The sequence below is a fragment of the Mucilaginibacter gossypii genome (assembly GCF_900100945.1).
GTDB lineage: Bacteria > Bacteroidota > Bacteroidia > Sphingobacteriales > Sphingobacteriaceae > Mucilaginibacter > Mucilaginibacter gossypii.
This window is the reverse complement of sequence record NZ_FNCG01000029.1, coordinates 1-45,940: the sequence shown is the minus strand read 5'-3', so window position 1 is coordinate 45,940 and position 45,940 is coordinate 1. Positions and strand designations below refer to the sequence as shown.

At 43.8% G+C, this 45,940-nt stretch carries 41 protein-coding genes; 22 read left to right on the top strand and 19 right to left on the bottom strand.

Features of this window, described 5'->3' with window-relative positions:
• On the bottom strand, positions 1-2,453 hold a 2,453-nt coding region (locus BLS28_RS29320), incomplete at its 3' end, for a ligand-binding sensor domain-containing protein (RefSeq protein ID WP_091176154.1).
• Positions 2,454-3,057: 604 nt separating this feature from the next.
• Here BLS28_RS29320 and BLS28_RS29315 point away from each other — a divergent pair.
• Positions 3,058-3,939: a DMT family transporter gene (locus BLS28_RS29315; protein ID WP_091176151.1), complete on the top strand. Its 882-nt coding sequence runs from the start codon at positions 3,058-3,060 to the stop codon at positions 3,937-3,939.
• A gap of 62 nt (positions 3,940-4,001) precedes the next feature.
• On the opposite strand, the gene BLS28_RS29310 is transcribed toward BLS28_RS29315, so the two are convergent.
• On the bottom strand, positions 4,002-4,442 hold the full coding sequence (locus tag BLS28_RS29310; protein WP_091176149.1) for a nuclear transport factor 2 family protein: 441 nt from the start codon (positions 4,440-4,442) through the stop codon (positions 4,002-4,004).
• Positions 4,443-4,567: 125 nt separating this feature from the next.
• Here BLS28_RS29310 and epsC point away from each other — a divergent pair, with 125 nt between their 5' ends.
• From epsC to BLS28_RS29295, 3 genes are read left to right on the top strand one after another with little or no spacing between them, the layout of a single operon-like run.
• Positions 4,568-5,398 (top strand): serine O-acetyltransferase EpsC, encoded by an 831-nt coding sequence (epsC, locus tag BLS28_RS29305; protein ID WP_091176147.1) that lies wholly within the window; start codon positions 4,568-4,570, stop codon positions 5,396-5,398.
• 24 nt (positions 5,399-5,422) lie between these two features.
• Positions 5,423-6,295: a cysteine synthase CysM gene (gene cysM, locus BLS28_RS29300; RefSeq protein WP_091176144.1), complete on the top strand. Its 873-nt coding sequence runs from the start codon at positions 5,423-5,425 to the stop codon at positions 6,293-6,295.
• A 6-nt stretch (positions 6,296-6,301) separates the two neighbouring features.
• Entirely contained in the window at positions 6,302-6,499 is a 198-nt protein-coding gene (locus BLS28_RS29295; RefSeq protein ID WP_091176142.1) for a DUF5808 domain-containing protein, read from the top strand.
• 149 nt (positions 6,500-6,648) lie between these two features.
• Here BLS28_RS29295 and BLS28_RS29290 read toward each other — a convergent pair whose 3' ends face one another.
• The 5 genes from BLS28_RS29290 to thrA all read right to left on the bottom strand — a co-directional run bounded on the left by BLS28_RS29290 (position 6,649) and on the right by thrA (position 12,824).
• Positions 6,649-7,254, bottom strand: coding sequence for an HAD family hydrolase (locus BLS28_RS29290; RefSeq protein WP_091176139.1), 606 nt, complete (start codon positions 7,252-7,254; stop codon positions 6,649-6,651).
• Positions 7,251-7,607 carry a hypothetical protein gene (locus BLS28_RS29285; RefSeq protein ID WP_091176136.1) on the bottom strand — a complete coding sequence of 119 codons (357 nt, stop codon included), beginning with the start codon at positions 7,605-7,607 and terminating at the stop codon, positions 7,251-7,253. Before BLS28_RS29285 ends, BLS28_RS29290 begins: the two co-directional genes overlap by 4 nt.
• A gap of 211 nt (positions 7,608-7,818) precedes the next feature.
• Complete coding sequence (gene thrC / locus BLS28_RS29280; protein ID WP_091176131.1) at positions 7,819-9,129, bottom strand: threonine synthase; 1,311 nt, start codon at positions 9,127-9,129, stop codon at positions 7,819-7,821.
• A 177-nt stretch (positions 9,130-9,306) separates the two neighbouring features.
• Positions 9,307-10,302, bottom strand: a complete 996-nt coding sequence (locus BLS28_RS29275; protein ID WP_091176129.1) for a homoserine kinase — start codon at positions 10,300-10,302, stop codon at positions 9,307-9,309.
• A 71-nt stretch (positions 10,303-10,373) separates the two neighbouring features.
• Positions 10,374-12,824: a bifunctional aspartate kinase/homoserine dehydrogenase I gene (gene thrA / locus BLS28_RS29270; protein WP_091176127.1), complete on the bottom strand. Its 2,451-nt coding sequence runs from the start codon at positions 12,822-12,824 to the stop codon at positions 10,374-10,376.
• Positions 12,825-13,266: 442 nt separating this feature from the next.
• Between thrA and rsgA the strand changes: the two genes are divergently transcribed.
• Entirely contained in the window at positions 13,267-14,187 is a 921-nt protein-coding gene (rsgA, locus tag BLS28_RS29265; protein ID WP_091176125.1) for a ribosome small subunit-dependent GTPase A, read from the top strand.
• A 194-nt stretch (positions 14,188-14,381) separates the two neighbouring features.
• Here the strand turns inward: rsgA and BLS28_RS29260 are convergent, their stop codons facing one another.
• Together BLS28_RS29260 and BLS28_RS29255 are read right to left on the bottom strand one after the other, a co-directional pair.
• The gene (locus BLS28_RS29260; protein WP_091176122.1) at positions 14,382-15,575 is read right to left on the bottom strand and encodes a serine hydrolase domain-containing protein; all 1,194 of its coding nucleotides are present in this window, start codon (positions 15,573-15,575) and stop codon (positions 14,382-14,384) included.
• A gap of 133 nt (positions 15,576-15,708) precedes the next feature.
• The gene (locus BLS28_RS29255; RefSeq protein WP_091176119.1) at positions 15,709-16,947 is read right to left on the bottom strand and encodes a cystathionine gamma-synthase family protein; all 1,239 of its coding nucleotides are present in this window, start codon (positions 16,945-16,947) and stop codon (positions 15,709-15,711) included.
• A 230-nt stretch (positions 16,948-17,177) separates the two neighbouring features.
• Here BLS28_RS29255 and dtd point away from each other — a divergent pair, with 230 nt between their 5' ends.
• Together dtd and BLS28_RS29245 are read left to right on the top strand one after the other, a co-directional pair.
• Complete coding sequence (gene dtd / locus BLS28_RS29250; protein ID WP_091176117.1) at positions 17,178-17,633, top strand: D-aminoacyl-tRNA deacylase; 456 nt, start codon at positions 17,178-17,180, stop codon at positions 17,631-17,633.
• A gap of 190 nt (positions 17,634-17,823) precedes the next feature.
• Positions 17,824-18,198 carry a GxxExxY protein gene (locus tag BLS28_RS29245; protein ID WP_091176114.1) on the top strand — a complete coding sequence of 125 codons (375 nt, stop codon included), beginning with the start codon at positions 17,824-17,826 and terminating at the stop codon, positions 18,196-18,198.
• Between the two features lie 147 nt (positions 18,199-18,345).
• On the opposite strand, the gene BLS28_RS29240 is transcribed toward BLS28_RS29245, so the two are convergent.
• Together BLS28_RS29240 and BLS28_RS29235 are read right to left on the bottom strand one after the other, a co-directional pair.
• Entirely contained in the window at positions 18,346-18,615 is a 270-nt protein-coding gene (locus BLS28_RS29240) for a hypothetical protein (protein WP_091176111.1), read from the bottom strand.
• Positions 18,616-18,621: 6 nt separating this feature from the next.
• Positions 18,622-19,197, bottom strand: a complete 576-nt coding sequence (locus BLS28_RS29235; RefSeq protein WP_091176109.1) for a sigma-70 family RNA polymerase sigma factor — start codon at positions 19,195-19,197, stop codon at positions 18,622-18,624.
• 242 nt (positions 19,198-19,439) lie between these two features.
• On the opposite strand from BLS28_RS29235, the gene BLS28_RS29230 reads away from it, so the two are divergent.
• The 4 genes from BLS28_RS29230 to BLS28_RS29215 are packed head-to-tail and all read left to right on the top strand — an operon-like array spanning position 19,440 to position 23,216.
• Positions 19,440-20,273 (top strand): DUF1223 domain-containing protein, encoded by an 834-nt coding sequence (locus BLS28_RS29230; protein ID WP_091176165.1) that lies wholly within the window; start codon positions 19,440-19,442, stop codon positions 20,271-20,273.
• Positions 20,274-20,302: 29 nt separating this feature from the next.
• A complete protein-coding gene (locus tag BLS28_RS29225) occupies positions 20,303-21,010 on the top strand; it encodes a cytochrome b/b6 domain-containing protein (protein ID WP_176844595.1) in 708 nt (235 codons plus the stop codon).
• On the top strand, positions 20,985-21,794 hold the full coding sequence (locus tag BLS28_RS29220; protein WP_091176107.1) for a molybdopterin-dependent oxidoreductase: 810 nt from the start codon (positions 20,985-20,987) through the stop codon (positions 21,792-21,794). The genes BLS28_RS29225 and BLS28_RS29220 overlap by 26 nt, the downstream gene beginning before the upstream one ends.
• Positions 21,795-21,848: 54 nt before the next feature.
• Positions 21,849-23,216 carry an MFS transporter gene (locus tag BLS28_RS29215; protein ID WP_091176104.1) on the top strand — a complete coding sequence of 456 codons (1,368 nt, stop codon included), beginning with the start codon at positions 21,849-21,851 and terminating at the stop codon, positions 23,214-23,216.
• A gap of 21 nt (positions 23,217-23,237) precedes the next feature.
• On the opposite strand, the gene BLS28_RS31450 is transcribed toward BLS28_RS29215, so the two are convergent.
• The 4 genes from BLS28_RS31450 to BLS28_RS29200 all read right to left on the bottom strand — a co-directional run bounded on the left by BLS28_RS31450 (position 23,238) and on the right by BLS28_RS29200 (position 26,373).
• Positions 23,238-23,366: a hypothetical protein gene (locus tag BLS28_RS31450; RefSeq protein ID WP_256337577.1), complete on the bottom strand. Its 129-nt coding sequence runs from the start codon at positions 23,364-23,366 to the stop codon at positions 23,238-23,240.
• 108 nt (positions 23,367-23,474) lie between these two features.
• The gene (locus BLS28_RS29210; RefSeq protein ID WP_090533817.1) at positions 23,475-24,359 is read right to left on the bottom strand and encodes a sugar phosphate isomerase/epimerase family protein; all 885 of its coding nucleotides are present in this window, start codon (positions 24,357-24,359) and stop codon (positions 23,475-23,477) included.
• Between the two features lie 194 nt (positions 24,360-24,553).
• On the bottom strand, positions 24,554-25,126 hold the full coding sequence (def, locus tag BLS28_RS29205) for a peptide deformylase (protein WP_091176101.1): 573 nt from the start codon (positions 25,124-25,126) through the stop codon (positions 24,554-24,556).
• 17 nt (positions 25,127-25,143) lie between these two features.
• Positions 25,144-26,373, bottom strand: a complete 1,230-nt coding sequence (locus BLS28_RS29200; RefSeq protein WP_176844596.1) for a M16 family metallopeptidase — start codon at positions 26,371-26,373, stop codon at positions 25,144-25,146.
• A 152-nt stretch (positions 26,374-26,525) separates the two neighbouring features.
• Between BLS28_RS29200 and hpt the strand changes: the two genes are divergently transcribed.
• Both hpt and BLS28_RS29190 read left to right on the top strand, forming a co-directional pair.
• On the top strand, positions 26,526-27,065 hold the full coding sequence (gene hpt, locus BLS28_RS29195) for a hypoxanthine phosphoribosyltransferase (RefSeq protein ID WP_091176095.1): 540 nt from the start codon (positions 26,526-26,528) through the stop codon (positions 27,063-27,065).
• 115 nt (positions 27,066-27,180) lie between these two features.
• Positions 27,181-27,681 carry a hypothetical protein gene (locus BLS28_RS29190; RefSeq protein WP_090533461.1) on the top strand — a complete coding sequence of 167 codons (501 nt, stop codon included), beginning with the start codon at positions 27,181-27,183 and terminating at the stop codon, positions 27,679-27,681.
• 106 nt (positions 27,682-27,787) lie between these two features.
• On the opposite strand, the gene mfd is transcribed toward BLS28_RS29190, so the two are convergent.
• Positions 27,788-31,135, bottom strand: coding sequence for a transcription-repair coupling factor (gene mfd / locus BLS28_RS29185; RefSeq protein WP_091176092.1), 3,348 nt, complete (start codon positions 31,133-31,135; stop codon positions 27,788-27,790).
• 156 nt (positions 31,136-31,291) lie between these two features.
• Between mfd and BLS28_RS29180 the strand changes: the two genes are divergently transcribed.
• The 3 genes from BLS28_RS29180 to BLS28_RS29170 all read left to right on the top strand — a co-directional run bounded on the left by BLS28_RS29180 (position 31,292) and on the right by BLS28_RS29170 (position 32,876).
• Complete coding sequence (locus tag BLS28_RS29180; protein ID WP_091176089.1) at positions 31,292-31,702, top strand: DUF4199 domain-containing protein; 411 nt, start codon at positions 31,292-31,294, stop codon at positions 31,700-31,702.
• Complete coding sequence (locus BLS28_RS29175; protein ID WP_243770653.1) at positions 31,695-32,003, top strand: DUF2752 domain-containing protein; 309 nt, start codon at positions 31,695-31,697, stop codon at positions 32,001-32,003. The genes BLS28_RS29180 and BLS28_RS29175 overlap by 8 nt, the downstream gene beginning before the upstream one ends.
• A 510-nt stretch (positions 32,004-32,513) precedes the next feature.
• On the top strand, positions 32,514-32,876 hold the full coding sequence (locus BLS28_RS29170) for a TM2 domain-containing protein (protein WP_090533469.1): 363 nt from the start codon (positions 32,514-32,516) through the stop codon (positions 32,874-32,876).
• A gap of 112 nt (positions 32,877-32,988) precedes the next feature.
• On the opposite strand, the gene BLS28_RS29165 is transcribed toward BLS28_RS29170, so the two are convergent.
• The 3 genes from BLS28_RS29165 to BLS28_RS29155 all read right to left on the bottom strand — a co-directional run bounded on the left by BLS28_RS29165 (position 32,989) and on the right by BLS28_RS29155 (position 38,042).
• On the bottom strand, positions 32,989-34,635 hold the full coding sequence (locus tag BLS28_RS29165) for a M28 family metallopeptidase (RefSeq protein ID WP_091176085.1): 1,647 nt from the start codon (positions 34,633-34,635) through the stop codon (positions 32,989-32,991).
• Between the two features lie 185 nt (positions 34,636-34,820).
• A complete protein-coding gene (locus BLS28_RS29160; protein ID WP_091176082.1) occupies positions 34,821-36,143 on the bottom strand; it encodes an APC family permease in 1,323 nt (440 codons plus the stop codon).
• A 144-nt stretch (positions 36,144-36,287) separates the two neighbouring features.
• The gene (locus tag BLS28_RS29155) at positions 36,288-38,042 is read right to left on the bottom strand and encodes a M61 family metallopeptidase (RefSeq protein WP_091176080.1); all 1,755 of its coding nucleotides are present in this window, start codon (positions 38,040-38,042) and stop codon (positions 36,288-36,290) included.
• A 183-nt stretch (positions 38,043-38,225) separates the two neighbouring features.
• On the opposite strand from BLS28_RS29155, the gene BLS28_RS29150 reads away from it, so the two are divergent.
• The 6 genes from BLS28_RS29150 to BLS28_RS29125 are packed head-to-tail and all read left to right on the top strand — an operon-like array spanning position 38,226 to position 45,562.
• Positions 38,226-38,693 (top strand): MarR family winged helix-turn-helix transcriptional regulator, encoded by a 468-nt coding sequence (locus BLS28_RS29150; RefSeq protein WP_090533476.1) that lies wholly within the window; start codon positions 38,226-38,228, stop codon positions 38,691-38,693.
• 7 nt (positions 38,694-38,700) lie between these two features.
• Positions 38,701-39,783 carry an efflux RND transporter periplasmic adaptor subunit gene (locus tag BLS28_RS29145; RefSeq protein WP_091176077.1) on the top strand — a complete coding sequence of 361 codons (1,083 nt, stop codon included), beginning with the start codon at positions 38,701-38,703 and terminating at the stop codon, positions 39,781-39,783.
• A gap of 6 nt (positions 39,784-39,789) precedes the next feature.
• A complete protein-coding gene (locus BLS28_RS29140) occupies positions 39,790-42,948 on the top strand; it encodes an efflux RND transporter permease subunit (protein WP_091176074.1) in 3,159 nt (1,052 codons plus the stop codon).
• 6 nt (positions 42,949-42,954) lie between these two features.
• Positions 42,955-44,277 (top strand): TolC family protein, encoded by a 1,323-nt coding sequence (locus BLS28_RS29135; protein ID WP_256337576.1) that lies wholly within the window; start codon positions 42,955-42,957, stop codon positions 44,275-44,277.
• 41 nt (positions 44,278-44,318) lie between these two features.
• Entirely contained in the window at positions 44,319-44,699 is a 381-nt protein-coding gene (locus BLS28_RS29130; RefSeq protein ID WP_091176071.1) for a response regulator, read from the top strand.
• Positions 44,696-45,562, top strand: coding sequence for an N-acetylglucosamine kinase (locus tag BLS28_RS29125; RefSeq protein ID WP_091176068.1), 867 nt, complete (start codon positions 44,696-44,698; stop codon positions 45,560-45,562). The genes BLS28_RS29130 and BLS28_RS29125 overlap by 4 nt, the downstream gene beginning before the upstream one ends.
• Positions 45,563-45,940 lie beyond the last annotated feature (378 nt).

Here is a 45,940-nt window from a genome sequence, read left to right as displayed (position 1 = left end):
CTCCAGATAATTAACCTTACCTGGGTAGATATATCGGTGATGGCTTCATGAATAGCGTCTATCTCCTTAAAAGCGGGCTGATCGGCCGTTTTGCGGCTGAGCAATTCGGTCCTGAGCTTAATGCCGGAGATGCTTGCCCCTAAATCATCATGCACCTCGCTGCTGATCCGCTGTCGTTCGCGCTGCAGGGCAAGTGCATTTTCATAGTCCTTTTTTTGTAAGCCGATGATGGACTGATAATATTTCCGTACCAGCAGGAAAGCGATGATTATGGCACTTAATACAGCCACCACCTGCAGCCATAACTGTTGATACCATAAAGGCATAACGTCAAATTTAAAAATGAGCGGCTGGCTTAACTGGTTAAAACGGTCGGCAGCCACGGCTTCTAACTCATAGTTTCCGGGGGGCAGCAGGTCGAACCGTTTTTCGCCGGAAGGCGCGACGCTCCAATTTTTATCAACCCCCTTAAGCCTGAAGCGGTATTGTATTTTACCCATGCTTTTGTAGGATAGGGCAACGCAGTTAAATATAACAGGCCTGCCGTAAGTAAAGCTGCTTTGAGTTCCGGGTATCCCGTCGTTAATCAACACAGGTTTAGGCAGGCTCGTATTTCCTAAATTTTGAGTGACGGCTATGCCCTGATCGGTGGCTATGTAATAATCATGCCCGTTCTGCACTACATCGGCAACGTTATCAGAGGGGAGCCCGTTACTGGTATTGAGCAAACTTATGCGGTAATTTTGATAATGATTATGGAAGCTGATAATGCTTACACCGTTTGCGGTACAGACCCATAAAGTATTGTCATCTGTCCATACCAGTTTACGGATATCGCCTGAAAAAATAGCAGGAGATCTAAACTGAACAATTTTTTCGCCGGCCAGCAAAAACATCCCCTGAGCTTCGGTACCTATGGCGCATACTTCATTATTTGATGCCAGGCTCTTAACAACATTTATTCCTTTATCGGCCAATATTCGAATAGAGGAAAACTTGCCGGCGCTCCCGAAAGGTACAAACTGGTATAACCCGTAAAGTGAGCCTACGAGCGTCTTACTCTTATACCATGTTACAGATGTCATACGTATGGGCTTAAAATTGTACCCCAATTGATGTTTAAACTTATCTGTCAAAACGCCAACTGCATTTTGTGTAAGGAAATACACTGTGTCGGATCGTGCAGCAATTCCTTTTATCGGACCATAAAAAATTTTTACAGAATGCCATGACAACGGGTTCTTATTGGAAATATCTAATCTGAATATACCATTATCGGTACCTATGACGAGAGTGTTGCCCGAGATTGTAAGCAGATTGGTTATCCGGTTAAAGTCAGACCGGTTTTGATTCATAGTTATAGTGCCTATCGACGGCGTTTGATTTGCGCCAAGTTTCATATAACTCAGTGTGCTTAAAACATGCCCGGTAAACAGGTAACCTCCTGCAATGGCCAGTTTTAAAACATCTTCATTGGCCAGCCCGCTTTCTTTGTTAATGATTTTTATTTCGGGGTTGGTACTTAGAAAGAAGCCTTTGTCATAGCTGCCAAACCATAAATTATTTTCCCGGTCAATAACCGTAGCGGTAGTGATGTTATTATTAAGGTAATTTTTCCGTTCGCCGGTAAGATAGTTAATAATGTAGGTGCCCTGTTTTACCGTTGTAACGGCAAACGTATTTTTGCCGGTAAGATACACTGAAGTTACATTCCCGGTAAAAAAGATTTTACTGAGCGGGATGATCCCGCTTTTTTGATACCGATAAACATGTACCCAGTCTTTAGTTATCAATAGTAAATAATTTTGATGTAAAGCCAACCGGTAAGGTTTGATATTGGTATTGGCGGTTTGAAAGTTTAACTGGCCGGCCTTAAGCTCTTCTTCGAGGATGTCAAGGTCGTTTTCAGATAGGATGATCTCTTCTCCGTCAGAACCATAAATGTACCCGTTCAAATGCCTTATGGCATGTCTTTTCGATTTTAACTCTTCAAAATGGTATACTTTGGTACTAAGCCTGTAATTTACACAGAGCTCATTATAACGGTTAAAAAAGAAATTGGCGAAGGGTGAAACGATTACTTTTTGAGATGAATTAAGCTTATGTATAAGCCCGTTTTCATAATAACAGACCCTGTAGTTATTACAGTAAAAAAAAATCCGGTGATAATTATCCTCGGCAATCCTGAAACACTCATTGTTTTCCAGCCCATCGGCCGATGTGAAGTTTTTAAAGTGCTGGCCGTCAAACCTGCTCACGCCTTTATCGGTGGCCAGCCAGATAAAACCCCTACTGTCCTGCATTAAATAGTTAACCCTTGAACTGGGCAGGCCATCAGGCGCGCTATAATTTTTCAGGTAAACTAACTGATACGGAATGTCGGCACATACCCGGCCCGGGAATAGAAACAGCGTTAATATTAAAAGTTTAAAAAAAAGGCGTTTTAGCGGCATTCTATGATTTGTATCAATTTAACATTGCTGCTTTTATCAATATGCAATGATACGGTGTATGGCATTGTTTTGTTGTATCACCGATAAATTTAAAAAGAAATGATATGTAATTATATCCATCTAAATAATAAGCAGCTCGCCTGTAAACATTTATTATATAAGTGTCCCGGCTCGTACACACAGGGTATGTGTGTGTCCCGGCCGTTCGGCTTGTGGGACGCACCGATCTCTGCTTAAGCTACCTGCGGTAGAAGTTATCTCTGTGAACCAAAACGGCCTTCAATTTTATGGTAATAGCCAAAGTGACAAGACAATCACAAATCTTTAGTTAAAACAAAACTTTTCCTTATTTTTGACTCATCAACAAATGACAACAGTAAACATTAAAAATGGAACCGCAGGGGCTTCGAAATCCCTTATTCGCAATATCCTTGCGTCGGAGCCATTTTTCAATGATTCACCACCAGCTCTTTTTTGCTAACGGATATCGATAATCTCTATCGGATCTGAATTTTTTCAACATTATTTTCAAAACAATTTATTCAATGCGGGCAATTGCTGGTATTGTTATGCTTTGCCCAACCGATTCTTAATTTAGCAAAAAATGAAAAAAACATTTGCTCTGTTGCATATAGCCGTAATACTGGCGGGCTTTACCGGGGTATTCGGAAAGCTTATCTCGTTAAATGAATACCTGCTTACCTGTTACCGTACGCTGTTCTCTTTTTTATTCCTGGTGATTATTGTATGGCTCAAAAAGCCACAATTTAAATACTCATGGAGCAACATAACGGAAATGGGTAAGGCTGGATTACTAATTGCCTTTCACTGGGTTTTTTTTTATGCCAGCATCAAATATTCCAACGTTTCGGTAGGCGTAGTTTGCTATTGCCTCACCAGTTTTTTTACTGCATTTCTGTCTCCGCTTATCAACAAAAAACCTTTCAATATTACTGAATTGCTGCTAAGTATGCTTACACTTGCCGGTATCGGTTTGATATTTCATTTTGATACCTCATTCAGAACCGGGATCATCCTTGGCGTAATTTCATCCTTCCTGGCATCCCTTTATACCATATTGAACGAGCGTCTGGTTAAAAAGTATGATTCAACCGTTATGAACTTGTATCAGATGCTGGCCGGATCTGTCGCGCTGATACTGGCCTCGCCGCTATATCTTTATTTCTTCCCTTCAAAAACGATAATACCAGGCACATTAGATATCATTTATTTGCTGCTTTTATCGCTTTTTTGCACGGTTGGCCTTTATGTTATGGTGGCCGAGGTTTTGAGGAAAATGTCTGCCTTTACGGTTAACTTAACCTTTAACCTGGAGCCTGTTTACAGTATTTTACTGGCAATAATTTTATTCAATGAATCCCGGCAGCTCAATTTATCCTTTTATGCAGGCCTATTGATCATCATCATATCCGTAATCTTACAGGCGGGACTAAGCCGGAGAAAAAGGGCCGGGGCAGATTTGTAATGAGTTACATAATCCCAGAGTTACGAAGTTTTTAAAACTTCGTAACTCTTCAAGGTCTTTTATTAACCCCGTTCAGATACCCGGGCGGCTGCCTGTACCGGCAAGTCCGTATTGCCATCCTGCTTAATTAGGTTAAGCTTATGTTTCGTGATGATCCATTTGCCATCAGTTTCAGTGAGCTCGGTATCATAAGTGCCCTCAACAATCCATAGGTCGTCACCAATAAAATGATCGGCTTTGCCATAATAATGAACAAGCGCTACCGACCCGTTTTGCATGACATAAAAATCGGCCAGCTGATGATTGGTTTTGTCAAAGCCGGGCAAAAAGCCACGCCACGCCGTAATAATACCTTCAGCAGGTACAATACTTGCCGGGTTGCCAGTCATGGAACTATAATCAAGCTCTACATTTTCGGCAAAGGCGTTTTTAATTTTATCCCAATCTCGCTCGTCAGCTCCGGCAAACAGCCTTATTACCGTTTCAATTATCTGGTCTTTCATGGTTTTGCATAGGTTAAATTCACTCAAATATCAATTATCCGGTTCATTTTACATATTAACAACAATCTTTTATATAAACTTGTACTGTTATTGGCTGTTTTCCCAAAACAGCCCCACCATAAAACATGAGTCAGGATTTTTATCAACATATTTTTGCTAAACAGCAAAAGCTGGAGGCTGTGCCTTCAAACAGGGAGATTACTGCCTGGGCACTAAAAGTGATCCATTTGCTGTACCCCGAACAAACCGGGCAACAGTATGCTTCGGTTGAGGAGCTGAAGGATGAGTTTTTAAGGCTTGAGAATGAACTTTGTGACATTATGCATGCCACCAAAGCCTGCAGTAACTGTGATACCTCAAAGCTGGCCAAAAAGTTTTTTGAGGGCCTTCCCGAGTTATTCCGCATTCTGAATACCGATATCCAGGCTATTTTTAACGGAGACCCTGCTGCTCGCAGCGAGTTTGAAGTGATCCGTACTTATCCGGGCTTTTATGCCATTTCGCTTTACCGGGTGGCGCACAGCCTTTATATCGATGATATTCCGTTGTTGCCAAGGATCCTTACAGAATATGCGCATTCTAAAACAGGGATAGATATTCATCCTGCTGCCCAGATAGACGAGTATTTCTATATAGATCATGGTACCGGTATTGTTATTGGCGAAAGCTGTAAAATAGGTAAGCATGTAAAGCTGTACCAGGGCGTTACCCTGGGGGCATTAAGTGTGGATAAAAGTATGGCCAATACCAAGCGCCATCCTACAGTTCAGGATAATGTGGTAATTTACTCCGGCGCTACTATTTTGGGCGGAGAAACCATCATCGGCCATAACAGTGTGGTAGGGGGGAACGTTTGGCTCACCAAGAGTTTGCCGCCAAATTCAAGGGTATACCACACACCTAACCACAGGGTACTGAAAAGATTGAGCATTAAATTGTTCGGCCACAAGAAATAGAACATTTACCATAAAAAATATATAATGGCTTCATTGATAGACCTGATAGGCAACACGCCTATGGTAGAAATTAAAAAGCTGAACCCAAATCCAAAAGTGCGGATCTTCGCCAAGCTGGAAGGCAATAATCCGGGTGGCAGCGTAAAAGACCGCGCGTCGCTCAACATGATCAGGAGTGCTATTGAGCGCGGCGACATTAAGCCTGGCACAAAGTTGATTGAAGCTACCAGCGGCAATACAGGGATAGCATTGGCTATGATTGCAAGGTTGTTTGATCTGGAGATAGAGCTGGTGATGCCATCCAACTCCACCCGCGAGCGTACGCTTACTATGGAGGCATTTGGAGCTAAAGTTACCCTGTTGGAAGGAATAGAAGTCTGTCGTGATTATGCAGAAGAAAAGGCCGCTACGGGCGAATATTTCCTGCTGAACCAGTTTGCCAACCCGGATAACTACATGGCACACGTAAAAACAACAGGCCCCGAAATTTGGCACGATACCGAAGGCAAAATCACCCACTTTGTAAGTGCTATGGGAACTACAGGTACCATCATGGGCTGTTCAAGATATTTGAAAGAGCAAAACGCCAACGTACAGATAGTAGGTTGCCAACCGGTTGAAGGCTCTTCCATCCCCGGCATCCGCAGGTGGCCCGAAGAATACCTGCCCAAGATTTTTGAGGCCAAACGGGTTGACAGGGTAATGGATATTTCGCAGGAAGAAGCGACTCAAATGGCCCGCCAAATGGCTAAGGTTGAAGGTGTATTTGCAGGCATGAGCAGCGGCGGTGCACTATCTGCGGCTGTAAGGCTTGCTCAAGAACTGGAAGAGGGCCTAATCGTTTTTATTTGCTGTGACCGGGGCGACAGGTATTTGAGTAGCGAGTTATTTGGATAAGTACCGATGGAACCTACAGAGGATAGTAATAATTATAAATACGGCGTATTTTATTACAACAAAGATGATAGCCGGATCATTGTGCCCAAAAGAATTAAGTACATGGGATGGACAGTGAATTTTGCCCACCCGTTAAGTTATTTGATTATGGGCGGGATACTGGCTGTGGTAATTGTAGCATGGATAGTTGCCCCGCAGAAATAAATACGTGTTGTTCATAAACTAGCGCCCGTTTGTAACGGGTGCTTAACATGGTATGGCGTTTGTAACGCAATTACCGGCGCTTACGTTAGAAATATAGGCCTGTTTTAAGAACGTCATCACAGATGGTCTCGCGGCCGATTTGCAAGATTTTACAACACCTCTAACTCCTTCAGCTTAATCTCTAAAGCTTCCGCCGATGTAAAATGGATACATTCAATTCCCATTTTTTCCGCCGCTAAAATATTACGATAGTTATCGTCAATAAATAAAGCCTCATCTGCATTTACATGGTAACGATCAAGCAGGGTTTGATAAAAGGCAGGGGTGGGTTTACGCATTTTTTCGGCGCCGGATACAACAATGCCATCAAACCATCCTAAAAAATCGAAACGCTCCTGGGCCATCGGAAAAGTTTCGGCCGACCAGTTGGTCAATGCGTAGATTTTGTATTTACCGCTTTCTTTTAATTGTTTGAAGATCTCTACCGTATCGTGAAAAGGATCGCCAAGCATCTCTATCCAGCGGGAATAAAAAGCACGGATATTGGCTTCGTGTTCTGGAAATTGGGCAACAAGCAAATCTGTGCCTTCCTGTAAGGACCGGCCGGCATCCTGCTCCTCATTCCAGTCGGAGGTACAAATATTAGCCAAAAAGTCTATCATTTCCTGTTCATCAGCAAACAGGGTGCGGTACATATAATGCGGGTTCCAATCGATTAAAACGGCCCCCAGATCGAATATTATGGTGTTGATCATTTTTTCTTTGCGTGGGTTTCATGAACCTCGGCCTTTGTAACAACCGAATCTTTCAAAAAAACAACAAGCGTTTGAGTATAAATCAATTTGCCTTTGCTGTATTCTCGGTCAAGGTCGTATACCATGCTGTCTTTACTGCTTAATTGAGGGCGGTGGAGCAAATGGATCACCTGTTGATATTTAAGATTATTAAGCTGTTTACTTTCAATCAGGTCATTAACCATACCCGGGCGATAAGCGAACGTAAGGCCATCTCCATCATCCCATTTATCACGGTCGAACTTTTGTTTACGGCTGCAGGCGGTTAGGCAAACTGCCAGGAGGCAGATAAATATCAGGGTTTTGCTAAGCATTTTATGTTTCAGTATTGAATCAGGCCATATTTCAACTGCCCGTTATTGCGTAGCTTTCCCACGACCGAAAAAGGGTGTCATGCTGAGCCTGTCGAAGCATGGTGGGCAGGCCTCTCCGCGCGAGTCTTCGACAGGCTCAGACTGACAGGCCTACCCAGCTTTCTGCAATAACGGGTAGTTGTTGGTTTTCCAGCAGCTAAAAATACTGAAATTAATTAACCCCTAAAAGATAGCCTTTAAAATCAGCAAAATCTTTACTGATGGCAACTGCGAGCTTGGTTTTTGCTTCCAGTTCTTTTACCTGTTCCGGTACTTCAATTTTAGCAGCAACCTCATCGCTAAATACGTCAGGGAATTTACAAGGATGTGCGGTTGAAAGGAATACACCGGCGGTGTCAACAGCGGCATGGCCCTGTTTATAATCGGTTAAAGCCTGCCATGCGATAGCAGTGTGTGGGCAAACCACATAATTATAGTTATCAAATACCCAGTTGATGGCTTTTACAGTTTCCTCGTCATCGTACTTAAAGCCAATAACCAATTCTTTAAGCGCTTCGGTATCGTTTTTAAACAGATCGGCAATACGTACCCAGTTGCTTGGGTTGCCTACGTCCATTGCGTTAGATAAAGTTGCTACCGATGGTTTGGGTTGATAAACGCCGGTTTTTAGAAACTCAGGCACAGTATCATTGACATTGGTAGCCGCAATAAATTTTTCGACAGGTAAGCCCATTTTCCAGGCTAACAAACCTGCGCCTATATTGCCGAAGTTGCCGCTTGGCACGGAGAAAACTACTTTTTTAATGCCTTGCCTTAATAGCTGTGCATATGCATTGAAGTAATAAAAAGTTTGCGGAACCAAACGTGCAATATTGATGGAATTGGCGGATGTAAGGCGGAATTTTTCGTTTAGCTCATCATCAACAAACGCCTGTTTCACCAGGGCCTGGCAATCATCGAAGGTACCGTCAACCTCAAGGGCACGGATGTTTTGACCATTGGTAGTTAGTTGCTGCTCCTGCACGCCGCTCACTTTACCTTTTGGATAAAGGATGGTAACACGGGTATTGGGGACACCTAAAAAGCCAAGGGCTACAGCACCGCCGGTATCGCCACTAGTGGCAACCAGTACGTCCAGTTGTTTTTCGCCGGGCTCAAGGAAATAGCTCATTACGCGGCTCATAAAGCGGGCACCAAAATCTTTAAATGCCAGTGATGGTCCGTGGAAAAGCTCGAGGACATATACATTGTCTTCCAGCTTTACAATAGGAGCTGGGAAGTTAATGGCATCATCGATCAAGGCTTTCAAATCGGCCTCCGGAATAGAGTCGCCAAGCAGGTTTTGTGCTACTTTGAAAGCAATTTCGGGGAGGGAGTATTTATCAAGGTTGTTGATAAAATCAGCATCCAAACGGGGGATGCTGTAAGGCATATATAAGCCTTTATCCTGCGGCATGCTGTTAAAAACCGCGTCTTTGAACGATACTTCAAATAGGGTATTATTGGTACTGTAGAGTTTCATTTTTGATTTCGGAATTCGGATGTTCGATTTCGGATTTAATTAGGTTTATTAGAGCTCATCCTACCATGTCATCGCGAGGTACGAAGCAATCGCATGCTATACAGGGCGGACCTGCTTCCGTGCGATTGCTTCGTACCTCGCAATGACATAGTGGTTTGTATTGCGAAGGATTTAAGGCTATCCCAAAACCTTCGGCCCCGCGTCATTTATAGTTGATACGTAGCTATTGGATCCGATTTTTAAGCCGGTTAAATGCTGCTGTAATTTTTGGGTGATGGCTCGTGCGGTGGCTTCGTCTTTGGTAAAAGCAAACACCGACGGGCCAGAGCCTGATATACCAAAGCTTACCGCACCAAGTTCCATCGCCATTTCGCGCATTTTGTAAAAGTCAGGGATCAGCATAGAGCGTACTGGCTCAACGAGCACATCTTTCATACTGCGGCCAATCAGTTCGATATCCTGCATAAATAAACCGCTTACTAAGCCCGCAATATTGCCCCACTGGGTAACGGCATCCTTCATCTGGATGTTTTTACGGATGATTTGGCGGGCCTCTCTTGTAGGTACATCCACATCAGGGAATACAATAGCGCACCACAGGTTTTTAGGATGCGGTAGCCTTACCACATCAAGCGGCTCATAACTACGGATCAGCACAAAACCACCAAACAAGGCAGGGGCTACGTTATCAGCATGACCATGACCGCAAGCCATCTCTTCGCCTTTCATAGCAAAAGGAAGTAGTTTTATCGGGTCGGAATTATCACCTAATAATGTTTTAATAGCAAACAAACCTGCAACCGTACTGGCCGAGCTTGAACCTAAACCACTGCCAATGGGCATTTTTTTGTGCAGCTCGATATCTAAACCAATATCGGTACGGCCAATACTTTGTAAATAATGCTGAACGCTCACGCTTACGGTATTCTTTGCCGGATCAAGCGGTAGCCTGCCGTCATCGCCGGTAATCTTGCTGAGGGTGATGCCAGGTTTGCCTGTGACGCGCATGATCACCTCGTCACCGGGCTCATCAACCGCAAAGCCCAACACATCAAAACCGCAAACCACATTGGCAACAGTAGCCGGGGCGAAAACGCGGATGCTACCCCCCGCGCCCCCTGAAGGGGGTGCTACCTGTGGGGCGGCTTTAACTTCTTCTAAATTATTTTCCATATTAAAATTATCAAACTGTTCCTCCCCCTTTAGGGGGGCGGGGGGTAAACTATAGTTCCCCCTTTAGGGGGTTAATTCGCGCCCACATTTATTAAATCAGCAAATACGCCTGCGGCGGTTACTTCGGCGCCTGCGCCGGGGCCTTTTACTACCAGCGGACGCTCACGGTACCTGTCGGTAGTGAAGGATATAATGTTATCGCTGCCCGACAGCATGTAGAACGGATGGTTTTCATCAACCATTTGCAGGGTGATAGTTACTTTGCTGTCCTCTAACTTGCCAATGTAACGCAATACTTTGCCGTCTTTTTCGGCTGCATCTTTTAGTTTGGCAAAATGTGCGTCTTCGGTTTTAAGGGTAGCATAAAAATCCTCAACGGTTTTAGCCTCAAGGCTTGCTTTTGGCAATACGCTTTCTATTTCAACGTCGGCCTCTTCCATAGCATATCCGGCATCGCGGGCAAGGATGAGCATTTTGCGCATAAAATCCTTACCGCTCAGGTCATCACGAGGATCTGGTTCGGTATAGCCTTTGTCCTGGGCTTCTTTTACCACATCGTGGAAATTTGCATCGCCCTTAAAGTTATTAAAGATGAACGATATAGTGCCCGAAAGTATTGCTTCGATACGCTGAACCCTGTCGCCGCTGTTCATCAGGTTTTTAAGGGTATTGATGATCGGCAAGCCAGCGCCAACGTTGGTTTCGTAGAAGAAATCAACGCCATGAGCGCGCGCGGTATCTTTAAACGTGCGGTACTGCTTATAACTGCCCGAGTTACCTATTTTATTACAGGTGATTACCGAGATATTGGCTTTAAAGATCTCCTCGTAAAAACCGATAGGAACGGGACTTGCAGTGTTGTCAATAAATACACAGTTTGGCAGGTTCATTTCTTTCATCCGGTTAATAAACGATTGCAGATCGGCTTCATAAGGTGACGATTGCAGGTCATTTTGCCAGGTATCTAAAGAGATGCCATCACTATTGAACGTCATTTTGCGGGTATTGCTGATACCCGCTATTTTAACCTGGATGCCGTTGTTATCTTTCAGGTATTCGCTATGGGCGTTCAATTGATTAAATAATGTTTTGCCAATGTTGCCGGTACCCAGGCAAAACGCATGCAGGGTTTTGGTCAACTGTACAAAGAAGGCGTCGTGCACGGCGTTCAAGGCTTTTGACAGATCGTTCGCCGAGATGATCACCGAGATGTTATATTCAGATGAGCCTTGTGCTATAGCCCTTACGTTAACACCGTTACGGCCCAGCGCATGGAACAACTTGCCCGACATGCCCGGGGTTTGTTTCATGTTTTCGCCTACTATTGCAAGAATAGCCAGATTTTTCTCGATAACCAGATGCTCGAGTTTTTTAGCGGCAAGCTCCAGTTCAAACTCCTGTTCGATAACCTGTTTTGCCCTGTCTGTATCTTGCGGCTGAACTGCGAAGGTGATGCTATGTTCAGATGATGATTGGGTGATCAGGATTACGTTGATCTGCTCTCGGGCAAGCAAGGAGAACAAACGGCCGCTAAAGCCCGATTTGCCCACCATACCGCTGCCCTCTAAATTTAGGATACTGATATTGTTGATAGATGAGATCCCTTTGATTGGCAGGGTAGAGGCCTTGCAATCATGACGGATCACGGTACCTTCAAACTCTGGCTCAAAGGTGTTTTTAATTACGATAGGTATCTTCTTTAAAAATGCCGGGATCATGGTTGGCGGATAGATCACCTTGGCGCCGAAGTAGGAAAGCTCCATAGCTTCGGTATAAGTAAGCTCGGTTAAGGAGAACGCTTTTTTCACCATGCGGGGATCGGCAGTCATCATGCCGTTAACATCCGTCCAGATCTGAACCTCCTGAGCATTTAACGCTGCGCCGAATATGGCTGCTGTATAATCAGATCCACCGCGACCTAATGTTGTAGTTTGCCCTGCATCGTTTGAGGCGATGAAACCGGTAACGATCAATGTTTTGCCTTTGTTTTCGGTATACAGGCCTTGTACCAGTCTTTCGGTAAGTTCGGTGTTTACCTTGGCATTGCCGAAAGCGCTGTCGGTTTTAATTACATCAGCAGCATCAACAAAAAGTACATCGCCAAAATGCTGGGCTGCAACTTTGCTCACCATCAGGGTTGAGCAACGTTCGCCGAAGGCCAGTACCTGGTCGCGGGTTTTCGGGGTAAGTTCGCGAAGGGTAAGCACGCCCTGTAAAAGTTCTTCCAGTTGGTTGAAGTGAATTTTTAAACGGGTAAGCGCCGGGTTTTGGTTTTGTACATCCAAAAGGGCTTTAACCGTATCAAAGTGACGTTTCTCCAATTCGGCTAAGCCTGCGGTAAACTCTTTGCCGTTTGCCGCATCTTCGGCCATGGCCGAAAGCAGGTTGGTTACACCGCCCATGGCAGATAATACCACCACCGGCTTTTCTTCATTTTTTACTTCATCCTTCAGGATGCTTAACAGGGTTTGGATGCTGCTTACAGATCCAACGGAAGTACCTCCGAATTTTAAAACTTTCATTTATGGGTTAGTAATCGTTCTGTAACAAAAAAACCTTCCTCTTTGCGGAGGAAGGTTTTTCTTTTGGCTTTCATTTTATGTTTTACACCATACGATTATCTTCCTCCGAGGTTTATACCGGTGGTAATAATAATTGTAGAAATGGTGTTGTTAATTGTCATATATAATGTCTGTAAAGTAAGTAGATTATTTTCTGATTTGCAAGGATTATTTAACAAATTATGATTTTCGTAATAATTGCAAGGCGATTGAGTGGGTGATTGATGGATTTGATAATGAGGGCGATAGATAAAAGGTTTTACCAAAATGTTGGGGTTCTGTCATCGCAGACGATTGACACGCGGCTCAGCTGCAACCTAACTCAATTAAAAACGATAATGTATCATCAGGGCTTCAAAAAAGCCTCAATAAATTTAATTTGCTACTTTTGAGGCTCGATAATATGCAGGGACTAATTACAAAATCAACCGGAAGCTGGTACCAGGTACAAACCCCCGATGGGCAAAAGATAGATTGCCGCATCAAAGGTAAGTTCCGTATAAAAGGTATTACCACAACCAACCCTATTGCCGTTGGCGATGTGGTTGATTTTGAAATGGAGCCCGACAGGGAAGATGGCGTGATCACCAACCTGCATCAACGAAAAAACTACATCATCCGCAAGGCTATTAACCTGAGCAAACAGGCGCAGATCATTGCTGCCAATCTCGACCAGGCTATTTTGGTAGTTACGCTGGCTTCTCCGCGTACTTCTCTGGGTTTTATAGATCGCTTTTTGGTAACTGCCGAGGCTTACGATATCCCTGCAAGACTGGTGTTCAATAAGCTCGATCTGTTTAGCGATGAAGGCCTGGAGGTTTTGGCCGATTATAAAGCTATTTATGAAGATATTGGCTACCCCTGTTTTGAAGTTTCGGCTATTGAAGGTACTAATATCAACCAGGTGCAGGATCTGTTGAAGGATAAGGTCACTTTGTTTTCCGGCCACTCGGGCGTGGGTAAATCAAGCCTGATCAACGCGTTGCTACCCGAGTTGGACCTGCGCACACACATGGTATCCGACTGGAGCGATAAGGGGATGCACACCACCACCTTTGCCGAAATGTTTGAGCTGCCGCAGGGTGGTTTTATTATTGATACCCCCGGCATCCGCGAACTGGGTGTTATCGACATAGAAAAACAGGAGCTTAGTCATTTTTTTCCCGAAATGCGTGAACGGATGAACCAATGCCGTTTTAACAATTGCCGCCACATCAATGAACCCGGCTGCGCCGTACTTGAAGCTTTGGAAGAAGGAGAGATAACGCTATCGCGCTATGAGAGTTACCTGAGTATTTATCATGGTAATGACACAAGGGCCTGATTTGAGAATCAAGACTTTTAGAGTCAGGAGTCAGGAAGAAACTCAACTCTTGTCATTTCGATAGAGCAGAGGAGGATGGTGTGTCGGGGCGAAAGAGAAATCTTATTAGCCATGTAAACCGCACCCCATAGTTGGCAATGCATGACAGATAAGATTTCTCCCGATGGTCGAAATGACAATTTTTATTAAACACCTTACTTCTTCGCCGCTTCCTTCACCAGCACATCAACAATAGCCTGTTTGTTCGGCAAATATTTATTACACAAAAACAATCCTCCTTTACCTGTCGAGGTATTAAAGAACAAATAAGTGCCTACGCCGGGATCATCGCCGTCATGGCCTACGGTGCCGTTAGTATATAAATTCCAGAAGATGCCTTTGTTACGATAGGTTAAATTGATGTTTTTAGGCGGATGCTCCTTGTTGAACTGCGCGGTGAACATGGTTTGATAAGATGGCTCAGTAAGCAGCTTTTTATCGTGCCTGGCAATTGCCACTAAATATTTGCTCAAATCTTCGGGCGAAGTTTTTAGCCCTCCATCCGGATACGTAACCAGGTCATATAACGGGAACCGGTTCTTTTGATCGAGGTATAAATAGGCGTGGTTTTTTAAATCCACATCTTGAATATGCCAGCCTGAATGATCCATTTTTAGGGGCTTCAGGATATACTTTTGGGTAAACTGTGCATAAGAAAGGCCCGATTTAAGTTCAATGAGATATGCCGCCAGTGCCGAGCCGATGTTAGAATATGAGGAAACGCTTCCTGCCGGACCTTCCCCGAAATTGGCCTTGCTGTAGTATTCTCCCTGTGGGGATAAATAGTTGTAAAAGAACTGGGCTAAAGTTGTATCCTTTAATTTATCACCAAACCCCATTTGGTTAAGGGTTTTAATCGAAACACTGTCATAGGCCCGTAGTTTAGGATAAAAATGATAGCAGTAATGATATACATCAGGGTTATCAACAATCCCTGATGTATGGTTGGTTAACTGCCTGATGGTTATTTTTCCGTTTGGGTCATTAGGATTGGTTACCTTAAAAGGTAGCACATCGTTGATATCTGTTTCCAGCGTAAAATATTTTAATTCGATAGCTTTCATCAACGCTACGGCAATAACAGTTTTACTCACCGAGCCAATGTTTTGAATTGTATTAGCTAAATAGGGTACTTGGTTGGCTTCATCTGCATAGCCAAAACTATGGGAGTAGCTAACTTTATTACCATCGGTCATGATCACATACATGCCGGGCAGACTTTCATGCGTAAAAGCCTGTTGTAATTTGATGGTTAAAGAGTCTGGTTGAGTTTGCGCCTGGATGCCGCTGGTTATAAGTGCAAGGGTTAGCACACGAAGAAGTGTTTTCAAGGTTTTATAGGTTTTCATACGTCTATATTACAACAAACAGCATATAAACCCCTATCGATCAATGAAAATTATTTTATGTTCTGCTATGAAAGTCGCGAACAGGTATGGTATTCAACAAAAAAGGCCTTGTGTTATTCACAAGGCCCAATATTTATTCGCCTAAAGCGGTTTTGAAATCGTCGAGCAAATCGTCGAGGTCTTCAATACCTACCGAGAGGCGGATCATGCTTTCAGGAATGCCCATTTCTGCGCGGCGCTCGGCACCAAGTTCAAAGAAAATGGTTTGTGCAACCGGTATGGCCAGGGTACGTGTATCACCAAGGTTGCTTGATTTTACAACCAGTTTCAGTTTATTTAAAAATGCCAGGCAGTTGATACTTTCATCAAGCTCAATGCTCATCAAGCCGCCATAGCGTGTAAATAACTCACCGGCCAATTCATGCTGCGGGTGCGATTCAACGCCCGGGTAAAATACCTTTTTAACTTTTGGGTGATTATCGAAATATTTAGCCAGTGCCAAAGCGTTGCTGCAGGCACGGTCAAGGCGCAGGGCCAGGGTTTCGGCACCAACAGATATTGTATGTGCAGCTTCGGGTGATAAAGTGCCACCGGCGTCACGTAACCCTTTCTTACGGATCTGGGTCATGCCCAGGTTCTCTGGTTTTACAGCTGCTTTAAATCCGGGGAAAATATTTGGGTAGTTTGCCCAATCAAACAAGCCGGTATTCGTAACCGCGCCACCGAGGGCGTTGCCATGACCGCCAATGTATTTGGTAAGTGAATTAATCACTAAACTTGCTTTAACATTAATTGGGTTAAACAGGTATGGCGAGGTCATGGTGTTATCAACAACGTACATAATGCCTTTTTCCTCGCACAGGTCGCCAATGTTTTTTAGGTCGGCAATTTGCGTGGCCGGGTTGGCAATAGTTTCAACAAACACCATGCGGGTATTTGCTTTTACTGCCGCGCGTACATTATCAACCGAGGTAGCATCAACAAAATCAATACTGATACCCATATCAATAAATGTTTGGAAAATGCTGCGGCTGTTCCCAAACAGGAACGAGCTGGCTACGATATGGTCAGTACCTTTAATAAGGGCCATCACCGTTGCCGAAATTGCCGCCATACCGGTTGAGAAAGCGATACTTGATACCCCATGTTCCATTTGAGTTACCTTTTGCTCCAGAGCGGTAACAGTTGGGTTACCCTGGCGTGAATAAGCGTAACCACTTTTTTTATTTTGGAAAATATCAACCAGGTCCTGCACATCCTCGTGCCCGTAGGTTACAGAGGTGTGGATGGGTTTATGTAATGAACCATGCTCGGGTTTACCAAGCCGGTCGGCATGTAATATGGTGGTAGTGAAGCCTTTTTTTGTACTCATTTTTAATCCTATTAATTAGATATACATAATAGCGGTTGCGAACTTAATTAATTACGCACTAATTACACGAATGGAATTAGCACTAATTGCACTAATGATAACGAATTGACACAAATACTTATAAGGCGTTTGCAATTTGATCGAATTACACGAATTACTTATCTATAGCGAATAAGATTAATGAAATTCGCCTAAATTGTGACCAACATAAATTAATTCGTGTAAAAATTATGAGGGCTGTACTACAACGCGTTACCCAGGCAAGCTGCACAGTAGATGGAAATGTTACAGGCGAAATAGGTGTCGGATTTTTGGTATTATTAGGGATTGAAGATGCCGATACCCCAGAGGATATGCAGTGGCTTGCTAATAAAATTACAGGCATGCGTGTTTTTGGCGACGAGAACGGACTTATGAATAAAGCCCTTGCCGATGTTAACGGGGATATACTATTGATATCACAGTTTACCCTTTTCGCTCAAACTAAAAAAGGAAACCGCCCGTCGTTTCTGCGGGCTGCCAAGCCGGATAAAGCTATCCCGATGTACGAACAAATGGTTCAAACGCTTGAAACATTAACAGGCAAAAAGATAGCAACAGGCATTTTTGGTGCTGATATGAAAATCAACCTGCTTAATGATGGTCCGGTTACTATTATAATGGATACGAAGGATAGAGAGTTTTAACACGAATATTTTGCGTGTCGATTACAATTAGATCGAATTACACGAATCCATGTTTGACACGAATCCTTGCTCTCTGAAGAGAATTATTTTGAATTACACGAATTGTTTTTTATCGACTCCTCGGGAGAGTTAATTAAATAATTGATGAAATTAAAATCATTCTATATTTTGGTCACCAATTCTGTTAACCGTGGTTGAAATCTTATTTAAGGAAGAATCTTACAAAATTATCGGGGCATGTTTTGAGGTTCATAACATATTGGGGCACGGATTTAAAGAAGCAGTTTATAAGGATGCCCTCGAGTTTGAGTTTGCCAGGTTAAATATCCCATTTGTACGAGAAAGACCATTTACCATTACATATAAAGAACAAAAACTCAAGCATTTCTTTGTTGCTGACTTTGTAGTTTATGACGGTATCATTCTCGAAGTAAAAATAGGCAATTACATCGGCGACCCATATATCAAACAAACGCTTAACTACTTAAAAGCCTCTGGCCTCAAATTAGGCCTTGTAATAAATTTCGGAAAACCTTCAATTGAATATCAACGAGTTGTTTTCTAAAAAAGGATCCGGCTATCTAATCACCCACGCCAATTCGTATAATTCGATCCTATTATCTACGCCAAGCAAAGATTCGTGTCAAACATGGATTCGTGTAATTCGCTCAAATTTTATTCATAATGCAAATCCATTCGTGATAAAATCTTATTACGCCAATCCTTCTTCAATCCTTGCCTGCAAATCTGCTTTAAAAGCATCATCAAGTTTCAGCTCATTTTTTAGCGAATCATGAAATAGCTGCTGCACCATATCATTAATAACGCGGCTTTGTTTATTGTATAATACGCACACGCCGCAACCGGCCAGGTGAATGCGCAGTTCCATTTCCTCGCGGAAGCTAAGCCGTTTAAGCTGTTTTTTTTCGATGAGGAAAGTAGCTTGTTTACAGTTATATATAATTTTTTTTAAATAGCTCATTTCAGTTTAATTCCAGTTTTTTTGAAGGCAGGCCCTCAGGTTAACTTTTGCCCGGTGAATGATAACCCAGAAGTTGGCCTGGCTAACATGCAGTTCGGTGCAAATATTTTCGGTAGCCGCATCGTCTATGTGTTTCATGGTAAATACTGCGTTCCACAGGGCAGGTAATTTTTGCAGGCATTTTTGCAGAATGCTGTTCAGCTCTTTTTTTAACAAAGGATCCTGGTCGTCCATTGCCGCGATGGGCTGTGGAGCATATTCAGCTTTCCAGTGCCCATTGTCTTCCTCAAAAAAATCATCCTGCTCCTGAGCTGCTTTATTAGCCGAAGCTATAGCCAAACCTGATGATTTTTTGCGGTATACATCAATAATCTTATTTTTAAGGATAGCGGTAAGCCACGTTCGTTCGGTGCTTTTGCCCTCAAACCGGTCCACTTTTTCAAGGGCTGCCAAAAAAGTTTCCTGTACCAGGTCTTTGGCCGTATCCTCATCATTGATGCGCACAATGGCATACATATACAGGTAATCGGCATAGGCTGTAACCCATTTATGAGGGTTTAATACATTAGTTTCGGTTAACATGAAATGCGGTAATGCTAATACAATTACAGGCTTAGTCGGGCGCTGGGCTTAATCCTTACAAGATAAATTCAAATCTATTTTAATCCAAGACCTTCCTGATGATTACTAAGTTACGCTACGTGTCTTGATTTGAGCATATTATGCCGATATTTATATCAGCCAAAAAAGTAAAAAATTATTGTAAGGTTATCCCAATAAACCCGACAAAGCAGAAAAAATGTATATCATTTAAACTAAGTGAAATGAAAAAGATCAGAATATTTGCGTTTGTGTCGTTTGTTATAGGTGCAGTAATCATTTCTGTTGCATTCATAAATTGCAAAAGTGGAGCTAAAACCAACCAAAACGATAATTTAAAGTTTAATGGTAAAGGTTTTGCCCTTGTTGAACTGTTTACTTCCGAAGGCTGTTCAAGCTGCCCGCCTGCCGACGAGCTGGTTGCCAAAGTTCAAAAAGAGGTTGGCGATAAGCCCGTTTATATTTTAGCCTACCATGTTGATTACTGGAACCGTCTTGGCTGGAAAGACGTTTTCAGTAGTGCCGATTATTCAAAACGGCAAAATGAATATGCGCACTGGTTAAACTTGTCGCAGGTTTACACGCCGCAAATTGTGGTTAATGGTAAAACGGAGTTTGTAGGTTCGCAGGAGGAGCGTTTACGCAGCACTATTAAAAGCGGCCTGCAGGGGAGCGGCAGTGTTCAATTAAACTTAGGTGTTACTCTTAATGCGAATAATACAGCTTCGGTACAATACAAAGTTGAAGGCAATACCGGGAGCGCATCTAATGTGATATCATTGGCATTGGTTCAAAAACAAGCTGTTGTAAAAGTTGAGCGGGGTGAAAATGGTGGCCGCACATTGGCCCATGCTCAAATTGTACGAAACCTGCAAACCATGCCTTTAAACAAAAACAATGGCAGCGCAACTATTGCTTTGCCTGCCGGGGTTGAGGCCCGGGGATGGGAAGTAATAGGTTTTGTACAAAATACAAATAACGGTGCTGTTTTGGCAGCATCGAAAAGCCTGGTTAAAGTATCGGCGGATGTTGGGCAACAAGATAAAAACATACAATAGTTGTGTTGAATGGCATTAAGAGTATTTAGATGAAGATAATTAAAGAGAAACACCCGCTGTTAATGCGCTGGACGCATTGGGTAAACTTTCCCATCCTTACCATCATGATTTGGAGCGGGCTGCTCATTTACTGGGCCAATGATACTTACACTTTCACGCTCTTCGGTGTCACTTTTATTCGCTTTTTTCCGCAGGGCCTTTATGATGCGCTGCACATTCCCCGGCGACTGGCCGAGGGTATGGCTTTCCATTTTTTGTTTATGTGGTTTTTTGCGCTTAACGGCTTGTTGTATGTGTCATATACCATAATATCGGGCCAGTGGCGTGAGCTTGTGCCTAACCGGCATTCATTTAAAGAAGCCTGGCTGGTGGTTTTGCACGACCTGCACATCCGGAAAATGGCTCCGCCTCAGAATAAATACAACGCAGCTCAGCGAATTGCCTATACGGCTATTATTGTTATGGGGTTTGGCTCGCTGATAACAGGGCTGGCTATTTATAAGCCGGTGCAATTTAATTACCTCGCCTGGATTTGCGGAGGGTACCATTTGGCCCGCATCTGGCATTTTGTGCTCACCATTGGTTATGTATTGTTTTTCCTGGTGCATGTTGTTCAGGTAGTACTTGCCGGCTGGAACAACTTCAGATCGGTTATTTCGGGTTTTGAGGTAATAGATAAAAAGCCACTGCCCGCTATTCAAATTCAAAACGATGAAACTAACGAAAAAACTGAGTAAGGTTTTCAGCAAAAATAAAGGCCCCAAAAAGGAGCTTACAGTTGAGCAAAAGATCAGCCGCCGCAATTTTATTTCCTTCGGCAGCTTCCTGGTATTGGGCGGTGCCGCCTATGGGGGCTGGCGTTGGTTGTATACGTCGCCCAATGAGGTACCCGGTATAACGGGAGAGGCCCATAAGCCACTGCGCGCTGTGCTTAACGCCAATGAAAAGGTGGTGCGCCAATTATACAGTAATAAAAACCTGGTAAAAACCTATCCTAAAGAAATGGCCGCCAAGGTAGTGCGTCATAATAGTGATATAGGCTCGGAGGGTTTGATTGATGTAGGCAACTGGAAACTGTCGGTTAAAAAGCAGAATGGTGAGCTATTGAATATCGGTATCGATGAAATAAAGAAACTTCCTAAAACGGAGATCGTTTATGATTTTAAGTGCGTAGAGGGCTGGGACCAGATTTCGCACTGGGGCGGTGTAAAATTCAGCGATTTTATAGCTCACTTTAAGCTTGATGCCGAAACCCGGTTTGAGTATGTAGGCATGGAAACGCCCGACAAGGAATATTACGTGGGCGTTGACATGCCAAGCGCTATGCACCCGCAAACTTTGCTGGCCTATGAGGTGAACGAAAAACCCTTGCCGCCGAAGCATGGCGCGCCGCTAAGGCTCATTATCCCTGTAAAATATGGCATCAAAAACCTGAAACGGATAGGCAGCATAACCTTCAGCAATAGCCGTCCCCGCGATTACTGGGCCGAACAGGGTTATGATTATTACGCAGGGTTGTAAAAGACCAGTTAAACCGCCATTATATATTGATGTAATATTTGCATATTGCATTAAATGCCGGCCAATAAACTACCACTTTCCAAACAGCTTGCTTATGCCTGCGGAATGATAGGATGGAGCATCATGACCAATATTATCATTGTGATGCTGCCTTACTTTTACCTGCCGCCAAACAATGCCGGGCTTACTACGCTGGTACCCCAATTGTTACTTTTGGGCCTGTTCAATATCATGTCGGTAATCACAGCATCCGGGCGGTTGGTGGATGCTTTTTTTGATCCTTTTATTGCCTCGCTAAGCGATAAAAGCGAAAACCGTCGTGGGCGGCGCATTCCTTTTATGCAATGGGCTATTTTACCTGCCGCTTTATTTTGCGGATTAACCTTTTACCCCATGGTAAAGGGCGAAAGTATCCATAACGCTTACTGGCTTACCTTTACGCTTATTTGTTTTTTTATGGGCGCTACGGCCTATATTATCCCGTACAACGCCTTGCTGCCCGAGCTTACCCGCACAGGCAGCGAAAGGGTTAAACTATCATCATTACAACAGGTGGGTTTTGTAATTGGGATTATCTTATCGGCCATGGTCAATAACTTTGCCGACTGGGTACAACGCTTTGCCGGCACCCCCAATCGTGATACCGCCGTGCAGTACACCATTTGGGGGCTGGCCATATTTGCCGGGCTGGTAATGCTCGTACCTGTATTCGCCATTGACGAAAAGCGGTATTCAAATGGTCATCCCTCGCATTTATCACTCTTACCAGCTATTCAAAAAACCTTTCAAAATCGGAATTTCAAATATTACCTGATATCCGATTTTTCGTACTATATGGCATTAAGCATTATATCAAGCGGCTTACTGTTTTTTTTAAAATCGTTATTATATCTGCCCGAATCTATGGGCGGAGAACTTATGGCTACTATGGTACTGGTATCACTGCTGTTTTATCCGCTGGTTAATTACCTGTCGCAAAAGATCGGCAAAAAACCTATCGTGCTTTTTTCGTTCGCGTTACTGAGTTTGATTTTTGTGGCGATATTTTTCCTGGGCAAACTTCCATTTACACCGCAGGTGCAAATCTATACGCTGGTTATCAGTGCGTCGTTTCCGCTGGCCTCGCTGGGTATTTTGCCCAATGCTATACTTGCCGAAATAGCACAGAACGAGGCTAAACGTACCGGCGAGAACCGCGAGGGGATGTTCTTTGCGGTTAAATACCTGTTTGTAAAACTGGGCCAAACACTGGGTATTGCATTGTTTGCGTTTTTAACCATTTATGGAAAAGACCCGGGCAACGATTATGGCCTGCGCCTGAATGGTATTTGCGGTTGTGTGCTCTGTTTGCTGGCTTTTGTTTTCTTTAACCGGTTCAGGGAGCGCGGGAACAGGGGTAAAAAGAGAACCGCCCATCATTGAGCTTCATGTTCCGCCAGATCCTTAAAGGCAGGTAACGTGCCGCTGTGTAACCTGAAGCGGCTGTTTATCGGTTTGCGCTTCTGCAACGCAGGCAAAAAGAAGAGAAGCCATCAAAATGACTATGAGGTATTTGATTATGGTTGCACTCATTTTCCTTTGCCGTTAAATGTGTTATAAAACAATTTGCCCTTGTAGAATAAAAAAGGCCTGCCATTTGTTTTAAATGCAGGCCTTCAGGATATCAGTGTAAAAGCAATATTACACCAGGTTCTTTTTAATATAGCTGATACTTTGTGCAATGCTCACAAACGGATCGCCCGGGCAAACATCCTGCTCAACAAAGAAATATTTGAGGCCTGATTTTTTTGCCTGGGTAAAGATCTTTTTAAAGTCGATAACCCCGTTTCCAACTTCAGTAAATTTCTTTTCAGGGGTTTTGTCCATATCCTTAACATGCCACAGCGGGAAACGGCCCGGGTGTTTATCAATAAGGGCGATTGGGTCCTGGTTTGCTTTATTAACCCAATACAAGTCCATTTCCATTTTTACCAGGTCTTTATCAGTGTTCTCCAAAAGGATCTCATATGGGTATTTACCGTTTTCCTGTATAAATTCAAAGTCGTGGTTGTGATAGCAAAGTTGGATACCCGCGCCTTTACAGGTTTCGCCGGCTATATCAAGCATATTGGCCACGTTTTTATAATGGTCAAGATTGCCGCGCTCAGATTGCGAAAGATATGCGCAAACCATGTATTGCACACCGGCTTCGGCAGCGTCATCAACGGCTTTTTTCCAGTCGTTCATGATGGTTCCTTTTTGTTGTTCGCCGTTAACCAGCTCCTCACCTAAACGGTAATGCGCGCTCGGCATAATAAGGCCGTTTTGTTTTAAAACATTTGCAAAATCGCCGGGGCGCATGCCATAAAACAATTCGGTGCCGGTATAAGTTGCACCTTCCACAGATGTGAAACCTGTTTTGGCAACCTTTGCCAATGCAGCAACAGGGTCGGCAGCCATTGCATCACGCACAGTATATAATTGTAAGCCTATATATTTTTTATCATATGCAAACAAATTAGGAGCTGCCAACAGGCCTGCTGAAAGTAGCGCCGAAGTTTTTAGGAAAGATCGTCTGGTAGTCATTGGTTTATGATTTTTATGATTGGTTGTGTAAATATAACGCATTAAAAATGCCAAAACAAAGACCGAAATTACGCGGATTGGTTTAATGCTGGGGTATAGTATTGTAATTTTTACAGGTGTAGTTAATATTTATAAAAATATATAAAAGGAAAAAGCCGCTGTATGGCGGCTTTTTATATGCTTTGGGTAAAGTATTATCTTCCTTTTTTAATGTTGGGAAACTTCATTTTATAATCCACATCAACCATGCCTTTTGAAATATCGTTAAGTTTCTTTTCAATAAGTCGCTTACGCAGCGGGCTTAGCTTATCTGTAAACAGTTTGCCTTCAATATGGTCATATTCATGCTGGATAACGCGAGCGGCCATGCCCTTAAAAGTTTCTTCATGGTGTTTCCAGTCTGCATCATAATATGACATGCGTACAACCGGCTTGCGGTATACATCCTCGCGGATATCCGGAATGCTCAGGCAGCCTTCGTTAAAACCCCATTCCTCACCGGTTTCTTCCAGTATGGTAGCATTGATGAACGCTTTTTTGAAATCTTTCAGTTCCGGTTCGTCATCATCAAAGGGGGTGGCATCCACCACAAATAAACGCATTGACATGCCTACCTGCGGCGCTGCCAGGCCAACACCACGGGCCGCGTACATGGTTTCAAACATATTTTCAACCAGTTCTTTTATATGCGGATACTCGTCGGGCTCAATAGCTGTTGCTTTCTTTCTTAAAACAGGATCACCGTAGGCAATGATAGGATACTTCATCTTGCAAAAATAAAGGATTATTGCTTAGGCTCAAATAGCAAAGTGATCAAGCGGTTATTATCAAAAATTTCATTGCTGATGGTCAGCAATTGCTCGGCGCTTACCTGGTTAATTTTAGCAAAGATCTCTTCGAGGGTGTCAACACGGTTAAAATCAATCATGCTTTTGGCCATAGCTATAATGAGGCTCATGCGGTTTTCTTCCGCTAATGCTATTTGCCCGATGAACTTTTGCCGGGCCTGGTGCAATTGCAATGTGCCCAGCTTTTGTTCACGCAGTTTTTTCAGCTCCTTATGAATCAGTTTTGAAGCTTTGTTCGCTTTTTCGGTATCCGTACCAAAGTAAATAGAAAAGATGCCGGTGTCAGTTAAAGGAGTGTAATTTGATTCGACAGTATAGGCTATACCATGTTTTTCCCTGATTTCGAGGTTGAGCCTGCTGCTCATGCCCACCCCGCCCAGGAGGTTGTTAAGCAATAATAAGCCCCATTTGTGCTCATGCGACGATGAATAAGCCTGTGTGCCTATAATGCAGTGCGTTTGTGAGATAGGTTTGTTAACGATATGGATACTACCCGTACCTTGTACGGGCTTTACCCGATTTTTTTTAAGTTCATTTAAAGGCACATGACCGAAATACTTTTCAGACATGGCCACCAGTTTCCTGAACTCATAATTGCCGTGTACAGCAAAGATCATTTCGGTTGTATTATAGTTTGCCGCTATAAACCCCCGGATGTCGTCCCCGTTAAGCCTGCCAACGGTTTCGGGCGTACCTAAAATGTTTTGCCCCATGGGGTGCTCCTTAAACAGCAGCTCTTCAAAATCATCCTGTATGGCTTCTTCCGGTTGGTCAAGATAGGAAGCTATTTCATCTAAAATGACACCGCGCTCTTTCTCCTGTTCATCATCCGGGAACGTGGAATGAAATAATATATCCTCAAAAAGATCCATAGTGCGGTCAAGGTGCTGGTTAAGCAACGATGCGTGGATGCAGGTATATTCTTTAGTGGTATAAGCGTTAAGATCGGCGCCAACAAGCTCAAGTCTGTTCAGGATCTGACTGGTGTTACGGCGTTCGGTTTCTTTAAACAGCAGGTGCTCAATAAAATGGGCAAGGCCTTCCTGTCCCGGAGCTTCATCGCGCGATCCTGCGTTTACAATAAAGCAACAATGTGTAATTGCCGATGGCCAGTGCTTATACAGTATGCGGATACCATTAGGCAAAGTATAAAGTTGATAGTCAATCATTCGGCTGCAAAGATAAGCTTATATGTCACAATTATTTTTCACGCTATTGTAAGTGATTAATAGTATTTTAGGCGCTTAAAATCCAATTTCGCCGGGATTAATGTAAACGGCGGAACTATACTGCCTTTAAAAAACACAAACTAAACCCAATGACAAAACAAATAGCCGATCTGGAATTTGAGATACTACTAACTGCCGATAAGATTGAAGAACGTGTTAAAGCCATTGGCATACAATTAAATGAAGATTATAATAATAGCATACCCGTTTTTATAGGGGTACTCAGCGGCAGCTTTCTTTTTATAGCCGACCTGATCAAACAAGTGAGCATTCCCTGCGAAATTAACTTCACCAAATTAGCATCATACTATGGCGGTGTCTCCAGTACGTTAAAAATACGGGAAGATATTGATTTAACAGTCGATATTAAGGGACGCGATGTAGTTATTATTGAAGATATTGTTGATACGGGCAATACAGCTCACTATCTAATCCAGAAACTGAAGGAAAGAGAGCCCGCCTCATTAAGGTTATGCTCATTATTATTAAAGCCGGCCGCTCTTCAAAAAAAGATAGAGGAGCTTAAGTATGTAGGCTTTGAAATAGAAAACGAATTTGTAGTAGGTTATGGCCTTGATTACAAGGAAATGGGGCGTAATTTAAAAGATATTTATAAAAAAGTAGGATAAGAATAAACGGATCTTAACAGAAAATGTGGCAGTTGCTATTGAGACATAGCACATTACGGGTAATTTTTTTAACAGATGATTAAAACAATAGCTCCCTTGTTTCGTTTTAGGGTTTATGAAATATACATCTTTACTTTTATCAGGCTGCATAGCAGCATCGTTTTTGTTTTCTTCATGTGATAAAAAAGGGCCGGCTACTTCAACTGTTGCTATTACCATAACTGATGGCCAGACCGGCGCTGCATCGGCAGGTGCAACAGTAAAACTGTATGATGATGTAAATAAACCCAATACCGGGGAAGCGCCTTCATACACACTTACTACGGATGCGTCAGGAAAAGCGACTGCAGTAGTTGCCTATATAGGAGAGTATTACATTGTTGCTGAAAAAGGAACCCAAAAAAGCTATTACAATGGACTGATTCCGATAGGTATTTTTAAAACTCAGGCCGATATTGACAGCAGCCCTAAACAAACACCCGCAGCAATAATTGGTTCCGTGAAATTTAAGGACACCAATAACGATGGCGTTATCAACGATTCGGATAAAGCAAAAGCGCCGAATTTGTTTTTGCAAGAAGGACAAACGCTTAATTACAGCTTAGCGGTTTATTAATTTACAGAGAGACTCATTTTATAGTAAAGCTACCGGTGAAAATCGGTAGCTTTATTGTTATAGGTTGAACATTATGTTGTCGTGGGGATACGACAACAGGAGATGATTATATTATCCCCGCCACCTCGCTCAGCATCCTCAGCGCCTCGTCAACGCTGTCAATTCCCTCAATTCCCAAACGGAGCGTGTTTTTAACTTCTTTCAAATTAGTGCGCCTTGGGTTATTCTTCACAAAGTCGAGCACATTACGGAAGGCCTCGGTTTCAAAGTAACTTGATTGCTGGTTGGTGATAAAATAGCCACGCAAAACGTTTTTCTTGAGCGAGATTTTTTCAAAACCGATGGCCTTGCCCAGCCATTGCAACCGCAGGGTATTGAGTAAACCGTCAACCTGGGCCGGTACCGGGCCAAAACGGTCGTGCAATTTTTGTTGAAATGCCTGCAGTTCCACCTCGTTTTCCAGTTTGGAAAGCTCGGTATACAGGTTATATCGCTCGGAGAGATTGGTTACATACTCATCGGGGATGAGGATCTCCAGGTCGGTATCAATTTGGGTAAAAGAAATATAGGGGCGGGGCTTATCCTCGGGGAATACGCCTTTAAACTCATCGTCTTTAAGTTCCTGTATAGCCTCGTCGAGGATCTTATGATACATTTCAAAGCCTATTTCGGCAATGAAGCCGCTTTGTTCGGCGCCAAGCAGGTTACCGCTGCCACGGATATCCAAATCCCTCATAGCCACATTAAAGCCGCTGCCCAGGTCGCTGAACTCTTCAATGGCACTCAGGCGTTTGCGGGCCTCGCTGGTTAACGTTGACAAAGGCGGACTTAGCAAATAACAATACGCCTTTTTATTACTCCTGCCCACACGGCCACGCATCTGGTGCAGGTCGCTCAAGCCAAACATATGGGCGTAGTTGATGATAATGGTATTGGCATTGGGAATGTCCAGGCCGGCCTCAATAATGGTTGTAGCCACCAGCACATCATACTCGTGGTTCACAAATTTAAGCATTACATCTTCCAGGTCGTCACCTTCCAATTGGCCGTGAGCAATGCCGATACGTGCTTTAGGAACAAGCTTACGGATCATGCCGCCCAATTGCGGCAGATCGGCCACGCGGTTGTGGATAAAGAACACTTGTCCGCCGCGGTCAATCTCAAATTCAACCGCTTCTTTAATGAGTTTATCATTAAACACATGCAGCTCGGTAACAACCGGCTGACGGTTTGGCGGCGGAGTTGATATGATAGAAAGATCACGTGCACCCATTAACGAAAAATGAAGCGTTCGCGGAATGGGCGTTGCCGTTAAGGTAAGCGTATCCACATTAGCGCGCATCTGTTTCAGCTTCTCTTTGGTCGATACGCCAAACTTCTGCTCTTCGTCAATGATCATCAGGCCAAGGTCTTTGAATTTCACATCCTTGCTTACCAAACGATGTGTGCCTATGATGATATCTACCTTGCCTTCTTTCAGTTTTTCCAAGGTATCCTTGATCTGCCTGGTTGATTTAAAGCGGTTAACATAATCAATATTGGCAGGGAACCCCTTGAGCCTGTCGGTAAAGGTTTTGTAATGTTGTGCTGCCAGGATAGTTGTTGGTACCAATATGGCCACCTGCTTGCTATCGGCAACAGCTTTAAATGCTGCGCGAACAGCTACTTCAGTTTTACCAAAACCCACGTCGCCGCAAATGAGGCGGTCCATAGGGTGGGGCGACTCCATATCTTTTTTGAAATCGGCCGTGGCTTTTTCCTGGTCGGGAGTGTCCTCGTACAGGAATGATGCCTCCAGTTCGGTTTGCAGGTAGCTATCGGGCGAAAAGGCATTGCCATGCTGGGCTTTACGAAGGGCGTAAAGCTTGATCAGGTCGCGGGCTATGTCCTTAACTTTTTTTTTTGTTGTTTTCTTCAAACGTTCCCAGGTGTCGGTACCCAGCTTGTTCATTTTGGGAACGGAACCTTCTTTGCCGCTGAATTTGGAAATGCGGTTAAGTGAGTTGATGTTCACATACAGCAGGTCGTTATCAGCATAAATCAGGCGGATCATTTCCTGTTGTTTGCCGTTCACGTCAACCTTTTCCAAACCCGCATATTTGCCGATACCGTGGTCGATATGCGTAACATAATCGCCAGGTTTAAGGTCGCGGAGCTCTTTTAGTGTAATAGCTTGGGAACGCTGGTAGCCCTTGCGGGTTTTGTATTTATAGTAACGGTCAAAGATCTGGTGATCGGTATAGCAGGCTATTTTCTGCTCATGATCAATAAAACCTTCGCGTACGGAGATGCTTATAGGAGTAAATTTTACCTTTTTATCCAGGTCGTCCAAAATGGCGTATAAACGCTCAACCTGTTTGGCCGAATCGGTGAAGATGAAATTCTCGATCTTATCGGCCTCGTTGTTTTTAAAGTTGTGGATGAGCAGCGTAAAATCTTTATTGAACGATGGCTGCGGCCGCATATCAAAATTGATAGCGGTGGCGTCATGGTAAAAGAACTGCTTTCCAAACTCTACCACAGGAAAATCATGCAATTGATCGCCTATTAGCTTTTCGTCGGTAAAACCAAATTTGGGATCTATCCAATCAGGGTTTTGCGCTTTTTCATCTGCAGAGAGAGCTTTCCAAAGGTTTACAGCCTTTTTATAACCGGTTTGGATAATGTCCAGCGTAAACTGAACATCTTTGATCCACACCTGTGTACCTGCTTCAACATATTCAAGCAGGGAGATATTATTCTCCGTTAGAAATTTAGATTGTACGTTGGGAACAATGGTAATGCTTTTAACATGCTCAACCGACAGCTGGCTCTCGATTTCAAACGTACGGATCGACTCAATGAAATCACCAAAAAACTCAACCCGGTAGGGGAGCATATGCGAAAAAGAGAAGATATCAACAATGCCGCCACGGATAGAAAATTGCCCCGGCTCATATACAAAATCAACCCGCTCAAAATCATACTCTATCAAAAACTCGTTGATGAAATCAATACTGAGCTTGTTGCTAACGGCTATTTCGAGGGTGTTTTTTTCAAGCGATGAACGATCGATCACCTTTTCGGCCAAAGCCTCGGGATAAGTTACAATGAGCTGGCCATATTCTGAACTGTGGTTAAGCTCGTTCAAAACCTCGGCACGGGCCAGTACATTACTGCTATCGGGCTGGGTAAATTCAAAAGGCTTGCGGTATGATGAAGGGAACAGCAGGGCTTCTTTACCGGTAAGGTTTTCCAGGTCGGCCTGGAAATAACCTGCTTCTTCGCGGTCGGGCAGTACAAATACCATGTGTTTGTGCTGCAAAAAATACAATGCTACCGCCATGGCCGAATCACTTGATCCCACCAAACCACGCAGCTGTACCCTTGGATTTTTTGATGCGTTAAGCGCAGTGGCCAACGTTTTTATCCGGTCATCAGCCTTATATCTGTCTAATATATCACGGATGTTCAAACCGCGGCAAAGATAAACAAAAAAGGAAAGCCAAAATAAAAAAGCGTTGGGCTAAAAATTAATGCAAACAATATGACGGCTTATTTACTTTTTAATGATAAATTTATGTATGTAAACGCGCATACCGATTTATAAATCAATCTTAATTATATAATTATGAAGAATGCAGTGTTATCAGGGGGTATCATCGGCGTATTAAGTGTCATCTGGATTTTTGCTATGCCACGGCTTGGCGTTATGCCGCAAAAAGACGTTGTGGCCCCAGTCGAATACTTTTCATTTATTATACCGGCTATCGGTCTTTTTTTCGGCATCATGAGTTATCGAAAAAACGAGTGTAATGGCCAGATGGGCTTTTTAGAAGCTCTTTTTCAAAGCTTTAAAATATTAATTGTAGGCGGCATCATAGCCGTTTTTGGCTCAATACTTTATATTAGCTACGTTTCATCATCGGGCGATAACATAAAGGATTTTTCTGAACGGATTTTTGGTGCATTGATAGTTGGGGTGCTGCTCGCCTTTGCGGTATCGTTGTTATTCACCAACAAAGCAAACAAACTTGATTAAGCGTTATTTTTCAAAATATTTTGAACTCTTGTTCTGGACAGCCGCGATGCTTTCATTGGCGATGACCTCGCCAACGGAAGCATCACACTTCACCTTGTGTCCTCTTAAGCTGATGGGCATAGGCTGGTGCCCGGGCTGCGGCTTAGGGCATAGTATTATTTATCTTTTTCATGGCGATATCAGCAATTCTTTCCGTGCCCACTGGCTTGGCATTCCTGCCGTAGCCGTGATCTTTAACCGGATTTATGTACTTACCAAAGCGAGGCTGCTGGAAAGGAATCAGTTTAAGAGCCTTACCTAAATTTTATAAATCATGTCATTGCGAGGAGCGGGAGGGGCATGATCAGGGCGCGACGTGGCAAGCGCATGCTATACAGGTTGGCCATCCTTCCCTGCGATTGCTTCGTTCTGTATAATGATGTGATTGTAAGTTTTTGATTATTAGGTGCGTTTTTGATCGATATTATAAATTGGGGCGTTGCCTGCGGCCCGTGCTATCCCCTCATACTGCGCAGGCCTTAGCCACAGGCAGGTATCCGCTCCTATCACTAACGCGGCCCCAGCGCACTATCACCAAAATATACTTTATACGCCATCACGGTTTTTTCGGGGCTTTCTCAGGTGGTTTCTTACAGCAATGACATTTTATCGCTACTCCTATCATCGGTAAAATTTCCACGCTACTTTTCACCGTTAAAACCTATCATTTCACCGACTACTTATCTCCGCTAACCTATCTCCTGTAGGCGTTTCATGGCTGCTGCGGTACCTTTATATCATAAAACAATCGCAAACTTTAAAACTTACTGAAATGAACGCTTATCAAAATCCATATATGTCTTTCGACGGTATCACTCCCGAAGAATATACATTTCTGCAACAGGCCACTGCCTCATTAACAGAAAACCAGGCTCGCACTTTTATGTCATTTTATGCCAGCAAAAGGCGCAATCCGCAGGATATCATGTTCGCAACGCTTGCAGGTTTCCTTGGTGTATCAGGTGTACAGCGTTTCATGACTGATCAGATCGGTATGGGTATACTTTATTTTTTCACAGCTGGTTTTTGTTTCATCGGTACCATTGTCGACCTGATCAACTACAAAACCATTGCCAACGATTACAACAGGCAAATGGCTTACGAAAGCTTCAACATAGCTAAAATGAGCAACTAAATCCCTTTAAGGGTATAGTTTCACTATATATCAAAAAAATCCACCTTCTGTTACGGGGTGGATTTTTTCGTCTTTTTTAAAGTCTCCCTTTCAGGGGAGATTTAGAGGGGCTTTACTTCATCGATTTCCCCCTTATCGCCTTAAACTCCGAACCGTTTTTCCAGCCGGGGAAGGTTGTTTCGTTACCCAACTTAGTACCAACTTCATAAAGGATATTAGCTATCTGTGCCATGCCTGTGGCATCCATAGTATCGGTGTAATTATCGGTCTGTTGGTGATAGCGGTTGTCGCCATAATCTTTTTGTTTGGCTTCGCCGTAGCTGCCATCATGTACTGCGCTGATGCTGCCATTGTTAATGTCAAGGGCCGGTACACCAACCTTGGCAAAGTTAAAATGGTCCGACCGGTAGTAGCTGCCAGAGCCGGGGTGCCTGTCGCCAACAGTGCTAAGCCCTTGTGCTTTTACTATTTCGTCAACATAATCTTCCAAATCATTTTGGCCTTTGCCGGTTACAGCTATGTCTTTGGTTTCGCCGTAATCGCCAAGGGCATCCATGTTGAGGTCGGCAACTGTTTTGTTAACCGGGTAAATGGGGTGGGTAGCATAATATTCCGAACCCAGTAAACCCTGCTCTTCGGCTGTAACAGCTAAAAATACAATGGAGCGTTTGGGTTTTTCTTTGGCCTTGTTAAATGCTTTGGCCACACTGATAATAGCAGCCACACCATCGGCATTATCAACCGCGCCATTGTAAATGCTATCGCCTTTGGCGTTAGGCTTACCTACGCCCAGGTGGTCCCAATGGGCGGTGTACAGTACATATTCGCCCGGCTGTGAACTGCCTTTAAGTGTACCGATCACGTTGTGCGATGTGGAATATTTTAATTGGTTATTGATAGTTAAAGTAACTGATTGCTTAAGTGGAATGGCTTTAAAATCTTTTTTACGGGCCAGGGCGCGGAAATCGCCGGTTATGCCCACTTCAGCTAAAAGTTTTTTACCCATATCTTCGGTGATCCAGCCTTCAACTTTGCAGCGGTTCATATGCTTGTCTTTTTGCTGCAGGTAAAGTTTGGCGCCTGTGTTACTGTTGGATACCACTTCCCAGCCATAGCTTGCAGGTTCTTTTTGGTGGATGATAAGCACGCCTGCAGCACCCTGGCGCGCGGCTTCTTCATACTTGTAAGTCCACCTGCCGTAGTAGGTCATGGTATCGCCTTTGAAAAATGTAGGATCGCCGTTTTTAAATCCCGGATCGTTCACCAGTACCACAACTGTTTTGCCTTTAACATCAAGTCCGGCATAATCATTCCAGTGATATTCGGGAGCAACAACACCATACCCGGCAAAAACCAGCGGTGAGTTTTTAAGTGTTACTGAATCAACCTCGCGGCGGCTGAAGGTTACAAAATCAGTTGTAGCGTGAAGGCTGAGCGGCGTTTTACCGCCCGTTATTTCCATGACAGGAGAAGGCGTACTGGTGATCTGTACCATGGGCACATCCTGGAAATAAATGCCATTGTTGCCCGGCTCGAGCCCGGCCAGTTTAAACTGCTCCGAAATGTATTTAATCGCCTTGTCTTCGCCGGCGGTGAAAGGTTTGCGGCCCATCATGGAATCATTGGCTAAAGCCGAGATATATTTTTTTATTTCGGCGGCGGTAATAGCTTTTTCGGCCGGCACGCTTTTATTATTCTGGCAGCCTGCAAAAATAGCAAGGCCACCAATAAGCATCAGGTATCGGTGTTTGATTTTCATATGATATGAGTTTTCGGGAAAGGATCGAATTTACGCAAATCCCCGTAAATTATCCAATCATTGAAACGTTGAAGAAATTATCGCCACGAATTTTTTCGAATTAATTGAATTACACGAATTTTTTTTCTGTGCCACGATTTGTGAAATTCGAACTAATGTAACAGATAGCCAATATAATTCGTGTATTATTGGTTTAGTTCCGGCCTGCTTAGTTTGATGATTTGCCATGCAACTTCCGCGCTTGATAACGCTACCAAAGCAAATATAGCCGCCGAAAGTGCTTTTGGTGTCGAGCTTAATGCCCCGCCCAGCGCTACGCTGTAAACAATAAATGGCAGCAGCAAAACCAGGCACAGGCCGGTAACACCAAGCGGGATCCGGAAAGGCCGCTCTTTCATCGGCTCCTTGACGCGGAGCTTTACGAGGGCGATATACTCTAAAGAAAGCCCTGCACCGTAAACGGTTACATCAATAATGAGCAGATCGGCAAAGGTCCACAATACCATAAAACTTACAACTATGGAGCAAATGATGATGGAAACAAAAGGTGTTTTAAAACGAGAGTGCAGTTTGTTAACACCTTTTGGAAGTAAATTGTCTTCAGACATTACCTGTGGCACTCGTGATACCGATAACAATACAGCGGTATAGATCCCGAGGGTACTGGCCATACCGCCCGCTGCCACTACTATACCCAGCCAGTGCCCGCCAATCAATTCGCCCAGCGCAGGGAACCCGTTTTCGGTTAAGGTATCATGGTTAATGCCCGATTGCTGGGCAACCCAAATGGCAAAAAAGTATACCACCATTACCAGCACGAAAGCCGTAAAAATTGAAATAAGATATGAGCGTACGGGTTTTTCAACTTCTTCGGCATAGGTGGTTACATTATCCCAGCCCAGGCAGTTCCACATGACGGTGTACAGTGCCATGCCAAATGACGGAAAGCTGAGCCCTTTTAACGAAGTGGCAGGGATGTGCATCGGTCCGCTGTGGTGATAAATACCTAATGCTATCATTAATATAATAGGCGCAAGTACAGCAGCACTTAAAAACAGCGATACCCTACCCACCGGCATAATGCCTAAAATATTTAACCCGGCGGATGCCCAGATGATTACCAAACAAACCGGAATCTGAAAATTTAGCAATTCGGGGAAAAAGAAACCGGCGTATTGCACAAAAAGCACCGGGTAAATGGCAAGGTCGACAAAAGTATAGAGCCAGGTCCACCAGCCCTCAACAAACCCCCAGTGGGTGCCGAGGGCATATTTTACCCATTTGTAATAGCCGCCGGTAATAGGCATCATGCTGTTAAGCTCAAGCACGGTAAATATGGCTGGCACATCCCACATTAACGGGGTTATGAGCAGGATGATCAATGCCCCATGATCGCCTGCATAACTTAATAGTGGCTCAAGGCCATAAGGGCCACCGGATACAGTAAAAAAAATAACAGCGACAAGCTGTATCGGGCGTATTTTTTTTAATGAGGTTGCAGAGGGCATAAGCTATAAAAATATAACTTATGCTTTAATATTTTAATTTTTTTGTTTGAGCCCTTATGTTGTGCTGAAGCAAGTTCGGAATGATGATACGAGGTAAAAAAAAAGGCCAGCTTCTCAGCCGGCCTTTTTCCTAAAAAAGCAATGTTATATGCTTAACCACTTTTTCCTAACAACCATTTGCTGTTCGGTTGGGCTATCAACAGTAACAATATTGTATTTAACGCGGTTGCTTTTCAGCAGGGTAACCGGTAAGGTCATAGCTTGCCCGTCGCGGGTTACAGTAACTTCAATTTTATCGCCGGGATTTTTACCATTGATCAGGGTTGCAGCATCAGTAACCAGGGTGCCGTCGATGGCGGTGATCTCGTCGTTTACGTTAATGCCATCAATATAAGCGGCAGTACCACGCTGCACGCTCGTAACAATAATTTTTTTAGCTGCGGTTGTTGTAGTAGTGATACCTAAAGCAGCATCGTTTTTATCGGCCAGTTCATCCTCTACTTTATAACCGGCATAACCTAAGTATTTATTATAATCGATAGGGGTTAGGCCATTGATGTATCTGGCATAAAAATCATCGAGTTTTTTACCTGCAAATTTTTCAAAGGCTGCTTTAAACTCAGCATCGGTATAACCGCGCTTTTTGATTTTATAATACTGGGTGTACATGTACTTCATGGCATCATCTAACGAGTATTTGCCTTTGCTGTCGTTGATGATCTCCAGATCGAGCATCATACCAATGATTGCCCCTTTGTTGTAGTATGAAATAGTAGTATTGTTAGAGTTTTCGTTAGGGCGGTAAGCTTTAATCCAGGCATCAAAGCTTGATTCGGCAACGGTTTGTACATTTTTTCCGGGTAGGTTTTCCAGAACATTGAACTCGCCCTCCAAAACATCAAAATAATTCTGAACCGGGAACAGTTGCGTACGGCGTACAATGATACCCTGGTAGTACTCGGTAAAACCTTCGGCTATCCACAAATTGGTAGTATAGTTTTCATTGTCATAATCAAAAGGGCCTAACACAATCGGGCGCAGGCGTTTCACGTTCCATAAGTGAAAATGCTCGTGGGCAACAAGGCCTAAAAAGCTTTGATATCCTTTGTCGTTGGTGTAGTTATCGCGAGATGCTCCTAAAACTGTCGAGCTCAGGTGCTCCAAACCACCACCATTACGTTGGCGGTTATGTACAATAAATACATAGTGTTTGTTAGGGTTTTCGCCAAAAACAGCTGCTTCCTGATCAACAATTTTGCGGATATCGGCTTTTAATTTTTCCTTATCATAATTGCCGCCTCCGTACATGCAAATTTCATAATGAACGCCTGATGCATCAAAGCCAAAAACATCCTGGTTGCCTACTTCAATTGGCGAATCGAACAGGATATCGAAGCTTGGTGATAAACGGGTAAACGGATCATTATTCACCATATCGAGGCTTGTTGAAACTTTATCCCAGTTTTTATATGGTTTGATATGTATAACAGCCGGCGAGTGCAGCATATTGGCCGGATAGATGAAAATACCGGTGGTTGAAAGGAAACCGTGTGATGCATCGATAAAACTGGTGCGAACTGAAAGCTCAAAAGCGTAAACCCTGTATTTTACCGTTACCGACGAAATTCCTTTTGTAACAATTTGCCAGGTATTCTTATTGATTTTAGGTGCTGCAATGGGTTTGCCGTTAGCTTCCGCAGTTAATGATTCGATGTTTTTTGCGAACTCGCGTACCAGGTATGAACCAGGTGTCCATACCGGCATTTTAAGCTCAAGGGTATTTTGCTGAAGGCTGGTAATATGCATTTCAATATCAGCATAATGGGCCTGGGCTTCAGGAAACGAAACATTGTAGGTAATCTGAGCGTTGGCGGCGGCTTTGCTGATAGTAGTACTCATAATAAAAATCGTTAGAAAAAATAACGTGCGTAGGTTGGTCAGTTTCATGGCCGCAATTTATAAAATATTATATAATCAGTTATGTATGTGGCGTTACAGCGCCCTAAACACCGTTGTAAAATGGTTGATACATGCAACTATTGTTGATATTATGCTATTAGTTTTACATCGATTTTTAAGTAAATGGAACTGATTGAACCTATTTCGCGCAAGCTGATACGCTTAGGTAAACTGTACCTTAATGTACTGGTAAAGCATACCGTTCACCTGGATGTTACCCGGTATCATTATATACTTTCGCTCATTTACTTCCATGACGGGCAACTTACCCAAAACGCGCTGGCACATCTGCTGGGCAAGGATAAATCGGCCATGGTAAGCATCATTAACCTGCTTACAGCAAAAGGCTTTGTTTACCGCGAAAACAACCCGAACGACAGGCGGCAGCAATTGCTCCGCGTTACCGATAAGGCAAAACTGGCCGTTCCGCAGATCATCGAAACATTTGAAGCCATCAATGCGGATATTACCGAAGGCATATCCGAAGCCGATATGCAGGTATTTGAAAGCGTACTTACCCGCATGCATAAAAATTTAAAACCATTGGTATCACCCGAAACAACCCTACAAGCTAAATCACACACGGATTAAACAAAGTATGAAAACGAAATATATTATTTACACGGCGCTGGCCCTGCTGGTTGCCTATTTAATTTACAATAAATTTTTTAGCGAAGGGGCAAAGAAATCGGCCGCGGCTATCGCTTCGGGTAAAGGTGATAAGAAAAAAGGCGGCGGCGCGGTAGGGGTTAAAGTAATGATAGTTAAAGATACCGCCGTAAACAACATTATTGATATTACTGGCACCATTGATGCCAATGAAAAGGTAAGCCTGATAAGCCAAACAGCAGGGAATATTACCGGGATCTATTTTAATGAAGGCACTAAAGTAACAAAGGGCCAGTTGCTGGTTAAAGTGTACAACCAGGACCTGGAAGCATCATTGCAGCAAAACCAGTACCAGGTGGCATTGGCAAAACAACAGGAAAGCCGCAACCGCCAACTGCTTCAAAAAGAAGCCATAAGCCAGGAGGAGTATGATACTTCATTAACATCATTAAATTCGTTAAAAGCTGCCGCAAATGTAATTAAGGCGCAGATTGCCCGTACCGAGATCCGGGCGCCCTTTTCAGGGACTATCGGTTTAAGGAATGTGAGCCCGGGCAGTTACCTCTCGCCATCATCGCCTATTGCCGATCTGGTTAATATCGATCCGGCAAAAGTAACTTTTGCTGTGCCTGAAAGGTACCTTTCTATACTCGGCCCCGGCAGTAAGATCAGGTTCAAAACAGAAAGCTCGATGGAGAGTTTTGTGGGTACAGTGTATGCCATTGACCCTTCAATTGATGCAAGCTCGCGCACTATTACTGTGCGCGCTAAGGCACCCAATCCTAAAGGGATCCTCACTGCGGGTAGCTTTGCCAAGATCAATTTAACGCTTGATCAAATTCCTAAAACCATTTTGCTGCCAACAGAAGCGGTTATTCCAGATTTAAAAAGCAGCCTGGTTTGGATCTACCACAATGGTAAAGCCATGTCAAAACCGGTAAAAACAGACCTGCGAACCGATACAAAGATCCAGGTTATTGAAGGCTTAAAGCCTGGCGACAGTGTGGTAGTATCGGGCCTGATCCAAATGCGGCCAAAAGTGCCTTTGAAAATTTTAAAAGTTATTAAATAAACCAATATGAGTTTATCCTCAGTAAGTATTAAGCGGCCGGTATTGGCAACAGTAATGTCTGTGGTTATTGTTGTATTTGGTATTATCGGCTATAAGTTTTTGGGCGTGAGGGATTTTCCTTCGGTCGACCCACCCATTATTTCGGTGTCAACCAGTTACTCCGGTGCCAACGCCGATGTAATTGAATCGCAGATCACAGAGCCGCTTGAAAAATCTATCAACGGTGTGCCGGGCATCCGTAACATATCGTCAACAAGTTCGGTAGGCCAAAGTAACATCACAGTTGAGTTTGACCTTGATGCCGACCTGGAAACTGCCGCCAACGACGTGCGCGATAAAGTGGGGCAGGCCCAGCGCCAGCTACCGCAGGATATTAACGCCCCGCCAGTAGTAACCAAAGCCGATGCCAGCGCCGACCAAATCATTACCCTTACCGTGAGCAGTGACACCCGTAACATCAACCAGTTGGATGATTACGCGGAAAATGTGCTGCTGGAAGGACTGCAAACCATCCCCGGTGTAAGTACCATTAACGTACAGGGACAGCGCCAGTATGCTATGCGCCTGTGGATAGACCCTACCAAGCTTTCGGCACTTGGCGTTACTGCTACCGACATTGGTGCGGCTTTAGCTAAAGAAAACGTAGAGTTGCCTGCAGGTAAAATCGAGGGTAATAATACCGAAGTTACCATCAGGGCTTTGGGCAAACTGGCAACTGAAAAAGATTTTAACAACCTCATTATCCGTGCCGACAGCAACAGGGTGATAAGGCTGAGCGATATTGGTTATGCTGTGTTGGGCTCTGCAAACGAGGAAACCATATTTAAAGAGTCGGGGGTGCCGATGGTTGCTTTGGCCCTGGTGCCGCAGCCCGGAGCTAATTATGTACAGATAGCCAAGGATTTTTATACCCGTTTAGAACAGATTAAAAAAGATCTTCCGCCCGATATTTCGGTGAAAGTGGCTTTGGATAATACGAGGTTCATTAACCAGTCGATATCTGAGGTGCAGGAAACACTGATCGTGGCCTTTGTACTGGTGGTAATTATCATCTACCTTTTCTTCCGCGATTGGCTGATAGCTTTCCGCCCACTGATAGATATCCCGGTATCATTGATCGGTGCTTTCTTTATTATGTACATCTTCGGGTTTTCTATTAATATCTTAACCCTTTTGGGGATAGTACTGGCGACGGGCCTGGTGGTGGATGACGGTATTGTGGTAACAGAAAATATCTATAAGAAGGTAGAGGCGGGCATGGCGATCCGTAAAGCGGCATTTGAAGGTTCGGCCGAGATCTTTTTTGCGGTAGTATCTACATCAGTTACGCTGGCAGCTGTGTTTTTGCCTATCGTGTTTTTACAGGGTTTCACCGGCCGTTTGTTCCGCGAGTTTGCGGTAGTGGTGGCCGGGGCTGTGTTGATATCGGCATTCGTGTCCCTGTCATTAACACCGATGCTTAACGTAAAGCTGATTCGCAAAAACCAAAAGAAATCAAGGTTTTATGAAAGAACGGAGCCGTTCTTCATTAATATGACCACTTCATATACCGAATCGCTCATTAAGTTCATGAAGCGTAAATGGGTATCATTTGCTATTCTTGCTGCATCTTTGGTTATCATCGGGATCCTGGTAAAAGTTATCCCATCCGAGCTTGCCCCGCTTGATGATCGCAGCTTGCTGCGTTATAGCGTTACCGGCTCGGAAGGTGCAACTTATGAGTACATGACCAAGTACATGGATAAGGTATCTAACCTGGTTGCAGATTCAATTCCGGAGGCCAATGTTAACCTTGAAATTGTTTCGCCATCATTTGGTGGTGGCGGTGCTTCAAATACCGGCTTTGGCAGGGTTGGGCTTGTTGCTCCTGATAAACGTGTGCGCACCCAGCAGGAACTTGCCGACTGGCTGAATGGTAAACTACGCAAAATGCCCGATGCACGTGCCATTGTGGTGCAGGAGCAAACTATCAGCGGCGGTGGTTCGGGCTCAAAAACCTCGTTGCCTGTGCAATATGTTATCCAAAACCAGGATTTTGAAAAGATCCGTAAAGTGCTGCCAACGTTTTTTGCCGAGGTATCCAAAAGCCCGGTTTTCCAGGGAACGGACGTTAATCTGAAATTTACCAAACCCGAGTTACGCGTGGTTACCGACCGTGAACGTGCCCGTGACTTAGGTGTTTCGGTTGATGATATTGCCCAAACGCTGCAACTATATTATAGCGCCGGCCGGCTCGACTACTTCCTGATAAACGGTAAGCAATACCAGGTAATAGCACAGGTTGACCGCGCTAACCGCGATCAGCCGCTTGATCTGAAATCAATTTATGTACGCAGCTCAAAAGGAACTTTGGTTCAACTGGATAACGTAGTTAAAACATCCGAGGGCGCTACGCCTCCGGCCATTTACCATTTTAACCGTTATAAATCGGCGACACTTTCGGCCGGTCTTGCTCCGGGTTATACCGTAGGTGATGGTATTAAGGAGATGGACAGGATCTCCAAAAGCTTACTTGACGATACTTTTAGTACCGCGCTAAGCGGCCCCTCACGTGACTATGCCGAAGGTTCGTCAAACATTCTTTTTGCTTTTGGCTTTGCCTTGCTGCTCATCTACCTGGTACTTGCGGCTCAGTTTGAAAGCTTTATGGACCCGCTTATCGTGATGCTTACCGTGCCGCTGGCTATTTCGGGGGCGTTTTTGTCGCTATGGCTGTTTAATCAAACCCTTAATATTTTCAGCGAGATCGGGATCATCACCCTTGTGGGGCTGGTAACTAAAAACGGTATTCTTATCGTGGAGTTTGCAAACCAACGGATGGAACAGGGCGTAGCCAAATACGAGGCAGTTATTGAAGCGGCAACGGCGCGTTTACGCCCAATATTAATGACCAGCCTGGCCGTGGTGCTTGGTGCCGTGCCTATTGCGTTTGCGCTGGGCGCCGGTGCAAAAAGCCGTGTTTCATTAGGTATTGTGATTATGGGGGGAATGCTGTTTTCGTTGGTGTTAACGCTTTATATTATCCCGATGATGTACCTGTTGCTGGCCGCTAAAACCCGTAAAGACCATGACCATAACCCTGAGGACCTGGCTGCTGAAGCTGAAATAGCCGAAGCTGCCCGTCACCCGCACCATCAAGAACCTAAACTGATCGAAAACTTGTAACGTAATATGATGATCAAGAAAATAGCCTGCCTGGTTTGTTGTTTCGCTGTGATATCAACCATGGCTTTAGCCCAGCAGGATGCGCCCTTACTTACTTTAAAAGATGCGGTAGAAATAGCACTGAAAAACAACTACAATATCAAGTTGTCGCAAAACAATTCAACCATAGCATCAAATAATGTTACACTTGGTAATGCAGGGATTTTGCCGGTGGTTACCGGTGACTTTAATGACAATAACAGTCGCCAAACAACCAAGCAAACCCGTAATGATGGTACGGTTAACAATATCCGCAATGCCAAAAACTCCAATAATAATTATGGTGTAAACCTTAACTGGACAATTTTTGATGGCTTTGCCATGTTTGCAAATTATGATCAGCTAAAGCAAGTAGATAAACTGGGTGTACTGCGATTACAGGATACCGTACAAAGGACGGTGGCCAGTGTTATCGATACTTATTATAATTTGATCAGCCAAAATGAACAGATCAAGGCATTAAAAGGAGCTATTGATATTTCCCGCACGCAGTTACGCATTGCCAATGATAAGTTTGCTGTAGGCAGGGCTTCGCGATTGGAAGTGTTGAATGCCCAGGTAAACCTGAATACGGATACCGGTAACCTGGTGATCCAGTACCAGCAATTCAAGACAGCAAAAATACGGCTTAATCAGTTACTGATCCGCGATCTGCAAACCGATTTTTCTGTTGCCGATACCATTATAGTTGATGAAAAGCTGGCACTGGCCGATGTGCTTAACAACGCGCAGCTTCAAAACCCGGCAATACTATCGGCACAAATAAACCAGCGCCTGGCCGAAATCAATCTTAAACAGGTGCGCGCTACACGGTATCCGCAGGTGGGGGTAACATCGGGCTATACTTTTACCAACAGCAAAACACCGGCAGGGTTTACATTGTCGCAAAATGTACATGGCTTTAATTATGGCCTCACGGCAAGCATCAATATTTTTAATGGCTTTAACCAAAACAGGCGCGAAAAAAATGCGAAGATCCAGATTGATAATGCGGGTATTGCCGCCAAGCAAACCAAACTGGATATTGAAAGCCAGATCAACAGCTTGTTTGTAGCATACCTTTCCGGCCTTGACCTGGTAAAACTGGAAGAAGCCAATGTAAACCTTAACAAAAAAAACCTGGATATTACGCTTGATAAATATAAGTTAGGTAACATTACCCCGCTTGAGGTAAGGGAAGCACAGCGTAACTATCTTGACGCGCAATCAAAATTCTTTGCCGCGCAATACCAAAGCAAACAGGCCGAGATCATGTTAAAACAGATAACAAACAGTATTAACATCAAATAAAAAATATTTTAATAGTAAGTTTAAAAACTTATTTTTGAATCATGACCGCGCCTTTCAAAACCTGTATGCTTATTGATGATAACTACATTGATAGCTTTATAACGCGCCGGGTTTTGGAAAGCAGCAACTTTGCCGAAAATATTATTGTGCGTCAATCGCCAATGGAGGCCATTGAGTCGTTAAAAAGCGGATCGGTAAACCCCGACGTTATTTTTTTAGATATCAGGATGCCAATAATGACGGGGTTTGAGTTTCTGCACGAATTTGCCGGTTTGGATATCGCTAAAAAAGGAATAAAAATATATATGTTATCGTCATCGCTTGATCCTACCGATATCAGGGACTCGGAAGATAATAAGCATATTACACAGTTTATTCATAAGCCACTTACTGTTAAAGCGCTCGAAGAAATTTGTCAATGATCTTAGTAGCAGATAGCGGATCATCAAAAACTGATTGGCTGCTGACCGTTTCAGACCAGGAAACCCGTTCGTTCCTTACCGCCGGGCTAAACCCGTATTTTTTAACCGAAAAAGAGATAGCCCGTATCATCCTTGAACAGGCCCCGGATATGGTTGCGCTTGCCGCAGAGATCTCTGAGATATATTTTTTTGGTGCCGGGTGCAGCAGCCCCGACCGGCACGAAATTGTATCAAATGCCCTGAGCACGCATTTTAATAAAGCCTATATCAGTGTTGACAGCGATTTGCTTGGATGCGCTTATGCAACCTGTGGTCATGAAAAAGGCATTTGTTGTGTGCTGGGAACCGGCAGTAACATCTCTTTTTTTGATGGTGAAGACATTTACGACGGACAGCATGGCCTTGGTTTTGTTTTGGGCGATGAAGGCTCAGGCACCTGGTTTGGCAAAAAGCTGATCACTGATTTTTTATATGGTAATATGCCGTATGATATCAGCCAGAAGTTTGATAAGGCCTACCACCTGAACAAGGAGATCGTGATCAAAAATGTGTATCAAAAGCCGAATGCCAATACTTACCTGGCATCATTCAGTAAGTTTGTAAGCGAAATAAAAACTACCGAATACGGGCATTCCATGCTGGTTGATGGGTTGGTGGAGTTTATTGAAACCAATATTAAATCGTACCCCGAATACCACAAGTATAAATGCCACTTTGTGGGCTCCATAGCTTATTCGTTCTCCGAAGAACTTATCTCATTATGTCACCTGCACGGCGTAAAAACCGGCAAGATCATCAAACACCCCATCAATGACCTGATGGCCTTTATCCTGAAAAGGAATGAAATGGCAACGGAAGAGTAGGCAGAATTATACCCGCGACAAAATTAGAACCGGGTCATGCTGAGTGTTTAAATCCGTGGCCTCTGAAGGTGAAATGACATAGATTTGCTGAACCGTGCAGTGTGGCCGACCGAGTTATAGTGCTTATTGCCTGTTGCTGAGTATGGTTCCGAAGCAAGAGTCTGAAGGTATGGTACGATCCCTTGTGTGGGTGATTTGTCCGATGGGTAGCCTGTCTTTTCTTTAAACTCCTTCGGGCACGGTTTAAAAAGCGTTATAAGTATGGAAAAGATGCATTTTCATGCGGCAGGTATAGATATTGGAGCCCGCAAGGTATTTGTGGGTCTTGAAGGCCAGCCGGTTCGTTCGTTTGAGACTTTCACCAGTGATCTGGTATCA

What these genes read in the sequence shown, in the direction of transcription:
- BLS28_RS29315 (WP_091176151.1), top strand. Translation starts at nt 3,058, where the DNA reads ATGAAAAAAACATTTGCTCTGTTGCATATAGCCGTAATACTGGCGGGC.
- BLS28_RS29310 (WP_091176149.1), bottom strand. Translation starts at nt 4,442, where the DNA reads ATGAAAGACCAGATAATTGAAACGGTAATAAGGCTGTTTGCCGGAGCT.
- epsC (WP_091176147.1), top strand. Translation starts at nt 4,568, where the DNA reads ATGAGTCAGGATTTTTATCAACATATTTTTGCTAAACAGCAAAAGCTG.
- cysM (WP_091176144.1), top strand. Translation starts at nt 5,423, where the DNA reads ATGGCTTCATTGATAGACCTGATAGGCAACACGCCTATGGTAGAAATT.
- BLS28_RS29295 (WP_091176142.1), top strand. Translation starts at nt 6,302, where the DNA reads ATGGAACCTACAGAGGATAGTAATAATTATAAATACGGCGTATTTTAT.
- BLS28_RS29290 (WP_091176139.1), bottom strand. Translation starts at nt 7,254, where the DNA reads ATGATCAACACCATAATATTCGATCTGGGGGCCGTTTTAATCGATTGG.
- BLS28_RS29285 (WP_091176136.1), bottom strand. Translation starts at nt 7,607, where the DNA reads ATGCTTAGCAAAACCCTGATATTTATCTGCCTCCTGGCAGTTTGCCTA.
- thrC (WP_091176131.1), bottom strand. Translation starts at nt 9,129, where the DNA reads ATGAAACTCTACAGTACCAATAATACCCTATTTGAAGTATCGTTCAAA.
- BLS28_RS29275 (WP_091176129.1), bottom strand. Translation starts at nt 10,302, where the DNA reads ATGGAAAATAATTTAGAAGAAGTTAAAGCCGCCCCACAGGTAGCACCC.
- thrA (WP_091176127.1), bottom strand. Translation starts at nt 12,824, where the DNA reads ATGAAAGTTTTAAAATTCGGAGGTACTTCCGTTGGATCTGTAAGCAGC.
- rsgA (WP_091176125.1), top strand. Translation starts at nt 13,267, where the DNA reads ATGCAGGGACTAATTACAAAATCAACCGGAAGCTGGTACCAGGTACAA.
- BLS28_RS29260 (WP_091176122.1), bottom strand. Translation starts at nt 15,575, where the DNA reads ATGAAAACCTATAAAACCTTGAAAACACTTCTTCGTGTGCTAACCCTT.
- BLS28_RS29255 (WP_091176119.1), bottom strand. Translation starts at nt 16,947, where the DNA reads ATGAGTACAAAAAAAGGCTTCACTACCACCATATTACATGCCGACCGG.
- dtd (WP_091176117.1), top strand. Translation starts at nt 17,178, where the DNA reads ATGAGGGCTGTACTACAACGCGTTACCCAGGCAAGCTGCACAGTAGAT.
- BLS28_RS29240 (WP_091176111.1), bottom strand. Translation starts at nt 18,615, where the DNA reads ATGAGCTATTTAAAAAAAATTATATATAACTGTAAACAAGCTACTTTC.
- BLS28_RS29235 (WP_091176109.1), bottom strand. Translation starts at nt 19,197, where the DNA reads ATGTTAACCGAAACTAATGTATTAAACCCTCATAAATGGGTTACAGCC.
- BLS28_RS29230 (WP_091176165.1), top strand. Translation starts at nt 19,440, where the DNA reads ATGAAAAAGATCAGAATATTTGCGTTTGTGTCGTTTGTTATAGGTGCA.
- BLS28_RS29225 (WP_176844595.1), top strand. Translation starts at nt 20,303, where the DNA reads ATGAAGATAATTAAAGAGAAACACCCGCTGTTAATGCGCTGGACGCAT.
- BLS28_RS29220 (WP_091176107.1), top strand. Translation starts at nt 20,985, where the DNA reads ATGAAACTAACGAAAAAACTGAGTAAGGTTTTCAGCAAAAATAAAGGC.
- BLS28_RS29215 (WP_091176104.1), top strand. Translation starts at nt 21,849, where the DNA reads ATGCCGGCCAATAAACTACCACTTTCCAAACAGCTTGCTTATGCCTGC.
- BLS28_RS31450 (WP_256337577.1), bottom strand. Translation starts at nt 23,366, where the DNA reads ATGAGTGCAACCATAATCAAATACCTCATAGTCATTTTGATGGCTTCT.
- BLS28_RS29210 (WP_090533817.1), bottom strand. Translation starts at nt 24,359, where the DNA reads ATGACTACCAGACGATCTTTCCTAAAAACTTCGGCGCTACTTTCAGCA.
- def (WP_091176101.1), bottom strand. Translation starts at nt 25,126, where the DNA reads ATGAAGTATCCTATCATTGCCTACGGTGATCCTGTTTTAAGAAAGAAA.
- hpt (WP_091176095.1), top strand. Translation starts at nt 26,526, where the DNA reads ATGACAAAACAAATAGCCGATCTGGAATTTGAGATACTACTAACTGCC.
- BLS28_RS29190 (WP_090533461.1), top strand. Translation starts at nt 27,181, where the DNA reads ATGAAATATACATCTTTACTTTTATCAGGCTGCATAGCAGCATCGTTT.
- BLS28_RS29180 (WP_091176089.1), top strand. Translation starts at nt 31,292, where the DNA reads ATGAAGAATGCAGTGTTATCAGGGGGTATCATCGGCGTATTAAGTGTC.
- BLS28_RS29170 (WP_090533469.1), top strand. Translation starts at nt 32,514, where the DNA reads ATGAACGCTTATCAAAATCCATATATGTCTTTCGACGGTATCACTCCC.
- BLS28_RS29165 (WP_091176085.1), bottom strand. Translation starts at nt 34,635, where the DNA reads ATGAAAATCAAACACCGATACCTGATGCTTATTGGTGGCCTTGCTATT.
- BLS28_RS29160 (WP_091176082.1), bottom strand. Translation starts at nt 36,143, where the DNA reads ATGCCCTCTGCAACCTCATTAAAAAAAATACGCCCGATACAGCTTGTC.
- BLS28_RS29155 (WP_091176080.1), bottom strand. Translation starts at nt 38,042, where the DNA reads ATGAGTACTACTATCAGCAAAGCCGCCGCCAACGCTCAGATTACCTAC.
- BLS28_RS29150 (WP_090533476.1), top strand. Translation starts at nt 38,226, where the DNA reads ATGGAACTGATTGAACCTATTTCGCGCAAGCTGATACGCTTAGGTAAA.
- BLS28_RS29145 (WP_091176077.1), top strand. Translation starts at nt 38,701, where the DNA reads ATGAAAACGAAATATATTATTTACACGGCGCTGGCCCTGCTGGTTGCC.
- BLS28_RS29140 (WP_091176074.1), top strand. Translation starts at nt 39,790, where the DNA reads ATGAGTTTATCCTCAGTAAGTATTAAGCGGCCGGTATTGGCAACAGTA.
- BLS28_RS29135 (WP_256337576.1), top strand. Translation starts at nt 42,955, where the DNA reads ATGATGATCAAGAAAATAGCCTGCCTGGTTTGTTGTTTCGCTGTGATA.
- BLS28_RS29130 (WP_091176071.1), top strand. Translation starts at nt 44,319, where the DNA reads ATGACCGCGCCTTTCAAAACCTGTATGCTTATTGATGATAACTACATT.
- BLS28_RS29125 (WP_091176068.1), top strand. Translation starts at nt 44,696, where the DNA reads ATGATCTTAGTAGCAGATAGCGGATCATCAAAAACTGATTGGCTGCTG.